46 protein-coding genes, 2 tRNA genes and 3 pseudogenes (2 of these 51 only partly in view) are annotated in these 57,671 nt (G+C 56.0%); 26 read left to right on the top strand and 25 right to left on the bottom strand.

What is annotated here, in order from left to right; genetic code table 11:
- The 3 genes in view from mksF to mksB are tightly spaced (each overlapping or abutting the next) and all read right to left on the bottom strand, a layout consistent with a single transcriptional unit that may run on beyond the window.
- Positions 1-1,745: the 5' portion of an Mks condensin complex protein MksF gene (gene mksF, locus KDX39_RS07845; RefSeq protein WP_231659934.1), read on the bottom strand. Its footprint begins 1,075 nt before the window's first position; the window shows 1,745 of its 2,820 coding nt (coding positions 1-1,745); the start codon lies at positions 1,743-1,745; its stop codon lies beyond the left edge, outside the window.
- A complete protein-coding gene (gene mksE, locus KDX39_RS07840; RefSeq protein ID WP_231659933.1) occupies positions 1,742-2,443 on the bottom strand; it encodes an Mks condensin complex protein MksE in 702 nt (233 codons plus the stop codon). The genes mksF and mksE overlap by 4 nt, the downstream gene beginning before the upstream one ends.
- Entirely contained in the window at positions 2,433-3,710 is a 1,278-nt protein-coding gene (mksB, locus tag KDX39_RS07835; RefSeq protein WP_231659932.1) for an Mks condensin complex protein MksB, read from the bottom strand. The genes mksE and mksB overlap by 11 nt, the downstream gene beginning before the upstream one ends.
- 144 nt (positions 3,711-3,854) lie before the next feature.
- Between mksB and KDX39_RS07830 the strand changes: the two genes are divergently transcribed.
- Positions 3,855-4,652, top strand: coding sequence for an energy transducer TonB (locus KDX39_RS07830; protein ID WP_231659931.1), 798 nt, complete (start codon positions 3,855-3,857; stop codon positions 4,650-4,652).
- Positions 4,645-5,097, top strand: a complete 453-nt coding sequence (gene rimI, locus KDX39_RS07825) for a ribosomal protein S18-alanine N-acetyltransferase (protein ID WP_004879887.1) — start codon at positions 4,645-4,647, stop codon at positions 5,095-5,097. The genes KDX39_RS07830 and rimI overlap by 8 nt, the downstream gene beginning before the upstream one ends.
- A gap of 9 nt (positions 5,098-5,106) precedes the next feature.
- Here rimI and KDX39_RS07820 read toward each other — a convergent pair whose 3' ends face one another.
- Positions 5,107-5,514 carry a serine kinase/phosphatase gene (locus KDX39_RS07820; protein WP_231659930.1) on the bottom strand — a complete coding sequence of 136 codons (408 nt, stop codon included), beginning with the start codon at positions 5,512-5,514 and terminating at the stop codon, positions 5,107-5,109.
- 186 nt (positions 5,515-5,700) lie between these two features.
- Between KDX39_RS07820 and can the strand changes: the two genes are divergently transcribed.
- Positions 5,701-6,339: a carbonate dehydratase gene (gene can, locus KDX39_RS07815; protein ID WP_231659929.1), complete on the top strand. Its 639-nt coding sequence runs from the start codon at positions 5,701-5,703 to the stop codon at positions 6,337-6,339.
- A gap of 58 nt (positions 6,340-6,397) precedes the next feature.
- Here can and KDX39_RS26545 read toward each other — a convergent pair whose 3' ends face one another.
- The 3 genes and pseudogenes from KDX39_RS26545 to KDX39_RS07805 form a co-directional block, all read right to left on the bottom strand.
- Positions 6,398-7,186, bottom strand: a complete 789-nt coding sequence (locus KDX39_RS26545) for a methyl-accepting chemotaxis protein (protein ID WP_371321876.1) — start codon at positions 7,184-7,186, stop codon at positions 6,398-6,400.
- Positions 7,187-7,255: 69 nt separating this feature from the next.
- A pseudogene (locus tag KDX39_RS26540) lies at positions 7,256-8,071 on the bottom strand (MCP four helix bundle domain-containing protein); the annotation flags it as partial.
- A gap of 133 nt (positions 8,072-8,204) precedes the next feature.
- Entirely contained in the window at positions 8,205-8,864 is a 660-nt protein-coding gene (locus tag KDX39_RS07805; RefSeq protein WP_231659927.1) for an HD domain-containing protein, read from the bottom strand.
- 157 nt (positions 8,865-9,021) lie between these two features.
- Between KDX39_RS07805 and KDX39_RS07800 the strand changes: the two genes are divergently transcribed.
- From KDX39_RS07800 to KDX39_RS07790, 3 genes are all read left to right on the top strand, one after another.
- Positions 9,022-9,363, top strand: a complete 342-nt coding sequence (locus KDX39_RS07800) for a zinc ribbon domain-containing protein YjdM (RefSeq protein WP_231659926.1) — start codon at positions 9,022-9,024, stop codon at positions 9,361-9,363.
- Positions 9,364-9,448: 85 nt separating this feature from the next.
- Complete coding sequence (locus KDX39_RS07795) at positions 9,449-9,892, top strand: thiol-disulfide oxidoreductase DCC family protein (protein WP_231659925.1); 444 nt, start codon at positions 9,449-9,451, stop codon at positions 9,890-9,892.
- 276 nt (positions 9,893-10,168) lie between these two features.
- Positions 10,169-11,377: a sugar transporter gene (locus KDX39_RS07790; RefSeq protein ID WP_269439843.1), complete on the top strand. Its 1,209-nt coding sequence runs from the start codon at positions 10,169-10,171 to the stop codon at positions 11,375-11,377.
- A gap of 62 nt (positions 11,378-11,439) precedes the next feature.
- Here KDX39_RS07790 and pcsA read toward each other — a convergent pair whose 3' ends face one another.
- Together pcsA and KDX39_RS07780 are read right to left on the bottom strand one after the other, a co-directional pair.
- Positions 11,440-12,159: a phosphatidylcholine synthase gene (gene pcsA, locus KDX39_RS07785; protein WP_099226992.1), complete on the bottom strand. Its 720-nt coding sequence runs from the start codon at positions 12,157-12,159 to the stop codon at positions 11,440-11,442.
- 88 nt (positions 12,160-12,247) lie between these two features.
- Positions 12,248-14,257: an alkaline phosphatase family protein gene (locus tag KDX39_RS07780; RefSeq protein WP_231659923.1), complete on the bottom strand. Its 2,010-nt coding sequence runs from the start codon at positions 14,255-14,257 to the stop codon at positions 12,248-12,250.
- A gap of 280 nt (positions 14,258-14,537) precedes the next feature.
- On the opposite strand from KDX39_RS07780, the gene KDX39_RS07775 reads away from it, so the two are divergent.
- A complete protein-coding gene (locus KDX39_RS07775) occupies positions 14,538-16,178 on the top strand; it encodes a methyl-accepting chemotaxis protein (protein ID WP_231659922.1) in 1,641 nt (546 codons plus the stop codon).
- 43 nt (positions 16,179-16,221) lie between these two features.
- On the opposite strand, the gene KDX39_RS07770 is transcribed toward KDX39_RS07775, so the two are convergent.
- The 4 genes and pseudogenes from KDX39_RS07770 to KDX39_RS07755 all read right to left on the bottom strand — a co-directional run bounded on the left by KDX39_RS07770 (position 16,222) and on the right by KDX39_RS07755 (position 20,079).
- Entirely contained in the window at positions 16,222-16,659 is a 438-nt protein-coding gene (locus KDX39_RS07770; RefSeq protein WP_231659921.1) for a GNAT family N-acetyltransferase, read from the bottom strand.
- Positions 16,660-16,753: 94 nt separating this feature from the next.
- Positions 16,754-17,950, bottom strand: a complete 1,197-nt coding sequence (locus tag KDX39_RS07765) for a GGDEF domain-containing protein (RefSeq protein WP_231659920.1) — start codon at positions 17,948-17,950, stop codon at positions 16,754-16,756.
- A gap of 177 nt (positions 17,951-18,127) precedes the next feature.
- Positions 18,128-18,643 (bottom strand): annotated as a pseudogene (locus tag KDX39_RS26535) (methyl-accepting chemotaxis protein); the annotation flags it as partial.
- 1,359 nt (positions 18,644-20,002) lie between these two features.
- A tRNA-Met gene (locus tag KDX39_RS07755) sits at positions 20,003-20,079 on the bottom strand.
- 562 nt (positions 20,080-20,641) lie between these two features.
- Between KDX39_RS07755 and KDX39_RS07750 the strand changes: the two genes are divergently transcribed.
- Together KDX39_RS07750 and KDX39_RS07745 are read left to right on the top strand one after the other, a co-directional pair.
- A complete protein-coding gene (locus KDX39_RS07750; protein WP_231659918.1) occupies positions 20,642-22,699 on the top strand; it encodes a methyl-accepting chemotaxis protein in 2,058 nt (685 codons plus the stop codon).
- Positions 22,700-22,868: 169 nt separating this feature from the next.
- Positions 22,869-23,834, top strand: a complete 966-nt coding sequence (locus tag KDX39_RS07745) for a glycosyltransferase family 2 protein (protein WP_231659917.1) — start codon at positions 22,869-22,871, stop codon at positions 23,832-23,834.
- Between the two features lie 24 nt (positions 23,835-23,858).
- Here KDX39_RS07745 and KDX39_RS07740 read toward each other — a convergent pair whose 3' ends face one another.
- Genes KDX39_RS07740 through rfbB form a run of 4 tightly spaced genes read right to left on the bottom strand, consistent with a single transcriptional unit; the run spans position 23,859 to position 27,701 of the window.
- Positions 23,859-24,791, bottom strand: coding sequence for a glycosyltransferase (locus KDX39_RS07740; protein WP_231659916.1), 933 nt, complete (start codon positions 24,789-24,791; stop codon positions 23,859-23,861).
- Positions 24,792-24,835: 44 nt separating this feature from the next.
- Positions 24,836-25,726 (bottom strand): glucose-1-phosphate thymidylyltransferase RfbA, encoded by an 891-nt coding sequence (rfbA, locus tag KDX39_RS07735; RefSeq protein WP_231659915.1) that lies wholly within the window; start codon positions 25,724-25,726, stop codon positions 24,836-24,838.
- Positions 25,723-26,628, bottom strand: coding sequence for a dTDP-4-dehydrorhamnose reductase (gene rfbD, locus KDX39_RS07730; protein WP_231659914.1), 906 nt, complete (start codon positions 26,626-26,628; stop codon positions 25,723-25,725). Before rfbD ends, rfbA begins: the two co-directional genes overlap by 4 nt.
- Positions 26,628-27,701, bottom strand: coding sequence for a dTDP-glucose 4,6-dehydratase (gene rfbB / locus KDX39_RS07725; protein ID WP_231659913.1), 1,074 nt, complete (start codon positions 27,699-27,701; stop codon positions 26,628-26,630). Before rfbB ends, rfbD begins: the two co-directional genes overlap by 1 nt.
- A gap of 458 nt (positions 27,702-28,159) precedes the next feature.
- Between rfbB and KDX39_RS07720 the strand changes: the two genes are divergently transcribed.
- The 13 genes and pseudogenes from KDX39_RS07720 to KDX39_RS07660 all read left to right on the top strand — a co-directional run bounded on the left by KDX39_RS07720 (position 28,160) and on the right by KDX39_RS07660 (position 46,802).
- Positions 28,160-30,106: an acyltransferase family protein gene (locus KDX39_RS07720; protein ID WP_231659912.1), complete on the top strand. Its 1,947-nt coding sequence runs from the start codon at positions 28,160-28,162 to the stop codon at positions 30,104-30,106.
- 498 nt (positions 30,107-30,604) lie between these two features.
- A complete protein-coding gene (locus KDX39_RS07715; protein ID WP_231659911.1) occupies positions 30,605-31,069 on the top strand; it encodes an acyltransferase family protein in 465 nt (154 codons plus the stop codon).
- Between the two features lie 649 nt (positions 31,070-31,718).
- Positions 31,719-34,001, top strand: a complete 2,283-nt coding sequence (locus KDX39_RS07710) for a glycosyltransferase (RefSeq protein ID WP_231659910.1) — start codon at positions 31,719-31,721, stop codon at positions 33,999-34,001.
- 262 nt (positions 34,002-34,263) lie between these two features.
- A complete protein-coding gene (locus KDX39_RS07705) occupies positions 34,264-35,217 on the top strand; it encodes a glycosyltransferase (RefSeq protein WP_231659909.1) in 954 nt (317 codons plus the stop codon).
- Positions 35,217-36,326, top strand: coding sequence for a glycosyltransferase (locus KDX39_RS07700; RefSeq protein WP_231659908.1), 1,110 nt, complete (start codon positions 35,217-35,219; stop codon positions 36,324-36,326). Before KDX39_RS07705 ends, KDX39_RS07700 begins: the two co-directional genes overlap by 1 nt.
- Before the next feature lie 92 nt (positions 36,327-36,418).
- Positions 36,419-37,411: pseudogene (locus KDX39_RS07695) on the top strand (MBOAT family O-acyltransferase); the annotation flags it as partial.
- Between the two features lie 346 nt (positions 37,412-37,757).
- On the top strand, positions 37,758-38,996 hold the full coding sequence (locus KDX39_RS07690) for a hypothetical protein (protein ID WP_231659906.1): 1,239 nt from the start codon (positions 37,758-37,760) through the stop codon (positions 38,994-38,996).
- Between the two features lie 99 nt (positions 38,997-39,095).
- Positions 39,096-41,114: a capsular polysaccharide export protein, LipB/KpsS family gene (locus KDX39_RS07685; RefSeq protein WP_231659905.1), complete on the top strand. Its 2,019-nt coding sequence runs from the start codon at positions 39,096-39,098 to the stop codon at positions 41,112-41,114.
- Positions 41,115-41,122: 8 nt separating this feature from the next.
- On the top strand, positions 41,123-41,914 hold the full coding sequence (locus tag KDX39_RS07680) for an ABC transporter permease (protein ID WP_231659904.1): 792 nt from the start codon (positions 41,123-41,125) through the stop codon (positions 41,912-41,914).
- Between the two features lie 3 nt (positions 41,915-41,917).
- The gene (locus KDX39_RS07675) at positions 41,918-43,105 is read left to right on the top strand and encodes an ABC transporter ATP-binding protein (RefSeq protein WP_231659903.1); all 1,188 of its coding nucleotides are present in this window, start codon (positions 41,918-41,920) and stop codon (positions 43,103-43,105) included.
- A 61-nt stretch (positions 43,106-43,166) separates the two neighbouring features.
- Positions 43,167-44,090 (top strand): glycosyltransferase, encoded by a 924-nt coding sequence (locus tag KDX39_RS07670; RefSeq protein ID WP_184318454.1) that lies wholly within the window; start codon positions 43,167-43,169, stop codon positions 44,088-44,090.
- A gap of 147 nt (positions 44,091-44,237) precedes the next feature.
- Positions 44,238-45,332, top strand: coding sequence for an NAD-dependent epimerase/dehydratase family protein (locus KDX39_RS07665; RefSeq protein WP_231659902.1), 1,095 nt, complete (start codon positions 44,238-44,240; stop codon positions 45,330-45,332).
- Between the two features lie 306 nt (positions 45,333-45,638).
- On the top strand, positions 45,639-46,802 hold the full coding sequence (locus tag KDX39_RS07660; RefSeq protein WP_231659901.1) for a glycosyltransferase family protein: 1,164 nt from the start codon (positions 45,639-45,641) through the stop codon (positions 46,800-46,802).
- Between the two features lie 146 nt (positions 46,803-46,948).
- On the opposite strand, the gene ychF is transcribed toward KDX39_RS07660, so the two are convergent.
- From ychF to KDX39_RS07620, 8 genes are all read right to left on the bottom strand, one after another.
- Positions 46,949-48,049, bottom strand: a complete 1,101-nt coding sequence (ychF, locus tag KDX39_RS07655) for a redox-regulated ATPase YchF (protein WP_210043499.1) — start codon at positions 48,047-48,049, stop codon at positions 46,949-46,951.
- 21 nt (positions 48,050-48,070) lie between these two features.
- On the bottom strand, positions 48,071-48,655 hold the full coding sequence (gene pth / locus KDX39_RS07650) for an aminoacyl-tRNA hydrolase (protein ID WP_099226971.1): 585 nt from the start codon (positions 48,653-48,655) through the stop codon (positions 48,071-48,073).
- 164 nt (positions 48,656-48,819) lie between these two features.
- Entirely contained in the window at positions 48,820-49,428 is a 609-nt protein-coding gene (locus tag KDX39_RS07645) for a 50S ribosomal protein L25/general stress protein Ctc (protein WP_099226970.1), read from the bottom strand.
- Between the two features lie 138 nt (positions 49,429-49,566).
- Entirely contained in the window at positions 49,567-50,508 is a 942-nt protein-coding gene (locus KDX39_RS07640; RefSeq protein WP_002552145.1) for a ribose-phosphate pyrophosphokinase, read from the bottom strand.
- 45 nt (positions 50,509-50,553) lie between these two features.
- Positions 50,554-50,628 (bottom strand) — tRNA-Gln (locus KDX39_RS07635).
- A 37-nt stretch (positions 50,629-50,665) separates the two neighbouring features.
- Positions 50,666-51,514, bottom strand: a complete 849-nt coding sequence (gene ispE / locus KDX39_RS07630) for a 4-(cytidine 5'-diphospho)-2-C-methyl-D-erythritol kinase (protein ID WP_231659900.1) — start codon at positions 51,512-51,514, stop codon at positions 50,666-50,668.
- Between the two features lie 2 nt (positions 51,515-51,516).
- Positions 51,517-52,134: a lipoprotein insertase outer membrane protein LolB gene (lolB, locus tag KDX39_RS07625; protein ID WP_231659899.1), complete on the bottom strand. Its 618-nt coding sequence runs from the start codon at positions 52,132-52,134 to the stop codon at positions 51,517-51,519.
- Between the two features lie 4 nt (positions 52,135-52,138).
- The gene (locus tag KDX39_RS07620; RefSeq protein ID WP_231659898.1) at positions 52,139-53,866 is read right to left on the bottom strand and encodes a tetratricopeptide repeat protein; all 1,728 of its coding nucleotides are present in this window, start codon (positions 53,864-53,866) and stop codon (positions 52,139-52,141) included.
- Positions 53,867-54,092: 226 nt separating this feature from the next.
- On the opposite strand from KDX39_RS07620, the gene hemA reads away from it, so the two are divergent.
- The 4 genes in view from hemA to KDX39_RS07600 are tightly spaced (each overlapping or abutting the next) and all read left to right on the top strand, a layout consistent with a single transcriptional unit that may run on beyond the window.
- Entirely contained in the window at positions 54,093-55,370 is a 1,278-nt protein-coding gene (gene hemA, locus KDX39_RS07615; RefSeq protein WP_231659897.1) for a glutamyl-tRNA reductase, read from the top strand.
- Positions 55,367-56,449, top strand: coding sequence for a peptide chain release factor 1 (prfA, locus tag KDX39_RS07610; RefSeq protein ID WP_099226965.1), 1,083 nt, complete (start codon positions 55,367-55,369; stop codon positions 56,447-56,449). Before hemA ends, prfA begins: the two co-directional genes overlap by 4 nt.
- Positions 56,450-57,283 carry a peptide chain release factor N(5)-glutamine methyltransferase gene (prmC, locus tag KDX39_RS07605; protein WP_231659896.1) on the top strand — a complete coding sequence of 278 codons (834 nt, stop codon included), beginning with the start codon at positions 56,450-56,452 and terminating at the stop codon, positions 57,281-57,283.
- On the top strand, positions 57,277-57,671 hold the 5' portion of the coding sequence (locus KDX39_RS07600) for a molybdopterin-synthase adenylyltransferase MoeB (RefSeq protein ID WP_231659895.1). Its footprint extends 376 nt past the window's final position; the window shows 395 of its 771 coding nt (coding positions 1-395); it begins with the start codon at positions 57,277-57,279; the stop codon falls past the right edge of the window. Before prmC ends, KDX39_RS07600 begins: the two co-directional genes overlap by 7 nt.

Raw genomic sequence — 57,671 nt, 5'->3', positions numbered from 1 at the left:
GCAACCAGTTGCAGTTTGGCCGACAGTTGCTGGACCCGCTCTGTGAACGCATCGCTTGAGCGTTTCAGCTCGTCCTGAGCGGCTTCCATCTGCGCCAGGTCTTCAAGCTTGGAAGGCTCCTCTGCGCTCAGTGTCTGGCAGCGACGGAAATCTTCCAGCGCTTTTTGCGCGTCCAGTACCTGCTGATAAAGCGCTTCGGTCTGTGTCTTGCTCGCCGAGCGATCCGCCGCCACTGCCTGCTGGGTCTTGAGCTGCTTCAGCTCTTTTTCCAAACGCTCTTTCTGGTCACGCAATGCTGCGCGATCGGCCAGCGCCTGAAGAGCAGGAGGCTCAATGCTCGACAGGTTGATCGTCAAGCCCGGTACGGTGAACTGATCGCCCTTGAAGCCGTCCAGAATCGTTTCCAGCGATTTGACCCACGCGTCACCATCGTCCAGCGCAATACCCTGTTCGCCAAGCGGCAGACTGAATAGCGAGCTGTTGAACAGGCGCATCAAGCGCTCTACATCCGGTTGCGAAAACTCTTCACGCAGGCGGGCATAGCTGTTGTTGTCCGCGTGATCGAGTTGCTGCTTGAGTGACTTGAGGCGTTTTTCCAGGTCCCGCAGCCGCTCGTCCAGATCCTCAGCGCTGAACTGTCGAGACTGTGCCAATGCTCCGGCCAGTTCGTCATGCGCGTCCTTGGCTGCCAGCAACTGCTGTTCCAGCACCTTCACGTCGTCGACCAGAGCAAAACGATTCTTCAGGACCGACAGCTCACCGACCCAGCGCTGGATACCGCTGATCTCACGCTCCAGTCGCATCAGCTCCTGAGTGCTGGAACGTTGTTCGTTCTGCATTTCATCCTGCTGGGCACGGTAATGCTCGGCCTGGATGACCAGCTCTTCCTTGCGTGCACCGGAGTAGTCCGACCAGGTGCCCAGCAAGGAATCAAGAATCGGCGAAAGACGATGCAGCTTGCCGCGCAACAGATCGCGCTGCTTCACGCCTGCGGCCAGTGCTTCGACCAGCGGACCGGCCAGTACCAGCGAGTTGTAATCCTGTTCCATGCGACGCACGTCGCGGAAGGCCTCTTCACACGCCGCGATGTAGTCGACGCTGCCGGAGCGCAGGCTGTGCTCGAAAGCATCGAGGAACAGTTGCTTTAGCTTGGCAGCAGTGATCTCGCGCATGTGCAGCAGATTGATGAACAGTGCCCGGAAAGTCTTCAGGCTCTGCTCACTGGTCGAGCGCAGCGGGATCAGCGTCAGGTCCAGCGGGATCGAGGTGTGGCCACCCACCAGCAAGCGCCGCAGTTCGTCCGGCTTGAGCTCATAGGCCTTGAGGCCTTTGCTTTCCAGGTTGCTGAACAGCTCTTTCTGACGCAGACAGGTGTCGTTCTTCTGGTAATGGCCCAGGTCCAGTTCGCCAGCGTAGGCGAAGAACTGATGCCCGAAGCCGCCACCCGGGCCGCGACCGACCACGCCTATGACATGCGGGCCATGAGGCAGAGAGACCTCCACCAGAATGTAGCTGGTGTCCGAGGCGAAGTAGAAGCGTCGGGATTGTTCCAGGCTGTATTTGCCGAAGCTCATGTCCGACATGCGCGCCAGAATCGGGAATTGCAGCGCGTTGATCGATGCACTCTTGCCGAGGTTGTTCGCGCCGTACACCGACAGCGGATGCTCCAGTGGAAACAGACCCAGGCTGTAGCCTGCGGTATTCAACAGGGCGAAACGGCGAATGCCAAAGCGTTCCTGGCTCATGCGTCCAACTCCTGTTCATCGGCAATGGCACGAGCCAAGGCCTCTTCTTCGGTTTCTTCGCTGAATTCGGCGAGGTCCAGGGGATCATCGGTTTCCAGCAGCTTTTCATCGCTGTCGTCATCGATGAGTATCGGAGTCGGCAAGGGCAGGGCGCTGTGCAGGCTGGCCGCCAGATCACGGTCCTGCTGCACGGAAAGGCACACGTCGAGAAAGCGATGCATAGGCGGCAGGAATCGATAGATACCGACCTCTTCACTGGCGAAGCCGAGCTGGGTCATACGGCGCATGATTTTCTCTTCCAGCTCTTCCTGGGTCTGAACCTCGGCCTGCAGAAACAGATCGCGGTACTTCTCCAGCATCGATGGCAGCTCGTCGCGGCCCAGACTGCCGCCATCCAGCACGGCCATCGGATCGCGGCCCTGATCGGCCAGATGCTCGACCAGGATGAAGGTGAACAGGGCCAAACGCTGTGCAGTCTTGTTCACCTGCGCCGCAGCAAGATCCGGCACAAAGTAATAGAAGCCTCGGGTGTCGCACACCAGCTCGAAGCCCAGCGCCTTGAACAGCGCACGGTACTGGTCCTGGAAGTTGGAAAGTTGGGCGTACAGCTCTGGATCACGGCGGCTGACGTGGTAACCCTTGAACAACTCGCGAAAGATCGGGGCGAGCTGGGACATTTCGGATAGATCAAGATGCATGAACAGTGCTCTCGGAATTCTCTGGCTGCGAGCCTGCGGGGGCAAGCAGGGCAAAGGAGCGCAGGCTGACGCGGTGCTCCCGTGTGTAATAGTCGCGGCGCTCCAGGCGTTCGCGCGCAAAGCGCTTGTCGCGGGACAGGCGCGAAAACCAATACAGCAACTCTTCTGTTTCGCCGTTCGGCTCCTGCTCCAGCAACCAGTCCATCAGGTCTGGCATCGGCAGGGCGTCTTCGCAACGCTCAAGCATTTCCTTGACCGTGCGCGGCGCGCGGGCAGGTTCGCCCTTGCGGGTGCCGCTGGCCTTGGGGAAGCGTGCTGGCTTGGGCTCAAAGCGCGCCAAGGCGTAGACGTAGGCTTCGACCTGGCTTGCGCTGCCCAGAAAGGTGCTTTGCGGACGGGTGAACATTGGCATCGCAGCCTGTGGCACGGCATCCAGCCCTTTACGGCGAATGGCTGACAACGCCAGCGCTGCGCCACGGGTGACTGCGTTGTGGCGACGTGCTTCTTCACGCAGCGGCAGCAGCAACTCCCGCGCATGACGCAGGGTGAGCTGGGCGCTCGTCTGCATTTCCAGAATGCGCGCATGGGTGCGCAGCAGCATATCGTCATCGACCAGATGACCCAGGCGCTGTTGTTCGGTCAACAGACGCAGCAGGACATTCTCGACCTTGCGTACGCCTTGCTCGAAAGCCCCATCGGCGTTCACCAGTTGAATCATCGGCTCGACGTATTCATCCCAGGTCGCCAGCACTTCCGCATAGCGTTGGCGAAGCGGAATCTGCCGGTCGCTGGTCTTGGCACGATCAGCGACTGCTACCAGTGCCTGCTCGTCATTGGCGAGCTTTTTCAGCACGTCACGCACGCGCATATCCAGCAATCGAAGCTGCCTGGCCAGATCATTGGCGTCGCGAATCTCGAAGGCGTCCTGAATGTAACCGGCCAGGCGTTCGAGGTGGCGCAGATAGGCTTCGATCTCCAGGCACAGCCCCAGGCGGTGCTCACGACGCAGGTATGACAGGAAGTCATGGATCTGCGCATTGAGTTCGAAACGGTTCGGGCTTTTGGCGACAGGCACCAGAATGTCCAGACGGATCCACACGTCCAGCAGATTGGTGATGTCTTGCGGTGTGCTGTCCTGTTGTTGAGCAGCAAGCTGCAGGCGCAGCTCGCTCAGGCTCAAGGTGCCCTGGTCGAAGTGTTCGCATAAGGGCTCGAGTAGCGCCCAATGCTCGGCAAGGGCGCGCAGGACGCGCTTGGGTTCGATCATGGATAGGCCGACTGTTGGCGAATGAAAGGCGGCGATTGTACTGCATCATTCACTCAAGATTTCACCTGGGCGCGATATGCTTCAGCACGAAAAGACGAACAACGCTAGAATTGCGCGCCTAACTTATCCACAGGTGACCGACCCTTGCTCAATGAGTCCCGTCGCCGCGCTTATTTGACTGCCATGCAGGTGGTCAACTGGCTGCCGCGCACTGAACTGCCGTTTGCTGCACCCTCCCGTCCGGAACTGCTCGCGCCGTTGCCGCCGCCGGTCGAGGTGCAGAACGAGTTGCCAGCGGTGTCCTCGCCTGCGCCTGTGGTGGCGGACAACGTCGTGCCTATTGAAAGGCCGGCCGAACGCCCGAAAATCGAGGTGCCGCGACCCTCACTGGCCAGCACGCGTACTGTCGCAGCGGCTGTCGAAGACGCTGAACCCGCGCCGCCCAAAGCCGTGGTCGTACCGCCGCCGCGCTTCTCCCTGCAATTGTTGCGCGCCGGGCGTTGCCTGCTGCTGGTGGAGTTATCCACGGGCCAGCCGTTCCAGAGTCGCGACCCCTCCTATCTGTTGCTCAAGGACATGCTGCGCGCCGCCGGTCTGCCGGACAGCCCGCAGATTATTGGCGAACCTGTGCGCTGGCCGCTGCTGGTTCGTGGCCAGATGGACCAGGGGCCTGAGGCCGCGCGTGATTTCGTACAGGGTTTTGTCGGCGCAAGGCTCGAAGATGAACTGTGCACCTGCCTGTGGTTGGTTGGCCTGCCCGCCATGAAGTTCGCGGGCGAAGCCGATGCCGAATCCTATTATCAGGACTTGCAGGTAAGCGGACTGGGCACTGTCTGGGCGCTGCCGGGGCTGGAATTATTGATGGACGAGCCTGAACGCAAGGCTGATGTCTGGAAAGCCATGCGTCGGCTGATGACGCGCTGGAAATCAACTGATGAGTGATGCAATAAGCTTTCGGCCCATGACCGAGGCCGATCTGGATGCCGTGCTGAAAATCGAATACGCAGCGTTCAGCCATCCCTGGACCCGAGGCATCTTTCTGGATGGGCTCAAGTCATACGAGATCTGGCTGATGTTCGAAGGCGCCCAGCAAGTAGGGCATGGCGTGGTTCAGGTCATCATCGACGAAGCTCATCTGCTCAACATCACCGTGAAGCCGGAAAGTCAGGGCCGGGGACTGGGTCTGCTTTTGCTGGATCATTTGATGAAGCGCGCGTATCAGCTCAATGCCCGCGAGTGCTTCCTTGAGCTGCGCGACAGTAACCGGCCAGCCTATCGTCTGTATGAAAACTATGGTTTCAACGAGATAGGCCGGCGGCGTGATTACTATCCGGCAGTGGGCGGTCGTGAAGACGCCGTGGTTATGGCCTGTACACTTCTGGAGTGAGACCAGGCCTCAGTTGCCGGCCTTGCCATCCAGTGGGTCGACGATGGCCATTTCTTCTTCATCCAGACCATCGCCACCTCCGATATCGTCTTCATCCACGACAGTCAGGTCCAGGTCGGCAGGATTGTCTTCACCGCGCTCGTTGGGCGAGCGGGCACCGTCCTCATGAATCAGCGTTTCCGGCGAAAGATCATCGTCGGTCGGCTGGTGGTCGTCGGTGGATGCACCGGTCATGCCGGCTTCGCGCACGCGCTCATCCGGTATTTCATGTTGCAGCTCGTCTTCAGGCATAAGATCACCAATAAGAGCGGTCTCGTCATCTCTGAAGTTCAGCTCTTCCATGGAGCCCATGCGGTCTTCATTGTCGTCGATGGGTTCCGGTTGGATGGCATCGAATGGACGGCGTGAATCGTTCATGACGAATCCTCATTGCAGGTGGTCGTATTAGGTGGACCGGTGGCAACTTTGAAGATTCCTTTTTTATCAGTGCGGTTTATCAGTGCGGTTTGTCATCAAGGGTGATATCAGGTAGTGGCACAAGGACGTGACTTCCGGTGTCAAAGGCCAGTCCAAGGCTGAGCATCATAAACGAGGCATCAAAGCATGAACGAGCTACAAGACCTGATTGATAACAATGCACGTTGGGCCGAGGCGATCAAACAGGAGGACCCTGACTTCTTCGCCAAGCTGGCTCGCCAGCAGACCCCGGAATTTCTTTGGATCGGTTGCTCGGATGCGCGCGTTCCCGCTAACGAGATTGTCGGCATGTTGCCGGGCGATCTGTTCGTACACCGCAACGTGGCCAACGTTGTGCTGCACACGGACCTGAACTGCCTGTCGGTGATTCAGTACGCCGTGGATGTCTTGAAGGTCAAACATATTCTGGTGACCGGCCACTACGGCTGCGGCGGCGTGCGCGCCTCCATGCAGGACCGTCAGTTCGGTCTGATCGACGGCTGGCTGCGCACGATTCGTGATTTGTATTACGAGAATCGCAATGTTTTGGCGCAGCTGCCGACCGAAGAAGAGCGGGTCGACCGTATGTGCGAGCTGAACGTGATTCAGCAGGTTGCCAACGTCGCCCACACCGGTATCGTGCAGAACGCCTGGCATCGCGGCCAGAGCCTTTCGGTGCACGGTTGCATCTACGGCATCAAGGATGGTCGCTGGAAAAGTCTGGACACCACCATCAGCGGCTTCGAGCAGTTGCCGCCTCAGTACCGCCTGCGTCCGCAGGACTGATCGAGCCAGAAGATTGATCGGGCGCTGTGCTGCCTTCAAGGCACGCAGCGCCCGATTCTCACAGCACGAATCGTTGCACCATCAGGTTCAGATCCGTCGCCAGCATCGATAAAGCGTTGCTGGCGACTGTGGTCTGCTGGGCGCCGGAGGCGGTCTGCGATGACAGGTCGCGAATACTGCTCAGGTTACGATCCACTTCTCCGGCGACTTGCGCCTGCTGTTCCGCCGCGCTGGCAATCAGCAGATTGCGGCCGTTGATGGTGCCGGTCGAACTGATAATCACGTTGAGCGCTTCACCCGTCGCAGCGGCCTGCTCCAGGGTCAGGCTGGCTTGTGATGCCGTATGACGCAGCGCGCTGGCAGTCTGCTGAGTGCTTTGCTGGACTCCACTGATCAGGCCTTCGATTTCTGTCGTCGAGGCACTGGTACGTTGCGCCAGGGAGCGAACTTCATCGGCGACCACGGCAAACCCACGCCCGGCTTCACCGGCACGTGCTGCCTCGATCGCCGCGTTGAGTGCCAGCAGATTGGTCTGGTTGGCAATGGCGCGAATCACGTCCAGGATGCTGCTGATACTCTGGGTGCGCTCGGCCAGCCCTTCGGCCTGATGCGATGAATCCAGCACGTTCTCGGTCAGTTCCTTGATCGAGCGGATGGTCGCCGAGAGTTTGACTTGACCTTGCGCAGCTGCCTGAGTGGACGCTTCGGATTCGCTCACCGTGTTGCTGGCATTGCCCGCCACCTCGACGGCAGCCTGACTCATCTGGTTGACCGCCACCGCCGCCTGTTCGATTTCATTGTTTTGCAACTGCAGGTTGAGGGCACTGGCTTCGGCAATGGTGCCCATTTCCTGCACCGATTGTGACAGTTGCGTGGCCGCGGCATAGATTTGATCGATGGTACTGTGCAGGTTGTTGCGCATGCGGCCCAGCGTCGTCAGCAGTTGCGCGGTTTCGTCTTTGCCGTCTGGAATGTCATGACGGGTCAGGTCGCCGTCGGCAATGGTGCTTGCAATGTGCAGTGCGTGGCGAACCGGGCGGATAATACTGACGCTCAGACGCCATGCCAGCAGCAGGGTAAGCGCAAGGGCAATGGCGATTGCACTCAGCGCGATGACACGCGTCTGCTCGTAACTGGCGCTCGCGGCTTCGACGGCGACGGCAGCGCTCTGTTTGTTCAGTTCGCGCAGCAACTGCACCTGCATGTCCATCAGGTCGCCCTGCATGGACAGCAGGGTGTTAGCCAGGATGCGCGCTTCATCCAGCTTGTTCTGTTCGATCAGTGCCATCTGGTCCTGCAGTCCGGGCATGAACGCCTTGTAGGCATCCTGCAGAGCGATGATGGAATCATGCTCGGTGCCCGCCGGGACACGTGCCAGGTAGTCCGTGAAGCCTTTCTCGACTTCGTTCCTGAGCTGTTCGACGTTGATCTTGCTGCTGATCACCGCGCCAGGATCGTCGGCATTGGCAATCAGGCGAGTGGTTTCGCTGCGCAGCTTCACCAGGCCGATGGCGATGGCGTCGGCCATGGCGATACTTGGCAAGGCGCCGCTTTCGACGGCCTCGCCCTGACGGCGGATTTCCTGCATTTGCAGCAGACAGAAAGCGCCCAGCGACACCATCAGCAGGGCCGTGATCCCGAAGCAGAAGACCAGACGTGGCGCTATCCTGAAGCGGCGCAATACCGTTACCCCGGACTTTTGAAGCAAGAAACGAGGCAGGAGATTTTTCACTGCAGATGACCTCTTTGAACGGACCCTTTCAGAGAGCCGTTTATAAGGCACGCGTGTGATGTCTTTATGACATGTCTACGATGTTTCGCATCAATGTCGCGTCGCTGTCTGATGTTGCCGTCGCCCGTCGGCATCAGTCAGTTGGCGCGCCGATTTCCTCCATCAGTTCATCCAGGCAGCGCTTCAATCGATCGTGCCTGACGCGGGCCAGCGAGGCGCCGGCCCGCGTCTGAAAACTGTCGGCAAGGTGCAACAGCTTGGTGTGAAAGTGATCGACCGCGAAGTTCTGGTCGTCATAGGGACGCTGCGCGGACTGTGGGTCTGCCGGGTCGTAGAGAAAACGGCCCATTCGGCCTGACACATAAAATACGCGTGCGACTCCGATCATGCCCAAGGCATCGAGGCGGTCGGCGTCTTGCAGGATTTTGGCCTCCAGGGTCTGGGGAGTGACCTGGGCCGAGAAACTATGGGCTTCGATGGCATGGGCGACCGAGGCAACGCTTTCCTCATCCCAACCCATTCCTGTCAGCAGTTCGGTCGCTCTGGCAGCGGCGAGTCGCGATGCGCTGGAGCGAAAGGGCGAGTTCTTTTCGACCGCTACGCAGTCGTGCAGCAGCGTGGCAGCCAGCAGTAACCGGGCGTCTCCACCTTCATGATCGCGAATGGCGCAGACGTTTTTCCAGACTCTTAGCAAATGCGAGATGTCATGCGAGCCGTCGATTTTCTCTGCGTGAGTATGTGGAATCAGCAGGCGAGCCAAGTCCTCGAATGGGGCGAAACGGTTTGCGAACATTGGATTCTCCTGATGCGTCTGCTCTCTGAGCATTGTAGAAAATCATGCCCTGCAAGGCAGTGAGAAAAAAGGCATGTACGCGTGATCACATGTGATCCACCTGAAAGCGGAAAAGCCCTTTATAATCCATGGTTTTTACCCCGATGCGAGATCCCCTGTGAGCTTACCGTCCTGCCCGAAATGCAATTCCGAATACACCTACGAAGACGGCTCCTTGCTGATCTGCCCGGAATGCGCCCATGAATGGTCCGCTGACGGCGGCAGCAGTGAAGCGTCCGAAGACGTCAGGGTCATCAAGGACTCCACCGGAAACGTGCTTCAGGACGGCGACACCATCACGGTGATCAAGGACCTGAAAGTCAAAGGTTCATCGCTGGTGGTGAAGGTAGGCACCAAGGTCAAGAACATCCGTCTGGTGGAGGGTGACCATGACATCGACTGCAAGATTGATGGTATCGGCGCGATGAAGCTGAAATCCGAGTTCGTCAGGAAGGTTTGATTCCTCACGCTTCACGTTTTAGCCTGAACGCCTCGCCGGTCTCATGATCGGCGGGGCGTTTTCTTTTCTACAGCAGGGTCTGCTCATGCCGGAAACTCCCGCTCCCTATCTCAAGCCCGATGAGTGCGTCGTGCTGTTCGACGGCGTCTGCAAGTTGTGCAATGGCGTGGTGAAGTTTCTGATTCGCCACGATCCTGAGCGACGTTTACGGCTGGCTGCGGTGCAGTCCGAAGAAGGCCAGGCGTTGCTGAAATGGGCAGGTTTGCCGCTGGACGAGTTTCACACGATCGCGGTGATCCAGAATGGTCGCGTGTACCTGCGCTCGGATGGCTTTCTGCACATCATGCGTCTGCTGCCCGCGCCGTGGCCGCTGCTGAGTGTGTTGCGCGTGTTTCCACGTTTCCTGCGCGACTGGGCCTACAACCGAATCGCGCTCAACCGCTATCGACTGTTCGGTCGTTACGATCAGTGTATGCTGCCGTCACCCGATCATGAAAAACGCTTTCTCGGCGACGCCACGTCCAGATAAGCGCTTGTGCTTGCCGACCGGCGGTCACTTGCCCGGAATGCATGTGATGGATGTGTTGTGATCAACCGTCCCGGTCCGTAGAATTCCACGTATTCGGCTGCATCCCCCCATATCGACAATAATCCACTTCGCACACTGCGCTCGGTCCTGATCATTGAGCGGGGCGTCTTCGCGTTGTTTTTTCATTGGGGCGCATGCCTTGGTTTACAGGTGCCACGCGTGTTCGTGTGGCGATAGACCCTTCGGGTCGCAACCCACTTCGAGCGTTGTATATTTTTGATGACTACACCACCGAATGCACATGCCGGTAGCTGGCTTGGCGTACTCGCTCTGGCCCTGGCTGCCTTTATCTTCAACACCACAGAATTTGTGCCGATCGGCCTTCTGAGCAACATTGGCAAGAGCTTCGACATGACCACGGCCCAGGTCGGCCTGATGCTGACCATCTACGCTTGGGTCGTGTCGCTGATGTCGCTTCCAATGATGCTGATGACGCGCAATATAGAGCGACGCAAATTACTCATCTTCGTGTTTGCGGTGTTTGTGGCCAGCCACATCGTTTCGGCCATGGCCACCAGCTTTACTGTGCTGTTGATCAGCCGGGTCGGTATTGCGTTTGCGCATGCGGTGTTCTGGTCGGTCACCGCCTCTCTGGCGGTACGGATCGCGCCGCCCGGCAAGCAGGTGCAGGCCTTGGGCTTGCTCGCGACCGGCACGTCGATGGCGATGGTGCTCGGCATTCCATTGGGCCGCGTTCTGGGCGAAGCATTGGGCTGGCGTACTACATTCATGGGTATCGCAGGAGTCGCGGCATTGGTCGTGGTGCTGTTGACCCGCTCGCTGCCTTTGCTGCCGAGCCAGAACTCAGGTTCGCTGAGAAGCCTGCCGATGTTGTTCAAGCGTCCGAAACTGATGGCGGTCTATCTGCTGACCGTACTGGTGGTGACCGCTCACTTCACCGCCTACAGCTACATCGAGCCCTTCACCGAGACCGTGGCGCACCTCAGTGGTGAAGTCACCACGATTCTGCTGCTGGTCTTCGGTGGCGCAGGAGTCATGGGCTCGATCGTGTTCAGCCTGTTCAGCGATCGCTTTCCAAATGGCCTGCTGATCACGGCGATCGGCACCATTGCGGTGTGTCTGCTGATGCTGCTTCCGTTGTCGGGCGATGCTGTGACACTGGGAACGCTGACTGTGGTCTGGGGCATGGCGATCATGAGCTTCGGCCTGCTGCTGCAGGCCCGCGTGCTGTCGCTCGCGCCGGATGCAACAGACGTGGCCATGGCGCTGTTCTCGGGGATCTTCAATATCGGGATTGGCGGTGGGGCGCTGCTCGGCAGTGTCGTGAGCAGTCAGTTGGGCGTGTCGAGCGTGGGGATTGTCGGCGGCCTGCTGGCCTTGGGCGGGTTGGGGCTGTGCAGCTTCACCACGTATCACTTCGGCAAGTCGGCCATTGCAGCCGAGCCTCAAACCGAAGGCAGATAAAACAGATTCTGATCAGGTCGTTCGCTCGCTGACCGGCATGTGCGGTCAGCGAACGAATCAGCTCAGGCTTTGAGACGGCCCAGCCATTCCAGCGACGTTCTCCAGATACAAATCCCCAGAAAATATGCCGACATCGCCAGCCACAGTCCCATGACCACCGGACCATTGTGCGGATGGTTGATGATCAACAGTGCGCTGGACAGCAACCAGACCGCGGTGACCGCAATGTTGATCGGCATGAAGCGACGTACCCGGAACGGGTGCAGGAACTTCATGCGGGTCAGGGTCAGCAGCGCCAGCGCAATGATGGTGATAAAGGTCAGCCAAGGGCTTGGCGAAAGGATGTAAAGGCACAGCACGACAACGTTCCAGGCAGCGGGGAAGCCTTGGAAATAATTGTCCTTGCTCTTCATGTCGACGTTGCAGAAACAGAACAGCGACGAAACCAGAATCACTGACACACTCAGCAGCAGTGTGTAATCCGGGACCGGGATGTAGCGATAGAGGAACAGTGCGGGAATGAATACATAGGTCAGGTAGTCAATCACCAGGTCCAGCACCGAGCCGTCGAAGTGCGGCAGGACCGACGTGGTATTGACCTTGCGTGCCAGCGAACCGTCCACCCCATCCACGATCAGGGCGGCACCAAGCCAGAGCAGACAGGCTTTCGGTTCATTATTGAACAAGGCAATGGTCGCCAGGAACGCAAGGACCACGCCGGTGGCGGTGAAGCCATGCGCGCCCCAGGCGTTGAGTCTGGCTATGCGTTGATTGGTTATCACGGGGGCGCTCTCCAGGAAATAATGCTTGTCAGGGTTTGCCGTAAACCTGACCGGTAGCAACTATCGACCCGGCAATCGGCGATAAGGTTCAGCGGTGACTATCGCTCGTTTCCCTGTCGTTTTCCAGAAAACGGCGATCCGTATCTGGCCGCTCGTCTCTGTATCCTTCCGGTTCGACGAAGCGGGTAGGCGGCGCGCCGTTAGCGTTGAGCTGGTTGATCAGCGTTGGCTGGCCCTGATCGTTGAACAATACCTGGCCCACACCTGCTGAATTCCACAGCCGTTCACCCGCCTTGCTGTGTTCTGGCGTGCGCGGGATGACTTTCATCTGACGACGTTGGGTGAACCAGTTCAGCGGTGAACGCGGTGAGTATAACCACCGATTCAACCGATCAAAAGTATCCAGTAGGCGTCGGGGGAATTCATTTTTGATGCCGCTGCTGGTGACTTGCCAGATGCGCGGACCGCCACTGCGGTGCCGGATCAGGATTTCGTAGACGAACGAGTAGTGAACATCCCCCGACAGAATCACGTAATTGCCCGGCGTTCGGGAGTGCCGAAAGATGTTCAGGATCACCTGCGCTGCGCCGCGATGCGCCATCCAGTTTTCCGCATCCACCAGAAGCGGATAGCCGCACCAACTGAATACGCGCTGGATTGCCTCGATCAGCTTCACCCCGAAGATCGGTGCCGGAGAAACAATGATGGCTGATTTGTGATCGATCAGCTCCTGCTGCAATTCGCAGAGTGCTTCCCAGTCCATCAGGCCGGAAGGGTGGTTGAAGTTCGACTGACTGCGCCAGCGACGCGTCCGGGTGTCCAGGACCACCAGCGCCGGACTCGTGGGTAACACGTAATGCCATTGCTGGAATTTCAGCAACTGATCGATCAGCGCGTCCTGGGTCCCGCTGTTCAACTGGTTGTCACGGCTGACGGTATCATCGCTCAAGGCCCGTGCCTGCGCGACAAGTTCGTTCAGCGCATCAGGGTTGTTGCCCCAGCCCTGACAGAGCAGGTAGGCCACCAAAGCATTGCCGATGATGCGTTTCGAGAACGGATGGCCGTAGGCGGTCTCTTCCCAGTTTGCCGACAGGTTCCAGTCGTCCGTAATGTCGTGGTCATCGAACATCATCATGCAGGGTAGATGCGCCATGGCTCTGGCGACATTACCCAGCCCGGCCCTGAAGTCATCGATCACCACCTGTTCCCGTGCGTAACGCTCGGACTCTTGCGCATCGAGTTGCGGCATGTCCGGTGTGACGAGGGACCACGGGACCGGTGACCAGACCAGCAGGTACATCGCCATGACTTCCGCCAGCGTCACCAGATGGTTGTCTGCAGTGGCACTGGTGAACACCGGTTTGCTGGTGCCGCCGAAGAAGCGGTCACGCAAGGTGTCGTTACTTTTCAGTGCAGGCAGCAGGTCGGCGCGCTGGTAATAGCTGGCCGGATGGTCATACAGACTCTGGCTGTCGTCGACTACGGCACCTTCCAGTCTCTCGTCGAACAGCCCGAGGCGGTCGATCAGCGAATGGACCCCACGCAGCATGGGGCCTGCGACGTCGTCGGCGTAGACCTGATCGCCGCTCATCATCAGCAAGGCCGGACGCTGCAGTGGATCAAGTGTGTCAGCCAGCAACTGATCGACACATAACAGCCCATCGACAGAGCCATGATGCGGCTTGCGGCACGAGCCGTGGAGTATGTGGTCGATCTTGCTGCGCACCACGAAGTTGGGGTGGCTGGCGCCGCTGTACAGCAGATGGGGCGCCCAGTCGGCAATACCGGTCTGCTCGTCGTTTATACACAGGTCATAGTCGATCAGCCGGTCTTTCGGCAATTCGCTGCCCAGACGCACGTCGATCAGATGGATGAACGCACGTTTGCCTATCGCGATGACCTGGCATTGCCGGTCATCAAGCGGATAGTCCGTAAACGCCGAATCCGCCAGCCCATCAACCCGCAGACGCAATGTCAGCGGCAAGGGACGCGAGCCCACCAGCCATAACACCAGACGATCGGCTTCCTGTCGACGCAGCAGCGGACCGGCAAGAACGGCGGGTAACGAATCATGCTGTGAGGTGAGCGAGGGGGGCATCCTGGGGTCGGGCTCTGGCTGAACAGTGGCTGGAAATAGTAACGCAGCGCAGGTGGAAAGTTCCTGTTACACAAAACCGCATTGCTGTCAGCATGTTTCAAAGATCCGCACGTGCAGGGTATTTGGTCAGAAAAATCTGACGTTTCTAAGAAAACTGTCGCTCACACTCTCCAGTGGTCTCGCACATTGCCGATAGAGCCTGTTGCAAGGAGGTTCACGTCGACGCATGCACGCGTCTGTAATGGAGCTTCCCCCAGCTTTCTCGACCAAGGATCCTGTCATGAACTGGTTCTACAACGCCAAACTGTCCACCAAGCTGTTCATCTCGTTTGCACTCTGTGCGCTCATCACGCTCGTGGTAGGCATCATCGGCAGCCAGGGTATCGGCGACCTTTCGAACAGCCTCAAACTCACGTTCTCCAATAACCTGGTCTCGGTCGCCAAGACCAGTGAGACCAAGGCCAATGCCATCGCTCAGAACCGTGATCTCTACCGTCTGCTGTCGGCAGTGGCCGCCGACGCACCTCAAAGTGCGAAAGATCAGGTTGTTGCCAACTTGCGTGAAAACCGTGTCCAGGCAGAAAAAGCGTACGCCACTTATCGCGCGACGCCGCTTGAAGATGATGAGCGTGCTGCTGGCGATCTCATGGATAAGGACTGGCCTGCGTATCAGGCTGCGATTGATCGAGCCGTCAGCGTTGCATTGGCTGGCGATGTCGGTGCGGCAAGAACGCTGGTGGACGGAGAGGTTCGTGGCATCTACGTCAAGATCATGAACGAACTGAACATCATGGTGGATTCCAACGCCCGGCAAACGGGCGAGGGCGCAGTCGCTGCCGGCAAGACCGAGTCTGCTGCCAAGCTCAACCTGTATATCGGTATCGGCGTGGCGTTCGTGGCTGCGTTCCTGCTCGGTCTGTTTATCAGCCGCGTCATCAGCCGACCGATTGCGTCCGCTCTGGTCAATGCCCAGCGCATTGCAAGCGGCGACCTGACACAGCCAATTGTCAGCCTGCATCGTGACGAGGCCGGACTGATGCTGTCTGCGCTCGGTGAGATGCAAAACAGCCTCAAGAACACCATCGGGCAAATTTCCAGCGCTGCCGACCAGCTCGCCTCTGCCGCCGAGGAATTGAACGCAGTAACAGAAGAAAGCAGCCGCGGCCTGACGCGTCAGAATGACGAGATTCAACTGGCGGCTACCGCAGTCACGGAAATGACGGCAGCGGTCGAGGAAGTGGCGCGCAATGCCATCTCCACTTCCGATGCATCCAGGCTGACCAGCACCGAGGCGGCGACCGGTCGCGATCAGGCTCGCGAAGCCGTGAACGCGATCAACACGGTCAGCACCGAAATCAGCAGCTCCACTGTAATGGTCGAAGAGCTCGCTGGACGCGTTCGCGAAATCGGTCAGGTGCTGGACGTGATTCGCGGTATTGCCGAACAGACCAACCTGCTGGCGCTCAACGCCGCCATTGAAGCGGCCCGTGCGGGTGAGCAGGGCCGTGGTTTTGCCGTGGTAGCCGATGAAGTACGTGCTCTTGCGGCCCGTACACAGGCATCCACCGGCGAGATCGAGGCGATGATCGGCAGCGTACAGAGCAGCGCTGATCAGGCGGTTCGTGCGATGGGCAACAGTCGTACGCTGGCCAGCAACACTCAGTCACTGGCCCAGGCCACAGGCCAATCGCTGGAACGCATCGCCCAGAGCATCGCTGAAATCAACGACCGCAACATGTTGATTGCCACGGCGTCGGAAGAACAATCCCACGTTGCGCGTGAAGTGGACCGTAACCTGATCAACATTCAGGACCTGTCCACCCAGACCGCTGCAGGTGCCAATCAGACCAGCGCGTCGAGCCAGGAACTGTCGCGTCTGGCGATTTCGTTCAATAATCTGGTAGGCAAGTTCAAGGTCTGATTCTTGATAAGGGGCCAGCGTTGCACGACGCTGAGCCCCTCTTTCAATCGGCTTGCATGTTAAGGCGCTTTTGAAAGAAGAAGCGCTTGTGGCCGGGCGGGTAGTCGTCGATCTGCGCAAACTCGCTGAAACCGTGATTGCGATAAAAGTCCGGGGCCTGGAAGTCGAAAGTATCCAGCCACATCCCGACGCAGCCTTTCTCGATGGCCAAGTCTTCGGCCATCTGCATCAGGCGCGAGCCTGTTCCCTGGCCCCGGGTCTGTTCGGGCACGACCAGCAGTTCGATGAAGAGCCAGCGATAAAAGACACGGGCGTGCAAACCGCCAATGATGTCTCCTGTTTCCTCATCCCTCACCAGCAGCGCTACCTTCTCGGATTGCCCGTCACCGGCCTGTTCGGCGTTATAGCGCCTCAAGGGCTCGAGAATGGCCAGGCGATCTTCTTCCGTAGGATCGTTTTTGACTTCGATGTGCACGCTCATACGCTGACTCCCGGCCGTTGATTGCAAATCGGCAGAGTAGAGCGCCGGTTGACCGGGGTAAAGCTCAGGACAAGTTCATGCCTACGATTGAGTATCAGGCTGAGCGGATACAGTTACGACCGGCATGTTTGGCCGCGTACAGCGCAACATCGGCGGCATTGATCAGTTGGTCGGCCGTGGCCATGGGGGCTATGGCCGCGGCGACACCCAGGCTGATGGTGACCAGCGCGCCTTCGCCCTGAGCCGGATGCGGCAACTTGAGCGTAGCCAGTGCAGCTTTCATGATCTCGGCAAGTGCCTTGGCCTGGCTGGCATCGGTGTTGACCATCAGGATCAGAATCTCTTCGCCGCCATAACGAAACGCCACGGCGCCATGTTGCTGGGCATTCTGCTGAATCACTTGGCTCATCAGCTTCAGGCAACTGTCACCCTGAGGATGGCCATAGTTATCGTTGTAGGATTTGAAGTGATCGATATCCAGCAGAATGAACGCTACGTTCGTTGGCGTCTCTCTGGAGCGCTCCCAGATTGAGCTCACCAGTTCGTCCAGGTACCTTCGATTGAACAGCCGGGTCAGCGCATCGGTGCGCGCAACTTCCATTAACTGAACATGCAGCAGCCGTCCGCGCAGGGCAAACAGGTAGCTCAGACGGACGCCTCGCTCCAGAAAGTAGGAGGCCATCAGCAGCAACGCAACGGTACACACGAATAGCAAGGCATTGGCCTGCCAGGTCAGGAAATCCGCAAAACCTGCCAGATAGGTTGTGACCAGTTGAATGGCCAGCATGCTCAGCGTCGCCACGGTGGCATAGCGAAACGGCAGTTGCTGGATCATGGTGCAATAGACCATGACCAGCAGCATCCCCAGTTGGTAGTGGAGCTGGTGCGGACTCTCGCTGTAGGTCATGACCACCATCGGCATCAGCGAGGACAACACAGTGCCGACTGCCGCGGTTGTTTCCAGCGCCCGGCGAGACGTCATGCGCTGAATCAATAAAAGCAAAGCGATGAACATCGGGGTAATGACACACAGCCGACCGATCGCGACGTAGAAAAACATGTCACGCAACATCAGCCAGTCGCTGAGCAGGTACAGGTTGTAGATCAGTCCGCCGCCAATGCCGACTGCCGTAATGAATCGACGTCGCTGTTGCTGGGTGTCCGCTTCGTAACGTCGTTCGAGTTCACGGCTGAACCGCAGTGTGCGAACTCCCGAGGCAATGGTCCGCTCAACCTCGACAAGCGTCTGCGAGTCTTCCTGGGTTGGGCGATCAAGGGCGGGAGTGAGCATGCGGCACCGGGTTCATCACATCGAATCCATTAGGACAGTGCTCGAGATGTCTTAGTGCCACCATTGGTGGCGTGGGGTGCAGATAAATAAAAATAAATGTGCATTCCCGTGATTCACCAGGCTGACGTCATGCTCAACGTCAGCTCAGGCTAATGCGTTATGTCACAGCATAAACCATCAGGCGCCGCCGACTTTGAAAATGGCAACCTTTTGTGCAAGTCGATCTGCCAACTGTTCCAGCTCCCTGCTGGCGGACGCGACCTGCAGCGATCCACTGGCGGACTTGACGGTTGAATCGTGAATGCGGCTGACGTTGACAGCGACGTCTTCGGCCACGGCGCTCTGCTGGACAGCGGCGCTGGCGATCTGGGCGTTCATGTGATTGATTGCGCCCACTTCCTGACTGATTCTGGTCAGTACGCTCTGGGCATTGCGGGTCTGAGAGACCGTCTGGGTCACGCGTTCACAACAGTCACGCATGGTTTGTGCGGCGGCTTGAGTTCCGCCCTGCAGGCGCCCGATCATCTCGCGGATTTCCTGAGTCGATTGCTGAGTGCGAGTCGCCAGGGAGCGCACTTCATCGGCCACGACTGCAAAGCCTCTTCCATGCTCTCCGGCGCGGGCGGCCTCAATGGCTGCGTTCAAGGCCAGCAGGTTGGTTTGCGAAGCGATGGAGTTGATCACCTCGATGACCGTCTCGATCTGCTCGCTGTCTTTTGAAACCTGCTCGACCGTCTGGGTGGTTTGACCCAGCGTCACCGCCAGCTCTTCGATTGCCTGCGTGGTGCCCGCAACCAGGCGATTACCGCTCTCGACCTCATTGTCGGCTTCACGGGTCGCGTTTGCCGCTCTGGAGGCATAGTCAGACACCTCGGTGACCGACGCCGCCATTTGTTTGATCGCCGTCGCAACCTGCTCGGCCTCACGGGTCTGAAGGCTGATGTGGTCGTTATTACGCGTGGACGTCGCCGAGAGCTGGCTGGAGGAATGATTCACTTCCTGTGCCGCCTTGCGAACCTGAGTGATGGTGTCAGCCAGTCGATCAAGCGCGGTTTTCAGGACTCCCATGACACTGTCAGGGTAATCAGTGACGATGGTCTGCTGCAGGTCGCCCGCAGCCAGCCTCCGGATCGCTTCGGCGACCTCGACAGGTTCTGCGCCCAGAGTGGATTTCACGAAACGAATGATGACGGTCGCCATGATGATGCTCAGCAACAAGGCCGCACCGGTTGCCAGCAACATCAGACCGGAAAACCGGCTGGCGGTGGTCTGCACTTCATTGAGCTGAACCTTGATCGAGGCTTCTTCGTAATCGATCAGCGCGTTGATGCGCTTCAACCATTCGCTGTAGTCACCAGAGGCACGACTCAGCAACAACGCCTGAGCGCCCGCAACGTCGCCAGCCCGGCGCAAGTCGACAACCGCTTTGCTGGACGTAAGGGTCTTCACTTCGATTTCCTTGATGGCGCGCAGCAACTCCTTCTCTTCACGCGTCACCCCGGCATGGCCAATCAATTGATCCATGGGCTGTGCGGAGTCGGTATAGGCCTGCTCCAGGCTCGCCACCTCGGCCAGGTGAAACGCAAGATCCCGGTCGTTGTTCACCAGCACCGCATCGCGTACGGCAATGGCACGGTTATGGACACTGCCCCGAAAATTGATGGCGTAACGCTGAATCTTTGCCGCGTTGTCACCGACGTCTTGCAGCGTGGAATCGATGACGCCTACACGCTGCATGCCGACGGCGGTGATCAAAACGAGTAGCGACACGATAGCGGCGAAGCCGAGACCGATACGGGTAGCGAGGCGGACGGATGTTTTCATGGTCTGGACTCGAATTTTCGGGAGGTTCAAGTGGTGATGGCGATAAGTCATCACTTGAGGGTCGAGACCATACGCCAGGGGCGAGAGGAGGACTAATTAATAATATGTAACGCGATATTTGGCTTTGGCTATTGATTGCTTTGTTTCGATAGTTTTTTTTGTGGCTGGTGGTATTCAGAGACGGTCAAAAACAAGAAAGCCCGCACGAGGCGGGCTTCTTGTTGAACTTGGTGGCTACACAGGGACTTGAACCCCGGACCCCAGCATTATGAATGCTATGCTCTAACCAACTGAGCTATGTAGCCAAGTGGCGCGCATTATTCGCGCAGAACGGATATGTGTCAAGCATCTGTGTGAAAAATAATTGCGTACGATCAACCGGTTAGGTCTCGCGTCTGAGATCCTGCCTCCTCAAGGTGCGTCGGTCAGTGCTCCTTGACCCGATAACGTGCCGTGTCCCTCGTCCCCCTCCGTTACCTCCAGTGACGCTTGCGAATCAATGTTTCCGGCGCTTTTTCAGGTTTATGCCTGGCCTGCCGATGCAGTGGGCAATCAGATATTCATTATCGTGATGCTAAATGATGGCTGGCGGCCGGGTCCGCAGAGGGTCGATAAGAAAAGGCATGCGTTTTCTTATCGACTATCTGGCATTGCGATTCGCGGTCTGGAACTTGCTTGGGATTTCTCAAAACGACGTCCAAGTCGCGTTTTGTAAAAAACAGACCGGTGACCACGCTTTTTGACACGAAGAGAAGCGACGCGTATCGCCATAAAATCAATAACATGGCATTTTGCTTTCAGTACTTTGAAAAGAAGAACCGCGCCGGAATGTTCCAGGCGGCGGGAGTTCACGGGGAGTCGCTGGACATGAACAGTATTCTGTCGCCGGGTATGCGCCTGATGGGGCATTTCGGTTTTGCTCGTAAATTTCAGCTCTTGTTTTTGCTGTTCATGTTGCCGCTGGTGGGCAGTGGTTGGGTCATCGCGACTGATTACCGAAACAAGCTCGCAGTAATTTCGGGGGAGCAGTCAGGCGTCCGGCAACTGCTGGCGCTTGACGACCTGAACGTCGAACTGGCGGCACAGCGCGACCATGCTGCGCGCTGGAAAGCGGCCGACATCCTCAAGGAGCCGACCCCGGAAGCGAAAGCAGCGATGGCCAATGTCGATGCAGGCAATCCTCGCATCGCCAAGGCGCTGGAAAACCTCAATGCGGCCCTGATCAAGGAAAGCGCGCCTGCCGACACGATGGACCGATACAAAACACTTCAGGCCTCAGTAGCCGGCATGGACACCGCGTCCTTGCGGACCGTTGGCTGGTGGCCGGATGGTTATGATCGCTTCACCACTGCTTTGAGCAACGTTCAGGCGCTGCGCGAGCAGATCGCCATGGACAGCGGTTTGATTCTCGACCCGTGGCTCGAGACCTACATGCTGATGCAACTCTCTACGCAGCAGGTGCCCGACCTCATCGAGCGTATCGGTCGCATGTCCAGCATCGGCCAGACCTCGGTTGCGTCAGGCCAGTTCAGTCTGCAAAGCCGGCTGCAAATGCGCGACCTGCGTAGCCGTATCGATGACGCCAGGGATCAGATGCACAAGGCAGGCGGCTTGCTGATGTCCAAGCTGCCGCCACAGATGCAGCCTTGGGCCGATAAATACGCAGCGGTCACGCAGATGCTCAACGCCGAGCTGAAAGTGCTCGACGAGGGAGTATTCGGCAGCAGCATCAAGCTCAAGCCGCAGGAGTTCGAGCGCAGCATCGATACATTGACTAAGGGCGTAGCGGACTTCAGGACCCAGTCGCTGAACGCACTGTACGATCGGCTGGATTACTACCACGACTCCTCCAACATGGAGTTCATCCCGATGGCAGTGGTGTTCGGCGTACTGATGCTGCTGGCCATGTACCTGTTCGCCTGTCTGCAGACCTCGATCCGAAGCAGTGCCAGCGGTATAACCACACTGGCCGAGTCGCTGCGGGACGGCAATCTCTGCGTGGAGGTTCCGGTTCAGGGGCGCGACGAGCTTGCCGCCATCAGCCGCGCGCTGAACGTTGCAGTTGTTCAGCTACGAACCAGCCTGCTGGGTGTCAATCAGGAAACCGTGCGCGTCGGTGACGCGGTGCTGACGCTTAATGCCCAATCCAGCGGAACGTTGACCGAGGTTGAAGACCAGCAACAGCAGATCAGTCAGATCGCTGCCGCCGCGACCGAACTGGCCGCGACCTCCCAGGGCGTGGCGAGAAGTTGCGAACAGGCATCGGCCAGTGCGCGACATACTCGCCAGATTGCCGAGCAGAGCAGCCAGGACAGTCAACGCACCACTGACAGTATCCAACAGCTCAACAAGCGCCTGACCGACACCGCCGCTGCGCTGGGGCGCGTCAGCGAGCAGGGTCAGCAGATTCAATCAGTCGTCGACGCCATTCGCGGCATCGCCGAACAAACCAACCTGCTGGCGCTCAATGCGGCTATCGAGGCTGCGCGTGCGGGAGAGCAGGGCCGTGGTTTCGCCGTGGTCGCCGATGAAGTACGCAGTCTCTCGCAACGCACCCAAGCGTCGACTGCGCAGATTGCCGGCACCGTAGACAGCCTGCGCGCCACCGTGACCCAGGCCGTCGACCTGATGGAAGCCGCATGCGGCCAGGCCGTCAACGATGCCCGCTCCGTGACGGGGCTCGGCGAACGGCTCGGCGAGATCGCCATGGCGGTGCAGGGCGTGACTGACACGCTGGTGCAGATATCCACCGCTGTTGAAGAGCAGGCGTCTACGGCAGACGAGGTCAGCAGCAATATCCAGCAGGTCGACCAGGCTGCGGGTCGCTTGCTTGAGGGCGCTCGAGCGGTGAACCGGGCGGCGGATACGCTGAGCCAGGGGAGCCAGGCGCTGAGTGGGAATACGGCGCGGTTTCGGTTGGGGTGAGCGGTATTTGCATGCTTCATTCAAAGGCGGCCCTTTTTTGGGCCGTTTTCCCCTGTTTTGCTGCTTTGAATCATTAAAGTTGGATAGGCGGGCGTGCATCCGTTCATTTGGTGACTGACGGAAGTCGAGACAACGCGTAAAATGCGGCCCTTTTGCAGGCGACGGTTTCTTGAGAACGCAGCTCACCCAACAGCATGGGGCGCATGACACTAGCCTTCCGCGCGTCGCTATCCTTATGTGCACCTACAACGGTGCGGCCTACCTGAGTGAGCAGCTCGACTCTTTCAGTGCGCAAACCTTTCCCAATTGGGTTTTGTACGTATCTGACGATGCATCCACGGACGACACCAACCGAATTCTGGCTGAGTATCAGGCGCGTTGGGGCAAGGATCGTATGGTCATTTTCAACGGCCCTTGCAACGGCTTTGCCGAGAACTTCATTTCCCTTGTCCAGCGGACCGAGATAGAAGCCGACTACTTCGCCTTCAGTGATCAGGACGATGTCTGGTTCAGAGACAAGCTGGAGAGAAGTGTCGCTCGCCTGGATCCTCTTGGTGAAAGCGCGCCAGCCCTTTATTGCTCCAGAACCAGGCTGGTGGACGCTAAACTCAATGTAATCGGAATTTCCCCGCTGTTCCGCAAACCCCCCTCGTTCAGAAATGCACTGGTTCAAAGTCTGGCCGGTGCGAACACGATGCTTATCAATCAGTCCGCACGCGATTTACTGATGAGGCTACCCCACAAGCCGTCTTTGATTGTCCATGACTGGCTGACTTACCTGTTGGTAACCGGGTGCGGTGGCTACGTGTTTTACGATTCCGATCCAACCCTTTATTACCGTCAGCACGGCGGTAATCTGATCGGCGCCAATGCAAGCACTCGTGACAGACTGCTCCGCTTGCGCAAAATGCTGACCGGCCGTTTCATCGTATGGAACGATGCGAATGTTTCGATTCTCAGAGGTATGGAGCAGTCACTCACTGACGAGTGCCGGATGTTGCTTGACCATTTTGACAATGGTCGCAGGTCAGGGTTTTTCCAGCGCGTGTCAACGTTCAAAAAGGCCGGTTTTTACCGGCAGACGTTGCGAGGAAACATGAGCCTTGTTTTGGCTGTTTGCCTGAGGAAGGTTTAACAGCCGTTTCTATAAAAGGCTGGCTCAGCGTCTGCCTGGGCTCTGTGCATCGTTGAAGCTTACCTTGCACAGGGATGCTGCCATACAGGCGATGATAAACAGCCGTTTATCCCTGGGTCGCCTGCGGCAGTGCCTGGCTTGGAAAGCCAGCCTTAGAAATGCGGTTTTCCCCTTAAGCGTTAGCCCCGAAGTGCCTCCCGTCAGATCGTTTATAAGCACTACTTGCTCGGGCCACCATCCGCCCAGGATCTTTTTCAAACGGGTTGTGAAAGCCGCTATTCCGGTATTGGCGCCAACCTGATTATCGGCGTGCTGGCGATAGTCCATGCTTGGCACGGGATCTATAAACCATCTGAAGTCATGATTGCGAGCATAGGCATAGCAATACCAGTCGTGCAGGGCGATGCGCTGACAGGCTGCCCAGTTTGCTATCAATGACGCTTTGAATGCGTCTGCCAAGCGACGATTCATCACGTATGTGCAGCCTGGCCCTGCAGCTTCGAACGCATGGTCCCAGCGAACCTGGGGCTGAGCCTTGTCGACGAGCATTCGCCTGCCGTTTGGCCAGAAGGCAATCACATTGCTGGAATAAGCATCATAGTTGCCCGAAACCATGACAGACGTTGCTCTGTGCAGCTTGTCCGAATACCAGATGTCGTCCTGATCGGAAAATGCCACGTAATCAAAAGCCGACAAATCGACATCCTTGATCAATCGGAAAAAATTGCGGGATGCCCCGCCAAATTGGCCGGCGGCCGGGAGCAGGGTGACATTTGCGTTGCGCTCTGCATACCCCGAGCAAAGAGAGTCAGTACCATCCGTGGATGGATCAACACTGATGAATACGCTGACGCAGAGGTTGGTCTGCTTGAGGATGGAATCAAGTTGTTCCGCTATCCAATCCATTCCGTTATAAGCGGCCAACAGTACGGCTACCTTGGGATGATTGACGCTCATACTGTTGACAGCCTTACGGTACGGAGTAGTAGAAACTGCCGGGCTTAAAAGGAGCCCAGCTCAAGCAGCTTTTGCAGATACTGTCCGTAACCGGTTTTCTTGAGTTTGCGTGCCTGCTCGCCCAGTTGCTCCGAAGTGATCCAGCCATTGGTGTACGCGATCTCTTCGAGGCAGGCCACTTTCCAGCCTTGACGCTGTTCGATGGTGTGCACGAAGTGGCTCGCTTCCAGCAGCGATTCGTGGGTGCCGGTATCCAGCCAGGCGAAGCCACGGCCCAGGATTTCCACGGTCAGGCTTTTCTGTTCGAGGTAAGCACGGTTCACGTCAGTGATTTCCAGCTCGCCGCGTTCGGAAGGCTTGATGTTCTTGGCGATCTCGACGACTTGGTTATCGTAGAAATACAGGCCGGTCACCGCGTAGCTCGATTTCGGTGCCGACGGTTTTTCTTCGATGCTCAAGGCGCGGCCGGTCTCGTCGAACTCGACAACACCAAAGCGCTCGGGATCGGAAACGTGATAGCCAAATACGGTTGCGCCGCTGGTCTGCTGGCTCGCGGAGCGCAGGTTTTCCGAGAAGTGCTGGCCGTAGAAAATGTTGTCACCCAGGATCAGGCAGCAAGGGTCCTTGCCGATGAACTCTTCACCAATGATGAATGCTTGCGCCAGACCATCCGGCGTTGGCTGTTCTGCATAAGTGAGCTGAATGCCATATTGACTGCCGTCGCCCAGAAGCTTGCGGAAGGAAGGCAGGTCTTCCGGCGTCGAGATGATCAGGATTTCACGCATGCCGGCCAGCATCAGCACCGACAGCGGATAGAAAATCATCGGCTTGTCGTAGATCGGAAGCATTTGTTTGGACACACCGAGTGTCAGGGGATGCAAACGAGTCCCTGAGCCGCCGGCCAGGATGATGCCTTTACGATTAGTCGTGGTCATTTATTCAGGGATTCCATAAGCATGCGGGTAACGCCGCTTTGCCAGTCTGGCAAGTGCAGAGCAAAATTGTGGCGTAATTTTTCGGTGTTCAGACGGGAGTTCAGCGGACGACGTGCAGGCGTTGGGTATTCGATCGTACCGATAGGGTTGATCTCTTGAACCGCAAGTTGTTCGCCGTTTGCACGCGCAAAGTCCACGACATATTGCGCATACGCATGCCATGAGACTTCACCCGCTGGTGCCAGATGATAGACGCCGCAAAGCTCCGGCTTCGCCAGTGCCTGCACCGCCGCCGCTGTAGCGATGTCGGCCAGCAGATCCGCACCGGTAGGAGCGCCAATCTGATCGGCAATCACGTTCAGGGACTGACGATCTTTCGCGAGTCGCAACATTGTTTTTGCGAAGTTGTTGCCGCGTGCGGCATAAACCCAGCTGGTGCGGAATATCAGGTACTTGCAACCAGAGGCTTCGATGAGTTGTTCACCCTCCAACTTGGTTGCGCCGTAATAATTTACCGGCGAGACGGCATCGGTTTCTTTCCAGGCGCAATCGCCGCTGCCATCGAAGACGTAATCGGTCGAGTAATGAACCAACAGTGCGTCCAGTTGACGAGCTTCTTCTGCCATGACCTGGCTGGCCAGCGCGTTGACTGTGTGCGCAAGCTCTCGCTCGCTTTCGGCCTTGTCGACGGCGGTATAGGCTGCTGCGTTGACGATGACGTCAGGTTGAACAAGACGAATCGTAGCCCGCAGGCCGTCCAGGTTGGACAAGTCCCCCGTCAGGTCGCCATAGGCAGACGCAACCGTTTGGCGATCAAGTGCTACCACTTCACCCAGCACCGTGAGTGAGCGCTGAAGCTCCCATCCCACCTGTCCGTTTTTACCCAGCAGAAGAATTTTCATTATTTCTCGGCACGTGTTGAGTAGTTCTTGTCGATCCATTGCTGGTAGCTGCCACTTTTCACGTGGTCCACCCAATCCGGATTGCTGAGGTACCACTCCACTGTCTTACGGATCCCGGATTCGAAGCTTTCTTCCGGTGTCCAGCCCAGCTCGCGCTGGATCTTGCTGGCGTCGATAGCGTAGCGCAGATCGTGACCCGGGCGATCCTTGACATAAGTGATCAGGCTCTCGTGCGGAAGGAACGCCGAGTCCGGACGCATTTGGTCGAGCAGGTCGCATACCGTGCGCACGACTTCGATGTTCTGCTTTTCGTTGTGACCACCGATGTTGTACGTTTCGCCGATCTCGCCTTCGGTCACGACCTTGTAAAGTGCGCGAGCGTGATCTTCCACGTACAACCAGTCGCGAACCTGATCGCCCTTGCCATAAATCGGCAGCGGTTTGCCTTCCAGTGCATTTAAAATGATCAGTGGAATCAATTTCTCGGGGAAGTGGCAAGGGCCGTAGTTGTTCGAGCAGTTGGTGACCAGTGTCGGCAGGCCATAGGTTCTGCTCCACGCGCGCACGAGGTGGTCCGAGCTCGCCTTGCTGGCCGAGTAGGGCGAGCTTGGCTGGTAAGGAGTTGTCTCGGTGAATAGGTCTTCAGGACCTTCCAGATCGCCATACACTTCGTCAGTGGAAATGTGGTGAAAGCGGAAACTGGCTTTGCGCGCTTCGTCCAGTCGGTTCCAGTACGCACGCGCAGCTTCAAGCAGCGTATAGGTCCCGATGATATTGGTCTGGATGAAGTCGGACGGGCCACTGATCGAGCGGTCCACGTGAGATTCCGCTGCCAGATGCATGACCGCATCAGGCTGATGTTCGTGAAAGACCCGGTCCAGGTCTTCACGATTGCAGATATCCACATGGGCAAACGCGTAGCGCTCGTCCTTGTCCACTGATTGGAGGGATTCGAGGTTGCCTGCGTAGGTCAGTTTATCGACGTTGACGACAGCGTCAGACGTGTTGGAAATGATATGTCGAATGACCGCCGAGCCGATAAAACCGGCACCACCTGTTACTAGGATCTTCAAGAGAATGTCTACCTTGAGTTATGACAAGGCGCTGCCCGGTCCGTTGAAGCAAAGATTGAGTGTGCTGCTGTCTTTGATTCTCTAATAGCGTCGGATATCGGCGCGCTTTGAGCGATGAATCAGAGGCGGCATTTTACATGGAAAGATTGTCATCCCTACCACTAAATGATGTGACGCATGGATTGGCAGGACGGTTCAAAGCGTTCTGCGGGTCACGCGTGCCGATTCGACTGTAGCCAAGGCGATCTGTCAGTGATCCAGCATGGGGGAGGGAGAGCACTCCGGTAAGCTCACTTATCAATCCAGGCGGTATGAGCACTCTTATAGGAACGTCAGATTTTGATCCGGGGTGCGCCACGGCTTGCTCGCCCACGTGGCTGCTGCGAAACTCTTGTAGGCGGCTTGGAAAGCCCTCTCTATAATGCCGTCGGCGTATTGAAGAACAACACGGAGTGGAAATGCAAAATACGAAAGCCGGCTATCGGCCTGACATAGACGGTCTGCGAGCCGTGGCTGTGCTGGCTGTCATTCTGTACCACTTCAAGGTGGCTCTTCTTTCAGGTGGTTTTGTCGGGGTAGACATTTTTTTTGTTATCAGTGGCTACCTGATCACCAAGGTGATCGTTGATCGAAAGGGAACAACCCGGTTCGATTTTGCAGACTTTTACCTTCGGCGAGTCAGGAGGCTGATTCCAGCGCTGCTTGTAACCATTGCATCGTCCTATATTGCTGCCTTTGTCCTGTTCTCACCGTCCGACTTCAAGCCCATGTCGGGCTCAACGGTGTACGCGTTGACAGGCATCTCGAACATTTATTTCTGGGCTGAAAGCGGCTATTTCGACGCAGCGTCGACGTTGAAGCCTCTTCTGCATACATGGTCGCTGGGCGTAGAGATACAGTTCTATCTGGTATGGCCAGTCGTGCTTTTACTTCTGACCCGTTTCACGAAAACACCTTTTGTCGCGGTGCTTGTTCTGATCCTTATAGGAGTAGTCGCCTCTGTTCAGTACCTCAAGCATGACGCCTCGGGCGCGTTTTTCCTGACGCCTTTCAGGATGCACGAGTTTCTCTTCGGTGGGCTGGTCGTGTTTGCCGAACGCTACTCGCTCAATCGATTGATCGCCAATATGGCATACCTGCTGGGTCTTGCGCTGATCAGCTATTCGATTTTCGTATTCAAAAGCGACACTTTGTTGTTCCCAGGTCTTGCAGCGTTGGTGCCTGCTGCGGGTGCAGCCCTGATGATTCTGGGGGGGCGGAGTTCAGTGTTTTCCCGCCCGCTATCGTCCTGGCCTGCGGTAAAGATTGGTGAGATAAGTTACTCCCTCTATCTGGTTCACTGGCCTCTTTTTGTATTCGTAAGCTATGTGTTGATCGACCAGATAAGTACCCCGGTGAAGTTCGGTTTGATCGGCTCCACAGGTGTTCTGGCGCTGGCTCTCTACCACTTTGTCGAGAAGCCTTTTCGTCATCAGCGAGAGTCGCGAATGAGCGGCGCTGAATTTTCGCTGGTGACGCTGCTCGCTTCGGTCGTAGTGATCGTACCTGCCGCCAGCAGTTGGGCGCAGGACGGCTGGGGATGGAGAGTGCCAGCAGAAATAAGGGATATGGTCAAAGTCGATGAAAGAAGTGCATCCATCTATGTGTTTGAGGTCATCAAAAGCCTGAATCAACGGGAAGGGTTTGATACTGCCTCCAAAAAACAGAAAATCCTCGTCATTGGTGACTCTCAGGCGGGCGATCTGCTCAATATTCTTAATGAACAAGGCTATCTCGCCAACTACGACGTCGTTTCCCGCCTTGTCGACAGTGCGTGTGCGACTCCGGGTCTGGATAAGGCCAAGGAAGAAGACTTCTATACCCGCGTCAATCCTATCGTCATCAAGGATCCCGCCTACGTCAAACGCTGCCAGGACTCGCTTGAGAGAGCGAATAATAAGGCTTTGATTTCGGGGGCGGACAAGATATTCATCGCCATGTACTGGCGTGATTTTGCTGAGCCTTACTACCTTGAGGCCATCAACAAAATTACAGTGCAGACCAATGCTGATGTGTACGTATTCGGACGAAAGGATCTGCTGAAAGACAGCGCATTTATCGTCAGCGGTCTTGGCAGGCTCGCGGGCCTTTCGTATTACGCTTCCCGATACAGAAGCCCGGAGACAGACAGAATCAACCAGCCTCTGGCGAATCTGCAGAATGTCAGGTACGTCGACATGATGAAGGCTACGTGTCCTTCGGCTGATAGGTGCTTGGTCCTGGATGACAACAATAAACCTGCTTTCTTCAACGCGACCCATCTGTCAAAGGAGGGCGCAAAACTTTACGGGCCCAGTGTTCGCAGTCTTGTCGACGACGCCACGAAAAATGTTGTAGCCGAGAAAGTATCGGCGGCTAAGAAATAACACAGGCAGGTCGAGAGGTTCTCGAAGAGTGCTTCTCGAGCACGATCAGGTCCACAGCCTGTAGTTTTTGCAGATGTGGCCTGCGTCTTTGATCTAGCGCTCGGGTTTGCGTTTGATCGGATCGCCTGGTGGGCTCAGGCTATATGACATGTATCGCATTGCCAGACTGGTGCCGCTTTATCTTGTCAATCTTTTCGTGTTTTTGGCATTCCTAGGGTACACAGGTAGAAAGTGGGTGCCCAGCCACGATTCGTGGGTCATATTAAGGCATCTTGTCTCGTCTCGACACTTGTATCCGTACGTGTCGAGAGACATAAATCCGGTGTTGTGGACGCTGACACACGAGGCACTGTTCTACGCAGTTGCTGCGGTGCTGTTCATGGTCAATATCCGAAACACATCACTCGTCTTGGCGACTTCGTTAGTGCTCTACGCCATTTCCTGGCGTTGGGTGCCGTCGATTATTTCAAGTTTTCCTAGGTCTTCTACGCCATTGCATTGGGTATTTTCATTGCGGAAGGCGGTCACGGCAGGCGCGTGTGGATTTGTCTGATTACTGTCGTGCTGTCTGTTTATCCTTTCGTGGATGACAGCTTCAGTGAGTACATGCCGACGTTGATTGGCGTGGCCCTGATCCTTGTCTTTCTATCACTTTCAGTTGATAAAAAGTGCGGCAGGCTGACCAGTGTGCTTATGTCGCCAACTGTCTTTTTAGGTGTTGTTTCCTATGGTCTTTACATTTGGCATCGTCAAGTGATTAACATCATGGAATACCACATCGGCTTCTTTGGTCGCGTTGTGCCTGGCTGGGCTGAATACCAGATCATCCGAGCCGTGGTAACGGTATCAATTTGCGTTGCCATTGCTTGGCTTTCTTACGTGATGATCGAAAAACCATCAATGGGCAGACTGAGAGAGGCGGTTGAAAGGAGGGCGGGCCTTGCCCCGGTAATCGCTCATTAAGCATGCTTATCGCAGAGTTTCCTGCGCTTCAGGTTGCGTGCGAAGGACCTCAAGCCTTCGCGGTCAAGGCTGACTTTATTTGACAGAGCCGCTGCGTTTGCAATGAGTCGCAGGCGCCTTGACTGCCGTCTGTCAGTTTCCGTTCATGGCGTTTTGCGAACCGTTCTGTGCTCGGTGACTGACCCTTGCGAGATTGCGCTGCCAAGCAATGTTTTTCATGAAAAAACTGACATGCATCAAGTCAGCCTCCAACGCACTGAAACACCGAAATAGTGTCCGGTATTCTTACATTTTCGGTAGAATACGCGGCTCAGGAGGCGAGACGTTAAAGGGGTTGACGCACGACCCAGGCAACTGGGTGCGCGTGTGTCGAATGTGCAGGCTGCACTGGAGAAGGGGCAAGTAAAGGGCTGCCACGGCCTGTCAGGGGCGATGTTTTTGCCCATGCCACTTTGGCCTTTCGACCCTTGAGCCTGCACCCTTTCATGTTGTGAATGCTTGATCGTGTTGTTGGATACCTCATTGTTGAAGTGCAAAAGTAGGAGCGCGGCTAGGGATGAATAGTTTTTCAGGTGACCGGCCATTGGTAATTGGGTGGTGTGTAGCGTCGTTGTCGCTCAATGTAGCCAGTGTCAGATACAGAGCCGTATTGCCTATTGTCGCCTTGGAATACTCTGGCCACACATGTGAAATCTTTACTCACGCCAGCGTGGTCGACCTGACAAAGCTTGATGTGCTTGTCGTCGTCAAAGACTTTTCCGTGGAAACCTACGGAATGGTCCAGAAAGCTCACGCCCTCAACATCCCGGTCGTGCTTGATCTGTGTGACAACATTTTTGTCACAGGGTACGGCAAGAATTCTGCCAGTCTTCCGCGCGACATGTTTCTGGGCATGGCGAAATATGCCAGTGCCATAGTCACCACGACCAAACCCTTGGCGCAGATCATCTCCCGCCATGTCGAGCATGTCAGGGTCGAGGTGATTCCGGATGGCGTTATTTCGGGTGACACCAACAAGAAGCTTGATCAAAGATTGCTTGCTGCGCAGGGGGCTACCAAACCTCCCAAGGCTATTGATGTAAAGATTCAGGCTGAAAAGGTCAAAAACCTCGCTAATTCCTATAAGGCTGTTTCCGTCCCAGGTTTGCTCGTTCGCATTTCCAAGCGCTGGCGTACGCTTCTGACCATGGGCTTTTGGAAGCGTCGCGGCGTGAGAGTGCTTTCCTCTCTGGAAATGAATGCGCGTATCGTTCTCGCCAAGTACAGAAAGTCAGTTGCGAGAGCCGCTCCCGTCACTGCGTCCAAGCCCAGTTCAAACGTGGCGAGCCTGCTTTGGTTTGGCAACCACGGCGCCACTTATGCCGACTTCGGCATGCTGGATCTACTGCAGATTCGCGAGGCGCTTGAGGCGATTGCTCTGGAGTACCCGGTCGAGCTGGTCGTGGTCAGCAACCATCAGAAGAAGTACGAAGCGTTTATTCAGCCGTTTGCCATTCCGTCTCGTTACGTTGAGTGGACAATCCAGGCTGTCGAGCATGAAATGGCGAAAGCCAAGGTCGTGCTGATCCCTAACTCGCGAGACGAGTTCAGTATCTGCAAGTCAGCCAATCGTTCGGTTCACGCATTGACCCGCAACCTTCCAGTAATAGCAACAGCCACACCCAGCCTTGAGCCGCTTAAAGGCGGCATTGCAGTCGATGATTTTCTTGCAGGTTTGCGACGCTACCTGTCTGATGAGAAAAACATTCGCGCCGATGTGAAGAAAGGCAAGAAGCTCGCAGAAACGTTTTTCAGTCCGCCCGTTATCAGCCAATCGTGGGTCAGTACGTTCCGTGGTGCATTGACCGATGCCAGGAAAAGTGTGAGCGCGCCGATAGTCGTCTTCGTACTGCATCTGATTCAGGACCTTGATGTAATTCTTCCGATCATCAAGGAAGCGCAGAAGCGGTCAATCCCGTTTGAGGTCTGGTGCAGCACATCGTTGCTGAAAAAATCGCCTAGGGTGCTCACCACCCTTCATGGCATGGATGTTTCTCCTATCGCACTGATGGACAAAGGCATCTCCGGGAGCCCGCCATTCAATCCTGCGACAAAGGCACTGCTCACTGTGGCAGAAACCAACCTCGGTCCTCATGCGTTTACCCGCTGGCTGACCGAGGGTGCCAACGAAGTCGGCATCATGACGGCGACGACGCAGCATGGTCTGGAAAACGTGGGTCTGACCTACAGCGACGAGATTCACCACATCCAGAAGATCAATTTCGCTGCGCAGAAGATCTACCTATGGGGCGAGCTTTCCTCGCTGCACCCCGAGATAAATCCTGCCACGCAGTCAAAGTGTATTGCCATCGGGTGCCCAAAGCCCGTATCGGACGCGACAGTCAATCTGGATCACCTGATCAAAAGGGACACCACCGTAATAGGCGTATTTGAAAACCTGCATTGGCACCGGTACAGCGATGCCTACAGAGAGTTTTTCCTCGAGGGTGTTCTTTCGCTGACAGAGCGCTTCCCGGAGATCATCTTTTTAATTAAGCCCCATCATGCGGGCATGTGGCTGACCAAGCGCTATAAAGGCGATCAGCCCGTCGCGGCAAACCTGGTCATTGCAAACCCGGAAGCTCCCGAGTGGCAAATGTACACCGCCGATCAGTTGCTTGGCAGGATGGCTGCTGTCATCACATCACCATCCACCGTTGCTCTCGACGCTGCGCGCAGGAATCTGAGTGTCGCTGTGGTTGCACATGATCTGGACGTTGACCTCTACAAGCCACTTACAGAGATCCGCACGACCGGGGATTGGGGAGATTTCGTCGCGCAAGCGCTTGGCGCAACCGAGCCCGAGACACTGTCGAGTGCATTCGTGGAGCGTACGATCATCAGTGGTCCTACTGCAGCCAGAATTCTGGATGACTTGCTACCGGTCCAGTGAATTCTGAAGGATCGTTCTGATTTCAAATGGAGCGACCTGCTGCCTGTTTCACTCGAGAGGCCTGTCGCAAAGGTGAACACAAACGTTATTTCAAAATTACAGATGGGTTGAAGCTTGGCGGTATCAGGTACGCTTGCGTTACTATCCGGGCCGCGAAAAGCCCGAACGGGTTACGGCTCCCAGTCATCGGAGAGCGATTGTATCGTCAGATGAGCAAGGCAACCCCCGAACACAGCAATGTGAAGAATCAAGGAGAAATTGCATGACCACCGATGATGAAGTTATTCGGGTTTTCGTAGGCGTTGACCGATCACAGATGCTTGCTGTGCCGGTTCTGGAACACTCGATCAAAAGGCACACCACAGCCAGGGTCGAAGTCATTCCCATGCTTGATCTGCCCGTACCTGAGCCCAAAGACCCGAGAAACGGGCAGCGCACGGGTTTCTCGTTCAGCAGGTTCTGCATTCCGAAGCTGGCAGGTTATAAAGGCAAAGCTATTTATATGGACGCCGACATGCTGGTGATGCGCGATATCAGGGAGCTGTGGAACATTCCTTTCGATGGCGCGAAGATCATCATTCAGAAAGAGGTCAAGCACACCGAAGAGAGCCTTCAGAAAGTAGGGGCGCCCAAGACACGCAAGAAGCAGTGTGCAGTTATGCTGCTGGATTGCGGAAGGTTGGACTGGGAGGTGGAAACGATTATCCAGGGCATGGACGACGGTCTGTACGATTACGATCAACTTATGTCCGAACTGGTCATTTTGGATGAGAGCGACGTCAAGTATGGTGTGCCGTTCGAGTGGAACAGCCTGGAACACTGGGACAAAGACACCTGCCTGATTCATTACACTGACGTTTACACGCAGCCATGGTCCTCTTGCGGCAACAAGAACGCATGGGTCTGGTTCCGCGAGGTTCGCAAAATGCTCGCAAACGGGTCGCTGAGCAAAAAGGCGATCGAGGAAGACATACAACTTGGCTATTTGCGACCGTCCTTGTTGAAAGATATCAAATACCGTCACTTGATCCCGAGCTTCCTGCACGCTGCATGGGATAAAAAGAACGCCGCATTTGACAAGCTTTCCGGTTATATACCCCACAAAGAGGTTTATGCTGCAAAGCGGGCCAGGCAGAAGGTGATCAAAGAGTATGAAGCTCAGTTGAAAGCGCACGCTACCATGAACGATGTCGTTAAAGATAAGGTTGGAAACTGATGTTGGCCTTTATTAAAGGGCTTTTCAGCTCAACAAAAAAAGTTACCGATTTGCCGACGCCTGAAAAGCCAAGAATTCTGGTATTTACCGAGAATTTGAACGCGACCTATTTCATCAGTTTCGATATCCCTTTTAAGGTTCTTCGTAGTGAGGGCGCTCTCGAGTTTGAAGTCGTAACTCAGCTTCGCGTTGGAAAAAAAGGTACGCCCGCATGGGAAAAATTCTACAACGGCTTTAATCCTAATCTCGTGATCATGACGCGCTATGGCTTACCCCATGGTAGAGAGATTCTTGAGTACTTTAAAGAGAGGGAGATTCCTGTTATTTACCACATTGACGACAATCTTCTTGAGATTCCGTCGTCTTTGGGCGCTGCCATTCAGATGGCTCATGGGGCCGTTGAGGTTATTGACGAGCGGCGTTATCTGCTCGAGCATTGCGATCTTATATACGCTTCCACATCTTATCTGGCGCAACATCTGCAATCTGTTTTTCCATCGCAAAAGATATTTTCTGGCATGTATGCACCTTACATGGCCAGCCACATCACCAAAATTGAAAAAAAGCGAAGCAGCTCGCAAACAATCGGCTATATGGGGTCGAAGGGGCATCAAGAAGATTTGGAGTTGGTGGTTCCTACACTCATCAGGTTGATGGACGATAACCCGACTCTACGGTTTGAGGTGTTTGGCAGCATCAAGATGCCTGACAGTCTTATTCGCTTTGGTAACAGGGTAAAGTCTCATCAGGTCAATAAAGGCTATGTTCAGTTTTTGAATACGCTGGCCGATTTGAACTGGGATGTCGGTCTTGCTCCATTGGTGAACGAGAAATTCAATTTATGCAAGGCACCTACTAAGTTTATCGAGTACACCGCTGCCGGGATACCAGTAGTTGCGTCCGACATTTTGGTGTATAGCCAAGTTATTCCAGAGGGTGGTGGTATGCTGGTTCAAGGTGATTGGCATACCGCGATCACCGATTTGCTTAACGATCAGACGTTAAGAGAGTCGATGGTTGAAACTGCACACTTGTTCTGCGCCTACAATTTCTCTGAAAAGCAATTGCAAGCCCAGCTCAAGAACCTGTTAGGCATGGTCGTGCGATAGACCGCCTCTGTCGCTCCTCGCGAACGTAAATCCAAAAACAAAGGAACCCGAAGCGAATGCTATTCAACTCTATGGAGTACATAGTGCTGTTGATGGCCACCCTGGCCTGCTACTGGCTATGCCCTTGGTTGCGGGGGCGGCAGTGGGTCGTGCTGATCGGCAGTCTCTATTTTTATTGCAGCTGGAGCAACGTATTCGGGCTGATGCTCGCGGGCGTCATTGCTGTCAACTGGTTGATTGCAGGTCGCATTGCTCAGACGCGAGAGCGATATTGGCTGGTGTTGGCGTGTGTCGGCAACCTGCTGCTGCTGTGTTATTTCAAGTACATGAACTTCTTTCTTGAGAACATCCAGGCCATCGGTGAACTCTATGATCCCAATTATGAAATAGGGCTGCTCAAGATCATTCTGCCGTTGGGTATCTCGTTCTATGTGTTTGAACTGATCTCTTACCATGTGGATGTCTACAAAGGTAAGTTCGAGCACGAAAGGGACCCTGCCGTATTTGCGATCTTTGTGTTGTTTTTCCCTCACCTGATCGCCGGCCCGATTTGCAGGGCTGCTCAATTCATGCCGCAAATAAAGATCAAGCAAGTATTTGACCTGAGTCACGTATATAACGGCATTTATTATTTTATCGCCGGCCTGGCGTTGAAGTGCGGGGTTGCTGACGGACTGGCACCCTTTGTCAATATTGTTTTCAAGGCGCCCGACCACTACTCCGGTTTCGATAACCTGATGGCCGTCATCGGCTTTGGTGTTCAGATCCTGTGCGATTTCTGGGGCTATTCCCTGATGGCGCTGGGTGCGGCGCTGATGTTTGGTTACGTACTCCCTTATAACTTCAATGCGCCTTACTCTTCACTTTCCATCAAAGAGTTCTGGCGGCGGTGGCACATTACGCTGAGCAACTGGCTTCGCGATTATTTGTATATTGCGCTGGGTGGCTCCCGCACATCTGCTGCGTGGAAGACACAAAGGAACCTATTTTTGACCATGCTGTTAGGTGGTCTTTGGCACGGTGCCAGCTGGAATTTTATCATCTGGGGCGGGCTGCACGGCGCAGCACTAGTGATTCAGCGATCCTTCGAAAATGTCCATCCTGGTGCGCTGATCAAAAAAATCGTAGGCCTTCCCGGCGTAGCCTGGTTCCTCACCATGTTTGTGGTTTTCTTTGCGTGGATCTTTTTCCGGGCGAGCGACACACATTCGGCCTTCACGATCATCGCAAAAGTTTTGACGTTTGACGCCACGTGGGCGCAGACGAAGATTGCTCCGTTGTTCTTTGAGTTGTTGCTTCTGTACCTGCCATTGCAATGGTTGGTGCACAAAACAACCTACCAGTCGGACATTACGAATTTTCGAGCCGTGTGTGCCGCTATCACCTTTACAGCGCTGGCGCTTTTTTCCTTCATTTATTATGTAGACGGCAATGACTTCATATACTTTCAATTCTAAGAGCGCCAAACTGACGCGTCAGAAGTGGATCAAGCTGTATGCGTTGACCTGCACGTTCCTTGGAGCGGGATTTTTGTTGACCGAGGTTGCCGTTCGATACCATGAGGGCTCCTCGGTCGCCAGCACTCAGTCGGTTTCGCGTTTGATGGAGCTATTGCCTGACTCGGAAATATCCGGAAGGGAAGTGGGCAACCAGATGCTGGCTCAGAATGTGGCTCTGTTCAGCAAAAACGATGCCCCTCAGACGATCACCACAGGGTACGTGGGAACATCAAGGAGCAAGATCCTGCAGCCCAGTCATCTAGGATTTGACGGTACGGTGGTGGGTGCGGGTAATACGTATAATGAAATTACTTACGGTTTGATTCTTCAGGCGGAAATTCTGCGTCTCAGGTTTCCCAACTTGAAAACCGTTTATGTCGAGTCCTCCCTGTTGCTACGGAGGCCGGATCGTCTCATTGTCGAGCCTGATCATCTTAAGTACCTACCTTTATTGAGTTCGTTAGAGCCGTTGTGCGCTGGCATTCAGATAGTTGCTCGCTGCAAACCTGTTTTTTCGAGCGTTGATGGTTTGCGTGACAAGCACGCGTTCAGTTGGAAGCCGGAGATCCCTCAATATAGGAGCACGCTGCGGCTGTCCAATTTATTACCAGGGGCAGCCAAGGCCATTCACGCAGGTGAAGATCCTCTTCTACTTGGTTTGAACACTCGGGGTGAGCGTAAAGATACGTTTGGACGCGTGACTTCTCCGGACCGAATGCTCCCTGAAATAAAGAATGAGCACGTCAAGGTTCAGCGCTTGAGAGACATTCCTAGTTGGGCGCCGTGGGACGGGCTGTTCGACATGTTTGCGCTGTGGGGGAAAGCACACGGTATTCAGATCGTTTTGTTCCAACCGCCGGTGCGTTCAGATCTTTACGCTTTTCAGAAACAATCTGGTTTAGATCAGCATGTAAATGACTTGAAAAGAGTATCAAGTGAGTACAAAATTCCGTTCATTGATCTTAATAAGCCAGAAGCCGGGCTTATGCAAGACTGGCCACTGTTTAGTGACGAAGACCATCTCGGTACTTGTAAGGGAAGCAGCTTGTTAATGCTTGCTCTCGATAAGGGTGCTTCTGATTTTCGCGCGAGTGGCGTACTGGAACCCTCGATAGATGTCAATAAACTAAATGAGCAAATGGCTCGTTTAAAACTTTGTCAAGGGAACTGAAACCCTACTTTGTTGTCAGATGGCATCAATGTGTCTACCTCGTCGATGATGTGAATGCATCATCGCGTAGGCACTCAGATGTGGAAGGAAAACGCTAGCATGATAGATCGAAAATTACAGTGGTTCGCCCCACCGTCCCTTACAGGCCAGGAGGCAGTTCTACTTTTTTCGGCGTGCGATATGGGATATCTGGAGTACGCGATCTCCCTGATATTAAGCGTTGACATGTTTTCCCCTGGGCAGACCTTCGTGCTTCACCTGATAAACCCTTCTCAGGAAGGATTCGATCAGTTTGAAAAAACACTTTGCCAACTGGAAAATACGAGGGTTTTTCTTTCCTACGAAACGACAGATCTCTCGAGTCTTACAGTCGATCAGCAAAGGGCCTACTTCGCCAGTGCCCGTTTCCTACAGCTAAAGAATCTACTGTCGGATTATTCGACGCCTGTTTTTAGCATTGATGCAGACTCACTGGTTGTTAACCCTTTTGATCTGGACTTCTCTGACAAGGCGGATGCACAGGTTATTCTTATTCGTCGTGACCGTGACTTGGCGCCCGGTCGTCCAGAACACCTTGCCGTAGCGACCGGATCTATATGGTTAGCTCCTGCCGAGAGTGTGATCAGCTTTTTGCAACAAGTTGCTGACGATATAGATGAAGCGTTCGTTCGTGGGAAACTGGCCTGGTTCATTGATCAGAAGGTTTTTTATCGTCGAATGAAGGACGCGCTGGCACATACACATTTTTATAATATCAAGTCCAAGTACGCTGATTGGCAGTTCCGCGACAAAAGTATCCTGTGGGCAGGGAAGGGGGGGCTCAAGCTGTATGACTTGAGGTTTTTTATCCTGCAAAATCTGCTTTCCTATGACGATGCCAAGCGTTCCATGGCGCAGAAACTGGTCGGTACTTATTTTTTACCTCAGGATTCGCTGTTTAGTGAATGGATGCAGCGACGCATCAGCTCGGCAGTCGAGAAAAGTCTGGAGATGAAAGCTGCCCCGCTGCCCCGTAACGGGCGTGTCGCTTTTTATCTTCCACGCCTTGATTTGCCTTGGAAGCAGCTTGCCGGCGAAGTCCGTGCCGCTCCCCGAATCAGCGAAGATGTCATCGATTTGCGGCTGCAGTGGAAGCGTTTCGCATTGTTGATGGCCAACGCGCTTGAGCGCAAAGGGCTACAGGTTGATATTTACGAGTTGCCTAATTGGGAGATCGACCGGCCCCGGATTGATAGTGACAATTCATCGATGGCTTTTGTACCACATCGGTGCATGCATAACTTTGGTCCTGGCAGCACCGATGTTCTTTTCTACATGCAAGAGTTCTTCCGCTGGGTGTTCGTGGTCGATCAGAAGGGCTGGAGTGCTGCGTCCAGCCAATACCCGGTTACCCTTGGTCAGCAGGCTGGCCAGGCGGGGAAAATGTTTGATCATTACCGTGGACGACTGCACAGCGGTTTGCTGGACAGCAAGTTCGCCCAGAACGACAGGTTGCCGCTGGCGCAGTTGCTCAAGGATGACCTCCTGCCTTGGGATAAAAACTGGTTTGGCAAGAAGGTGCTGAGGCCCTACCTGTTTTTCCCGTTGCAAATACCTACTGATCAGTCAATCGAGTTTTTCTCGGATGTCAGCGTCCTTGACGCTGTCGTCGCAGTGATAGCTTGGGCTCGGGAAAATGGTGTGGTTGTTGTGTTGAAACTGCATCCGGCGAATCGTAAAAGCATGATTCCATTTGAGAGCCTTGCGGATGGCGTCACGGTTTTTATCAGCAATGCCAATGTCAAGGATTTGATAGAGCACTCGCAAGCGGTTTATACCATCAACAGCGGTGTCGGGTTTGAAGCCCTTTTGCAAATTAAACCTGTCGTGACATTTGGCAGGACGGAGTACGATTGCGTAACATTCAACGCAGCCACCCATACGCTTGACGAGGCATGGGCCTACGTCACGAATAGCACTGCTGCTGACCTTGAAATCAAGTACCGGGCATTTCTGAACTGGTTTTTCGAGGGCTACAGCATTGATATGTCTGTTCCCGAGACCGCCAGAGCCCGACTTGACGCTATCGCAGCAGAGGTGGCTGAACAAATTGCCACTCATGATCTTGTCAAGGGCTGAATAATTGCATGTGGTCACAAACGGTGAATTCAGGCATCGCGCTCGCCAGGCGCAGTATATCCATACAGATAAAGCAACACGCGCTGGGCTACGCCTGGGCATTGATCACCCCAATGCTGTACGCCGCGTGCTACATCTTTATCAAGAGTCAGTTGAGCGGGGGCGGTGGGTCGCATTCTCCTGAAGGCAACTGGGACGTGCTGAGGGCATTTGCGGGCGTCACTCTTTTCCAGTGGTGGATGTCGGTCATCCAGGAGATGTCTGACTTCATGAGGAAGAACAAGGGGCTGCTGCGAGGCGTCAATGTAGGCCCCATTCCGTTTGTTCTGGCTGTGATATTTGAGGGGGGCATCGGTTTGCTCATCAGGGTGGCGTTGATACTGATAGCCATACCTGTGCTGGGGCTGTCGTTTCCTTCGCAGCTTTCTTCGTGGTTTTGGATCATGTTCTCCCTGGGAGCATTGCTCATATCCGCTGTGACCATCGGCGCCATCCTGGCCCCTTGGTCGGCGCTCTATGCTGATGTTCGCAAAGGGCTCAGCTCTGTCAGTCTGCCTGTGATTCTGATATCGCCCATCTTTTACCCGGCCCTTGAGCAGTCCTTTGGTGCTCTCTTCTGGTTGAATTGCATCAACCCACTGGCGGCTCCCTTGGCAATACTGGCTCGATCGCTACACGATCTTGGTTCTGTCTACATGCTTCCTCTGGTGATCAGCACAGCGGTGTTGATCGCTTTGCTGGTCTGGTCGCTCAATCTTCTTCATCGCCAGGTACCTATTCTTCTTGAGCGGCTGGGATAATTTATGACTGTATTGCTTGAAGTCGATAATCTGTGGAAAAAGTATTCTCGTGACCTGAAGTCGTCTGTCAAATATGCGGCGCGGGACATCTTGAGAAACGCTGTCAATATCGGCAAGTCAGAGAATGACGAGCTTCGCAGTTCTGAGTTCTGGGCGATCAGGAACATGAATTTCTCGCTTCGCCGGGGCGAAGTGCTGGGTGTGCTTGGTCACAACGGTGCCGGCAAAAGTACTCTGCTCAAGTGCATTGCCGGCAAGCTGGCCGCCGATCGTGGTCGGGTCATCAAGAACGGTGAGCTGGGCTATTTGCTGGAAATGAGCGCAGGCTTTTCGCCCACCATGACGGGGCGAGACAATGTGGCGGTGCGTGGTCGCCTGATGGGCATGACGGGTAAAGCGCTCAACGCCTATATCGCCGAAGTTAAGGACTTTTCCGAGATCGATGAGTTTTTCGACTCGCCAGTCCAGTTTTATAGTTCGGGTATGAAATCCCGACTCGGCTTCGCCGCTTCCTCTGTCATGAGCCCGGATATCCTGATCATCGATGAGGTGCTTGCTGTGGGTGACCTTTCATTCCGGCTGCGCTGCTATGAGCGCGTCAACGAGCTTGCTCGAAATGCGGCAGTCATATTTGTCTCCCACTCCATCGGCCAGGTCGCTCGTTTATGCAACCGTGGCATTTACCTCGAAAAGGGTAAGGTCGTGTACGAGGGAGGCATTCAGTCCGCGATTTCTCTGTACCAGGACAAGTTGGGCGATCAGAACGAGAAGAAGCGCGGACATGTTTTTCATCCCGAGCGTATATCTTTCAAATTGCTGGTGAATGGCATTGATTTCGTTCCTGGTGTGCCGCTGCCTTACGGGGCGAATCTCACGCTCGATATCGATGTCAGTGAGCTGCCTCGGGATGTGGTGATCAGACCGCTGTTGCGCGACGGTTCGCAGAGCGTTCTTCTTGACTGGAACTCAGTTCGGTCTGGTCTGGTCTGGCCTGCCGGATCGAGCCGTATACTTGCAGATCTAGGACGTGCCGAACTGGCACCCGGTGCATATTCCATTGCCATTGAAGTGATGAGCCCTGATGGGGTTGATCACATATCGCTTTCCGAGTCGACGCCATTCCGCGTAGCTGGGACTTATCTAAACGCTATTGCCATCCAGAAAACCGCAGATTGGCGATTTGTGGAGTGACCTCCGTTCCGGACCTGCGATGAGGCCATCGCAGGGTCTGCACTCTCCCAGGATTAAACGCATGAAGGAATCTGAAGTCCCGACCGACGTAACGACAGATAGTGTCCGCGTATTCGTGGCGGCGACTCCCGCAGAGTGGTTACCGATGAAAGTGCTGGAGTTTTCCATCTGTGAAAGCACTCGTCTTTCAGTACAGCTCTCTGCCATCTACACGCATCAGCGGCCCATTCCAGTCCCCAGAGATGCAGTCAACAAGGCCCGAACACCGTTCTCGTTCCAGCGCTTCCTCATTCCCGAGCTGTGTGAGCGTAACGGCAAGGCCATTTATATGGACGCCGACATGCAAGTGTTCCATGACATAGCAGCCTTATGGAACCGTCCGTTCGGGGAGGCTGTTCTGCAAACCGTGGGCAGTGCCGCCGGGGCGCGTCGGTCTCAGTTCAGTGTCATGCTCATGGATTGTTCCCGTCTGGGCTGGAACGTTGATGACATTGTCTGCCAGTTGGACAAGGGCGAAATCAATTATCAGGAACTCATGTACGATATGAAGCTGGCCAGCCCGATTTCGTATTCGATCCCCGAGACCTGGAACTCGCTTGAGTGCTTCATACCGGGTGAGACCTGTCTGTTGCATTACACGGACATGAATACCCAGCCTTGGGTGTCGCTGGACAATCCAAACGAAGTGCTGTGGGTTTCATGCCTTCGTCGTGCACTTGATGCCGGTTTTATTACCCTTGCCGATCTGGAGCGCGAGATCGGCCAAGGCCACGTTCGTCCTTCGCTGTTGTCTCAGATTTCCGCAGTCTCGACCGAAACCTGGAAGCCTACGCTCAGCGATATTCTTCGCGACGCACAGTTCCTTCCCCCCTTTTATTCGATCGCTGCCTCTCGCTGGGGAGCACTAAGGGTGTTCAGGTCAAGGCTGCTTCGCGCGGGACGGTTAATACTTCGGCCTTTAATGCGGCAGAAGGCGCGCCCCTGATGTTATTATCTGCGCCATCTTCACGCAGCTGCGCGACCTGTAACAGATCCTACCCCCGACGTCGTTGACGCAGGCATTGTCAAGGCCTGCAGTTTGCAAGTCGTGTCGACCCTTTCAGTTCATCAGTATTTTTTCGGAAACAAGTATATGACCAAGCGAGTACTCATTACCGGCGGTGCAGGCTTTATTGGTAGCCGACTCGTCAAGGCTCTTTTGCGCCAGGACCCAAGTCAACAAATATGGGTATTCGATAACCTGCATCCGCAAGTGCATGGCGACAACCCTGATACCCCGGCTTTTCCTGACGGTGTGCATTTCGTTCGCGGTGACGTCGCTGATGCGGCTGCATTGATTACCGTTGTTCAGCAAGCGCAGCCAGAACTTGTCTATCACTTGGCAGCAGAAACCGGGACGGGGCAGTCGTACGACGAGCCAACGCGTTACTGTGCAGTGAATGTGTTGGGTACGACCAATCTTATTGAGGCGCTTCGCGGTGTCAACACTACGCGCCGTGTAGTGCTGGCTGCTTCGCGCGCCGTTTACGGAGAAGGCGGTTACCGTGATGCTGCCGGGGTAGAGTTCGTAGGCCTGCCACGCCAGCCTCAAAGCATGACCGAGGGGGACTTCAGTGTTCCGTTGCCTAAAGCCGCCAGCTTGCCTGCTACACCCTCTGCCAGCCACTCAGGTCTGCCGCCAGCACCTGCTTCGGTCTATGCATCCACCAAGCTGATGCAGGAATATCTGCTCTGTCAGGCAGGCGAGGGCGCAGGCTGGGAGGTCACCATCCTGCGTTTCCAGAATGTGTACGGCCCTGGCCAGTCCTTGCGCAATCCTTACACTGGCGTTCTCTCCATTTTCGCGCGGCAATTGATTGCGGGTGGTCAACTGGCGATTTTCGAAGATGGCGAAATCGCGCGCGACTTCGTGTTCGTCGATGACGTGGTCGCCTCACTGGTGTGCGCCAGCCTGCATCCAGTCGAGCATGGTTCGATTATCGACATTGGCAGTGGCGAGGCCGTCACTATTCTCGACATGGCCCGTATGTTGATGCGCGCTCTGGGTGTGTCGGATGACGCTTACACCGTCACAGGTCAATTCCGGATTGGCGACATCCGTTATGCTTGCGCGGATATCTCTGCTGCTGCGGCCAGGCTTCAATGGGCACCGCAGGTCAGCATTCAGAGTGGTGTTCAGCAGCTTGCTGACTGGGCAAAGATCGAATTCAAAACAGCGACCTTGTAAGGGGCGCTTCTCTGGAAAACCTAATGAGGTTAAGCCAGGGTGCTGATCGCCAGCAGTTGATCACTATATTCAGCATTGGAGCCTTCGATCAAGCGATTATGATCATCAAGATCGAAGTGACTCCAATGTTCGGTTCGCCTGCTTCTGATTACCAATGCCTGTCGGTCGTAATTCAGTGAAAAGGCACATGTGTCTTACAAGTCGCACAGTTACACGCGACACAACGGCGTTGATGAGCACATGTGAATCTGTGCCAACGCGATAGCTATCAGGACTCAACAGATGCTGCAGGGTTAGGATTATAAAATGCTCAGTCGTATCCGGAAACTCAGGACCTCTTTGAGGTCTACGTTGGATCGTGTTTTGGGCAAGTACCCAATGCGCGGCATGTCACCGCCTCCTGAGCGTGTGCTTTTCGTCGCCAACGGGATGATACCTACCTTACAACTCAGTTTTTTCAAGCCACTGGCTTCTCTTATTGCGCAAGGTGATCTGGTAACTGACTTGCTTAGCGAACAGCAGATGAGAGAGCAGTTTGGAAAGCAAATGGCAACACCAAAAGCGCATCGGTGGATAAACAAGAAAGTCGCTCGTTTCAAACCGACCATGATGGTTTTCTGCAGGTACAGCGGCCCGCACACGGCCTATTTGGTCAGGCGTGCAAAAAGAGCAGGCATCCCTACGGTTTTTCACATTGATGATGATCTGTTGAATGTGCCAAGGGAGATCGGCGAAAAGAAATATGAAGCCCACAATCGACCTACCAGGCTTAAAGCTGTTCGCAACCTGTTAGAAAAGGCCGACGTGGTCTATTGCTCTACCGAGGCCTTGAAGCAGCGATTTGTTTCTGCTGGCTTTAATGCTCGTTTCAAGGTTGGCGGCATCTACTGCTCAGGTAAGATTCTGGCACCTGCAGTGGATCGGCCGGTAAAAAAGGTCGGTTACATGGGGTTCGATCATGCCCATGACCTGGAGATCATCGTGCCTGCGTTGATTCAGGTGCTGCGCAGAAATCCGGAGGTGATTTTCGAATTATTCGGTTCCATCCCCAAGCCGGCAGTGCTTGATGAGTTTGGTGATCGCGTCAATGTCATTCCTCCTGTTCCGGTTTATGAAGAGTTTCTTGAAAAATTCTCTTCGCTCAACTGGGATGTAGGATTTTGTCCGCTGGCCAAAACCGACTTCAACGCAGTCAAGGCCAATACCAAGTGGGTTGAATACACATCGGTAGGAACGGCAGTCGTGGCGAGCGCGGACACCATCTACGATGCCTGCTGCTCAGACGGCTGCGGCTTGCTTGCGACCACTACAGAAGAATGGATAAGCGCTGTTGAAGCATTGATCCATGACAGCCAGAAGCGTTCGACGCAGGTCGCCAGGGCGCAGATGAGGTTGGTCGCTGACTATTCAATCGAGCGGCTGGAGCACCAGGTGCTTGACGTTCTGGCCAGTGCACGAAAAACCGTATAAACATCAATTAATTTGCCCAGTTGTCGCGCCTGCTTTCTGAAGGATCAACGAAGACGAAAAAGCCCCGATTGTCGGGGCTTTTCTGTTTCTGATGCGGAGGGGCAGGGCGCTACGATAAAAATGCTGTGAGCGCCTCTGTGTGCTCTTTAGACGTTGAAACGGAAGTGCAGCACGTCACCGTCCTTGACGATGTAGTCCTTGCCCTCCAGACGCCATTTGCCCGCTTCCTTCGCGCCGCCTTCACCCTTGTACTGAATGAAATCGTCGTAGGCGATGCACTCGGCGCGGATGAATCCTTTTTCGAAGTCGGTGTGGATCACGCCTGCAGCCTGAGGTGCGGTGGCACCGACGCGGACGGTCCAGGCGCGGACTTCTTCGACACCGGCGGTGAAGTAGGTCTGCAGGTGGAGCATTTCATAGCCTGCACGAATCACGCGGTTCAGGCCGGGTTCTTCAAGGCCCAGGGCTTCGAGGAACATGTCCTTCTCTTCACCGTCATCCAGTTCGGCGATTTCCGCTTCGATCTTGTTGCAGACCGGCACCAGCATTGCGCCTTCTTCTTCGGCGATGGCACGAACCACGTCCAGCAGTGGGTTGTTCTCGAAACCGTCTTCCGCGACGTTGGCGATGTACATGACCGGCTTGGTGGTCAGCAGATGGAAACCACGGATGACGGCTTTCTCGTCATTGCTCATGGACTTCATCAGACTGCGTGCCGGCTTGCCTTCGGTGAAGTGGCTGATCAATTGCTCGAGCAGGCCTTTCTGGACCACCGCGTCCTTGTCGCCGCCCTTGGCGTTGCGAGTGACTTTCTGCAGTTGCTTTTCGCAGCTGTCGAGGTCGGCGAAGATCAGTTCGAGGTCGATGATCTCGATATCGCGCTTGGGATCGACGCTGTTGGAGACGTGAATCACGTTCTCGTCTTCGAAGCAGCGCACCACGTGAGCGATGGCGTCGGTTTCGCGAATGTTGGCCAGAAATTTGTTGCCCAGACCTTCACCCTTCGAGGCGCCGGCAACGAGGCCCGCGATGTCGACGAATTCCATGGTGGTCGGCAGGATGCGCTTGGGGTTCACGATGGCGGCCAGCGCGGCAAGGCGTGGATCCGGCATTGGCACGATGCCGCTGTTCGGTTCGATGGTGCAGAAGGGGAAGTTTTCCGCTGCAATACCGGACTTGGTCAGGGCGTTGAACAGAGTGGATTTGCCGACGTTGGGCAGGCCGACGATGCCGCAATTGAAGCCCATGGTGTTTCCCCTCGAGTGATGTCAGGCCTTCTGGCTGTGCAGGTTTTTCATCGCCCGGTTCCATTCACCGGCGAAGATATCCGGCAGCACGCCGAGGGCAAAGTCGATACTGGCGTCCAGCTTGTCCTGTTCGGCGCGCGGCGCTCGACCCAGGACAAAGCCCGACACCTTGCTGGCGTCGCCCGGGTGGCCGATGCCAAGCCGCAAGCGATGAAAAGTGTTCTGGTTACCCAGTTGCGCGATGATGTCGCGCAATCCGTTATGACCGCCATGGCCGCCGCCCACTTTGAGTTTGGCAACGCCCGGAGGCAGGTCGAGTTCGTCGTGTGCCACCAGTATCGAGTCGACCGGGATGCGATAGAAGCCGGCGAGTGCCGCCACGGCCTGGCCGCTGCGGTTCATGTACGTGGTGGGGATCAGCAGACGAACATCCTGACCCTGATGCGAGAAGCGTCCGGTCAGGCCAAAGAATTTGCGCTCGGGAACGAGGTTGACTCGTTGCGCCGCAGCTATACGCTCAACGAAAAGAGCCCCTGCGTTATGCCGGGTCTGTTCGTATTCAGCGCCTGGATTTCCCAGGCCAACGATCAGTTGTATGGCGGTCACGGCAAGGGCCCTTCCTTTGGAGTTGTGGTCAAACCGCTTGCGACAGCGGCAATGTGGACGAAAAGTGCTCATTTACCATGATGTAAACTCCGCGATTCCGCCCGCTTTGCCTGCTATCGCTCGCGATGTTTCCTGAGCAACTCCGACGCTACACAGTAATGAAATTACTCTGCGGCGCCTTCTTCTGCGTCGGTGTCTTCAGCAACAACACGTGGTGCGTGAACGTTGGCGATTGCCAGGTCAGTACCGTGTGCCAGTGCTACGAACTCAACGCCTTTAGGTGCTTTCAGCTCGGACAGGTGAACGTTCGAACCGATTTCCAGCGCGCCCAGGTCAACTTCGATGAACTCAGGCAGGTCTTTCGGCAGGCAGGTCACTTCCAGTTCAGTGGTAGTGTGCGAGATCTCGCCGCCTTTCTTGACCGGAGCTTCTTCGTTGATGAAGTGGATCGGCACGATAGCGGTCAGTTTCTGACCAGCGATAACGCGCACGAAGTCAGCGTGCATCACGTGGCCTTTGGCCGGGTGACGCTGCAGGGCCTTGATCAGAACGTTTTGCTTCTTACCAGCAACGTTCAGTTCGATAACGTGGCTGAAAGCAGCTTCGTTTTCGAGCAGTTTTGCAACTTCCTTGGCCAGCATGCTGATGGACTCAGGGGCTTTGTCGCCACCGTAGACAACAGCTGGAACCAGGCTAGCGAGACGACGCAGGCGGCGGCTCGCACCTTTCCCCAGGTCGGAACGCTGTTCAGCATTCAGAGTAAAATCGTTCATGTTGTTTCTCCAAAATAACCACATTCACAATGGCGTTTGCGACCAGCGCCAGAGCGATATGGGCAAAAAAGCCCCGCCCTGACCGAATGCCAGGGCGGGGCGCTTTTCGTCGACGAAATGCAGGCTTAGGGAGAACCCTTAGCGGAACATCGCGCTGATCGATTCTTCGTTGCTGATGCGGCGAACCGCCTCGGCGACTACCGGCGCAATATCCAGTTGGCGGATACGGCTACAGGCTTGTGCTGCAGCGGACAACGGGATGGTGTTCGTCACCACCAGTTCGTCCAGCACGGAATTTTCAATGTTTTCGATCGCCCGACCCGACAGCACAGGGTGTGTGCAGTAGGCAAAGACCTTGGCAGCGCCATGCTCTTTCAGGGCCTTGGCCGCATGGCACAGGGTGCCTGCGGTATCGACCATGTCATCGACCAGAATACAGGTACGCCCTTCGACATCACCGATGATATGCATCACTTCGGAGTGATTGGCTTTCTCGCGGCGTTTGTCGATGATCCCGAGATCGACACCCAGGGATTTGGCCACTGCACGTGCACGCACGACGCCGCCGATATCCGGGGAAACGATCATCAGGTTTTCAAAGCGCTGGTCTTCGATATCATCCACCAGAACGGGGGAGCCGTAGATGTTATCTACCGGAATATCGAAAAAACCCTGGATCTGGTCAGCATGAAGATCAACCGTGAGAACACGATCGATACCCACCACGGTCAGCATATCGGCAACGACTTTCGCGCTGATAGCCACACGTGCGGAACGCGGACGGCGATCCTGACGGGCATAACCAAAGTAGGGAATCACAGCAGTGATTCGGGACGCTGAGGAGCGGCGGAAGGCATCAGCCATCACGACGAGTTCCATCAGGTTATCGTTTGTCGGTGCGCAGGTCGGCTGAATGATGAAGACGTCTTTACCGCGGACGTTTTCATTAATCTCAGTGCTGATTTCGCCGTCGGAGAACTTACCAACAGAAACATCACCCAGTGGGATATGCAGCTGACGTACTACACGCCGAGCGAGATCGGGGTTAGCATTCCCCGTAAAGACCATCATCTTGGACACGCGCAGTACCTAGAGGCTGAGGGTAACCTGGATGAGTATAGAAAATGGCAGGGGCGGCTGGATTCGAACCAACGCATGGCAGGATCAAAACCTGCTGCCTTACCGCTTGGCGACGCCCCTGTATTGAATCAATCGAGTGCCTTGCACTCAATTCCTGCTACAGATCTTGAAGCTTACGATGCAACATCGAAATGTTACTTCCTTTCGCAACAAACCCTGTAAGGGTCTCTGTAAGAAGGGCCGAGACTTTATCAGCTTCAGCTTTGTTTGGGAAGGCCCCAAACACACAACTTCCAGTTCCGGTTAATTTTGCTTCGGTAAAATTACCTAACAAATTCAAAGCGTTACGTACTTCAGGGTAACGCCTCTCTACAACCGCTTTACAGTCATTTCGACTGTTTCCCTTGGGAACGGGGCGCACTTTAATGGGCGGCGAGTCGCGTGTCAACAACGGATCTGAAAAAATTTCTGCTGTACTTACAGCGACTTGCGGAACAAGCACCAAATACCAAGGTTCTTCAGGGTTTACGGGGGTGAGAATTTCTCCAACGCCTTCCGCGAATGCCGCGTGACCACGGACGAAAACCGGTACGTCGGCACCTAGCGTCAGACCCAGCGCTGCGAGGCGATCTTCGTCCCAGCCAAGACCCCACAAATGATTCAGACCCAGCAGGGTGGTCGCGGCGTCGGAGCTGCCGCCGCCGATGCCGCCCCCCATGGGCAGGCGTTTTTCGAGCCAGATATCCATGCCGAGCTTGCAACCTGATTGTGCCTGAAGCGCTCGAGCGGCCCGGACGATGAGATTGCTGTCGTGTGGAACGCCCGGCACGTCGGTCTGCAGACAAATCTTGCCGTCTTCGCGGATGGCGAAGCCCAGTTCGTCGCCGTGATCGAGAAACTGAAAGATCGTCTGCAACTCGTGATAGCCGTCAGGACGACGTCCCAGAATGTGCAGCATCAGGTTCAATTTTGCCGGGGCGGGCAGAACCAGTTGAGTTGTATTCATGCTCACTGCCCCAGTTTGCGAGGCTGCCAGTCCTTGATGACCAGCGTGACGTCGAGGTCCTGGCCGTGCAGTTTCACGCGCTCGGGCAACCAGTAACCGTTCTGTTCGACGTAGCTCAGGTATTCGACCTGCCAGCCGTCCTGATCAAGGCTCGCCAGGCGACTGTCGCTGCCCAGAGTGACCTGGCTTTTGCTGTCCGGCGCGGGAAGGCCGCGGACCCACCACACAAGGTGAGAAACCGGGAGCCTCCAGCCGAGCTGGTCCTGCAGAAGTTCTTCAGGCGTCTTGGCTTCGTAGCGCCCCTGATTGGCCACTTCGAGTGCAACGGCGCCGGGTCTGCCGGTCAGGCGCGCCGCGCCGCGTCCCAGCGGACCGGAAAGGCGGATATCGTAATAGTCCTGACGCTGCAGCCAGAACAGCGTGCCGCTGCCGGAATCTTTCGGCGCGCGAATGCCGACCTTGCCGTTGATCTGCCAGCCGTCGAGGCTGCTCAGTTGCTGTTTGTGTTCGCGCCATTGCGCGGAATCGCCCTTGCCCTGAACGGACTCTCGCGAGGTAAGGCCGGCGCAGCCGGCGAGCAGGGCGATGAGGCTGAATACAACTACGTGGCGCAAAAACATAACGTCAAAGGGTCTCTGATCCGGTCAAGCGCCGCAGGGTGCTGCGCAGAATAGGGCTGTCGGGTTGCTGTTCCAGGGCCTTGGCCCAGACTTTGCGGGCTTCGCTCTGTTGGCCTTTGGCCCAGAGCACTTCCCCCAGGTGAGCGGCAACTTCGTGGTCGGGGAAGCGTTCGAGGGCCTTGCGCAGCAGGCGTTCGGCCTCGTCCAGATTGCCCATTCGATAATTGACCCAGCCAAGGCTGTCGAGAACGGCCGGATCATCGGGGTTTATCGAGTGAGCCTTTTCGATCAACGCTCTGGCCTCGGCGTAGCGCGTGGTCCGGTCTGAAAGTGTATAGCCCAGCGCATTGAGGGCCATGGCGTTTTCAGGCTCGCGCTTGATGATGGCGCGCAGATCCTTTTCCATCTGCGCCAGGTCGTTGCGCTTCTCGGCGAGCATTGCCCGCGTGTACAGCAGGTTGATGTCGTCAGGGTATTGTTTGAGCGCCTGGCTCAGGACCTGCCAACCGCGGTCAGCATGGTCATTGCTGGTCAACGTTTCGGCTTCGATCAGATAAAGCTGTATGGCATATTCGGGCTGAGCGTCGCGGGCTTCGGCCAGACGCTTGGACGCTTCTGCCGCGTTGCCATTGCTGATCAGGATGTCGCTCTGGCGCAACTGCGCTGTCAGGAAGTCTGTACCCGGTCCGACCTGCGCATATTCGTCCAGCGCACTTTGCGGATCATCGCGTTCCTCATGAATGCGGCCCAGATTCAGGTGCGCCGAATCGACGTGGGCACCGCGAGCGATCAGCTCTTCCAGATAACCTGCCGCTTCATCCCAGGCCTTGGCTTCCAGGCAGACCAGTGCCAGTGAAAAGCGCAGGTCATCGTCTTCTGGATACTGCTGCAGAAGGCTGGAGAACTGCGCCTTTGCGTCATTCATGCGGTTCTGTTCCACCAGCATGCGGGCATAGGTCAGGCGCAGGCGCTTGTCTTCGGGGTATTTCCTGATGCTTTTTTCAAGGATCGGCAATGCTTCCTTGCCGCGGCCCATGCTTTGCAGCAGGCGGGTGCGCAGCAGGATCGGCGCGACTTCGCCTTCCTTGGGGGGATTGTCTTCCAGCAGCTTGAGCGATTGTTCGGAGTCGCCGTTCTGTTGAAGCAGCAGAGCCTTGCCGAAGATCAACTGGCCGTTATTCGGGTATTTGCCCAGCAGCCGGTCAAAGCTTTTGAGCAGACCGTTGCGCGTATCCGAATCGGTTTCTGCGGCGGAGAGCGCCAGAAAATCGAAATGCGTGTCGCCCTGACCCTGCAGAACCTTCTCCATGTAAGCCATGGAGTCGTCATAGCGGCCCGAGCGCGCCAGTTGAATGGCGGCGGCCCGTTGCGCCTCGAGGTTCTTCGAGTCGTTTTTGGCCCAGATCAGCGCGGTGTCCAGCGCCGACTGGTCGGCACCCATGTACTCGGCGATGCGATAGGCGCGTTCGGAAACCCCGGGATCCTGAGTCTTGATCGCCTGGGTCACGTAGTTGTCCAAGGCGATATCGAAACGGTTGCGTTGCCCAGCCAGCTCCGCGCTCAGCAGGCTGACGAGGGTCTCCTGAGTGAACGAACCGTAGACCTGCGGCTTGGTTTCAGGCGCGGGAGGGGTTTCTTTCTGCGCAGTATCAGGCTGCGACGCAACGGGGGTCATGGACTGACAGCCGCCTAGAAAGGCCAGGGCAAGGAACAACGCGGAGAATCTATTCATATATAAGAAGGGCGGCTTACCTGCGGTTTGGATCATCATGACACAAGGCTGTTGGCAAACCCACAGCCGTCGGAAAAAGTACTTCAATGCTTATTTTAGCGGTGCTGCAGGCCTGCACAGGCGGCCTGCGATGAGCGATTCTAGTGGGACAATAATATGCGGTGGTTGTTCTGAGCTTATTGAAGTAGGACAATTGCCGGCTTCATGTCACAACCAGCGACCCTGAATGGCCTTCCTTGCACTTGGCATCAACCATAAGACCGCCTCGGTCGACGTTCGCGAGCGCGTGGCATTTACGCCCGAACAGTTGGTTGAGGCCCTGCAGCAGCTGTGTCGCCTGACGCATAGCCGTGAAGCGGCGATCCTCTCGACCTGTAATCGCAGTGAGCTGTACATCGAGCACGAAGAGCTTGCGGCCGACCAGATTCTGGCCTGGCTCGCCGATTATCATCATCTGAGCCTGGATGAGCTGCGCGCCAGCGCCTATGTCCACGAGGATGACGACGCCGTGAGACACATGATGCGGGTCGCGTCGGGTCTGGATTCTCTGGTATTGGGTGAGCCGCAGATTCTCGGCCAGATGAAATCGGCGTACGCTGTCGCCCGCGAGGCAGGTACCGTCGGTCCGTTGCTCGGCCGACTGTTCCAGGCCACGTTCAGTGCTGCCAAACAGGTGCGCACGGACACCGCCATTGGCGAGAACCCGGTATCGGTAGCGTTTGCCGCCGTCAGTCTGGCAAAACAGATTTTCAGCGATCTGCAACGCAGCCAGGCGTTACTGATCGGAGCGGGCGAGACCATCACGCTGGTTGCCCGGCATTTGCATGACCTTGGCGTCAAACGCATCGTGGTCGCCAACCGTACGCTGGAGCGCGCGAGTATTCTGGCCGCCGAGTTCGGTGCCCACGCTGTGTTGCTGTCGGATATTCCCGCCGAGCTGGTCAACAGTGACATTGTGATCAGCTCTACGGCCAGCCAGTTGCCGATCCTGGGCAAGGGCGCTGTTGAAAGTGCGCTGAAGCTGCGCAAGCACAAGCCGATTTTCATGGTCGATATTGCCGTACCCCGGGATATCGAACCGGAAGTCGGCGAACTGGATGACGTGTATCTGTACAGCGTCGATGACCTGCATGAAGTCGTCGCCGAGAATCTCAAGAGTCGTCAGGGGGCGGCGCTGGCGGCTGAACAGTTGGTCAGTGCCGGAGCCGAGGACTTCATGTCCCGCCTGCGCGAACTGGCGGCGGTCGATGTGCTGCGCGCCTATCGGCAGCAGAGCGAGCGGCTGCGGGACGAAGAACTGAGCAAGGCCCAGCGCATGCTCGCCAACGGCAGCAATGCCGAAGAGGTGCTGGTGCAACTGGCGCGCGGTCTGACCAACAAATTGCTGCACGCTCCGAGCGTTCAGCTCAAGAAGCTGTCTGCCGAAGGCCGCGTCGATGCGCTGGCTATGGCTCAGGAACTTTTTGCCCTCGGTGAGGGCTCGACGGATAAAACCCCGCAATGAAAGCTTCACTGCTCAACAAGCTGGATGTGCTCAGCGACCGCTTCGAGGAACTGACTGCGCTGCTGGGCGACGCAGAGGTCATCAGCGATCAGACCAAATTTCGCGCCTATTCTCGTGAATACGCCGAGGTAGAGCCTGTTATTGCGCTTTACAATCAGCGCATCAAGCTGGTGGCCGACCTTGAAGGTGCGCAGGCACTGCTCAAGGACAGTGATCCGGACATGCGTGAAATGGCGGTCGAAGAAGTTCGGGAGACCAAACTGCAGCTTGTCGAGCTGGAGGCTGAGTTGCAGCGCATGCTGCTGCCCAGGGACCCTAACGATGGCCGTAACGTGTTTCTGGAAATACGCGCTGGCACCGGCGGTGACGAGGCGGCGATTTTCTCCGGCGACCTGTTTCGTATGTATTCGCGTTACGCCGAGCGGCGTGGCTGGCGCGTGGAAGTGCTGTCCGAGAACGAAGGCGAGCATGGCGGCTACAAGGAAGTCATTGCCCGCGTCGAAGGCGAGAACGTTTACGGCAAGCTGAAATTCGAGTCCGGGGCGCATCGCGTGCAGCGCGTGCCCGAAACCGAATCCCAGGGTCGCATTCATACGTCTGCCTGCACGGTGGCGGTGTTGCCGGAGCCCGACGAGCAGCAGGCGATCGAGATCAATCCGGCTGACCTGCGTGTCGACACCTACCGTTCTTCCGGTGCCGGTGGTCAGCACGTCAACAAGACCGACTCGGCCATCCGCATCACCCACTTGCCGTCAGGTATCGTCGTGGAGTGCCAGGAAGAGCGCTCGCAGCACAAGAACAGAGCGCGTGCGATGTCCTGGTTATCTGCCAAACTCAATGACCAGCAGACCAGTGCCGCTGCCAATGCGATTGCCAGCGAGCGCAAGCTGCTGGTGGGCTCCGGTGATCGTTCGGAGCGTATTCGCACGTATAATTTTCCTCAGGGGCGAGTAACGGATCACCGCGTGAACCTGACCCTGTATTCGCTGGATGAAGTCATGGCCGGTGGAGTCGATGCAGTGATAGAGCCGCTACTCGCTGAATATCAGGCTGATCAACTTGCGGCACTGGGTGAGTAAATGACCATCATCGCCAGCTTGTTAAGAAGCGCTGAGCTTCCCGATTCCCCAACCGCCCGGCTGGACGCCGAGTTGCTGCTGGCCGCTGCCCTGGGCAAGCCCCGCAGCTTCCTGCACACCTGGCCCGAGCGTATTGTCAGCACCGAAGCGGCGCTGGCGTTCTCGGGGTTCTTGCAGCGTCGCCGTACCGGTGAGCCTGTCGCCTATATTCTGGGTCAGCAAGGCTTCTGGAAGCTCGACCTCGAAGTCGCGCCGCACACCCTGATTCCGCGCCCGGAGACTGAAATGCTGGTCGAGGCCGCGCTGGAACTGGTGCCTGCCTTCGCTCCCGCCGAGGTGCTGGACATGGGAACGGGCACCGGAGCCATCGGTCTGGCGTTGGCCAATGATCGTCAGCAATGGAAAATCACCGCCGTTGATCGTGTGCCTGAAGCCGTGGCACTGGCCGAGCGCAATCGCCAGCGCCTGCAACTGGACAATGCCGCGGTCATGAACAGCCACTGGTTCAGTGCGCTGGAAGGTCGGCAGTTCGATCTGATCATCAGCAATCCGCCATATATCGCCGAAACTGATCCCCATCTTTCGGCCGGTGATGTGCGCTTCGAGCCGAGCAGTGCGCTGACCGCAGGTCCCGACGGTCTGGACGATCTGCGCACCATTATCAGCCAGGCGCCCGATCACCTGAGTCCGGGCGGCTGGTTGTTGCTGGAACATGGCTATGATCAGGGCTCTGCGGTGCGGGAATTGCTGATCCGTAGTGGCTTCGAGCGTATTCAGACTCGCCGTGATCTGGGTGAGCACGAGCGCATTACCTTCGGATGCATGCCGTGCTGAGTGATCAGGAACTGCTGCGCTACAGCCGCCAGATTCTGCTGCAACACGTCGATATCGAAGGGCAATTGCGTCTCGGCAAAAGCCGTGCGCTGGTGGTCGGGCTGGGCGGGCTGGGCTCGCCGGTCGCGCTGTATCTTGCCGCTGCCGGGGTTGGAGAGCTGCATCTGGCCGACTTCGACACCGTCGACCTGACCAATCTGCAACGTCAGATCATTCATGACACACAGAGCGTCGGCATGGCCAAGGTGGATTCTGCCATCGCCCGTCTGACCGCCATCAACCCGCAAGTCAGTCTGGTCGCTCATCGTGAAGCGCTGGACGTTGATTCATTGAGCGCTGCCGTACAGGCCGTGGATCTGGTCCTCGACTGCTCCGATAATTTTTCCAC

This window comes from Pseudomonas sp. CDFA 610 (genome assembly GCF_021147865.1).
Lineage (GTDB): Bacteria > Pseudomonadota > Gammaproteobacteria > Pseudomonadales > Pseudomonadaceae > Aquipseudomonas > Aquipseudomonas alliivorans.
The sequence above is the reverse complement of the archived record's forward strand: the minus strand, read 5'-3'. Positions and strand labels throughout refer to the sequence as shown.

Bases quoted from the DNA above. Each gene is read 5' to 3' on its own strand.
- KDX39_RS07780 (WP_231659923.1), bottom strand. From the start codon at position 14,257: ATGCCCCCCTCGCTCACCTCACAGCATGATTCGTTACCCGCCGTTCTT.
- KDX39_RS07705 (WP_231659909.1), top strand. From the start codon at position 34,264: ATGACCACCGATGATGAAGTTATTCGGGTTTTCGTAGGCGTTGACCGA.
- lolB (WP_231659899.1), bottom strand. From the start codon at position 52,134: ATGTTTTTGCGCCACGTAGTTGTATTCAGCCTCATCGCCCTGCTCGCC.
- KDX39_RS07770 (WP_231659921.1), bottom strand. From the start codon at position 16,659: ATGAGCGTGCACATCGAAGTCAAAAACGATCCTACGGAAGAAGATCGC.
- KDX39_RS07750 (WP_231659918.1), top strand. From the start codon at position 20,642: ATGAACAGTATTCTGTCGCCGGGTATGCGCCTGATGGGGCATTTCGGT.
- KDX39_RS07665 (WP_231659902.1), top strand. From the start codon at position 44,238: ATGACCAAGCGAGTACTCATTACCGGCGGTGCAGGCTTTATTGGTAGC.
- KDX39_RS07775 (WP_231659922.1), top strand. From the start codon at position 14,538: ATGAACTGGTTCTACAACGCCAAACTGTCCACCAAGCTGTTCATCTCG.
- ispE (WP_231659900.1), bottom strand. From the start codon at position 51,514: ATGAATACAACTCAACTGGTTCTGCCCGCCCCGGCAAAATTGAACCTG.
- can (WP_231659929.1), top strand. From the start codon at position 5,701: ATGAACGAGCTACAAGACCTGATTGATAACAATGCACGTTGGGCCGAG.
- rfbA (WP_231659915.1), bottom strand. From the start codon at position 25,726: ATGACCACGACTAATCGTAAAGGCATCATCCTGGCCGGCGGCTCAGGG.
- KDX39_RS07720 (WP_231659912.1), top strand. From the start codon at position 28,160: ATGCAAAATACGAAAGCCGGCTATCGGCCTGACATAGACGGTCTGCGA.
- KDX39_RS26545 (WP_371321876.1), bottom strand. From the start codon at position 7,186: ATGGGCACCATTGCCGAAGCCAGTGCCCTCAACCTGCAGTTGCAAAAC.
- prmC (WP_231659896.1), top strand. From the start codon at position 56,450: ATGACCATCATCGCCAGCTTGTTAAGAAGCGCTGAGCTTCCCGATTCC.
- KDX39_RS07620 (WP_231659898.1), bottom strand. From the start codon at position 53,866: ATGAATAGATTCTCCGCGTTGTTCCTTGCCCTGGCCTTTCTAGGCGGC.
- rimI (WP_004879887.1), top strand. From the start codon at position 4,645: ATGAGTGATGCAATAAGCTTTCGGCCCATGACCGAGGCCGATCTGGAT.
- rfbD (WP_231659914.1), bottom strand. From the start codon at position 26,628: ATGAAAATTCTTCTGCTGGGTAAAAACGGACAGGTGGGATGGGAGCTT.
- mksE (WP_231659933.1), bottom strand. From the start codon at position 2,443: ATGCATCTTGATCTATCCGAAATGTCCCAGCTCGCCCCGATCTTTCGC.
- KDX39_RS07805 (WP_231659927.1), bottom strand. From the start codon at position 8,864: ATGTTCGCAAACCGTTTCGCCCCATTCGAGGACTTGGCTCGCCTGCTG.
- KDX39_RS07795 (WP_231659925.1), top strand. From the start codon at position 9,449: ATGCCGGAAACTCCCGCTCCCTATCTCAAGCCCGATGAGTGCGTCGTG.
- KDX39_RS07700 (WP_231659908.1), top strand. From the start codon at position 35,217: ATGTTGGCCTTTATTAAAGGGCTTTTCAGCTCAACAAAAAAAGTTACC.
- KDX39_RS07765 (WP_231659920.1), bottom strand. From the start codon at position 17,950: ATGCTCACTCCCGCCCTTGATCGCCCAACCCAGGAAGACTCGCAGACG.
- KDX39_RS07645 (WP_099226970.1), bottom strand. From the start codon at position 49,428: ATGAACGATTTTACTCTGAATGCTGAACAGCGTTCCGACCTGGGGAAA.
- KDX39_RS07740 (WP_231659916.1), bottom strand. From the start codon at position 24,791: ATGAGCGTCAATCATCCCAAGGTAGCCGTACTGTTGGCCGCTTATAAC.
- KDX39_RS07660 (WP_231659901.1), top strand. From the start codon at position 45,639: ATGCTCAGTCGTATCCGGAAACTCAGGACCTCTTTGAGGTCTACGTTG.
- KDX39_RS07675 (WP_231659903.1), top strand. From the start codon at position 41,918: ATGACTGTATTGCTTGAAGTCGATAATCTGTGGAAAAAGTATTCTCGT.
- KDX39_RS07670 (WP_184318454.1), top strand. From the start codon at position 43,167: ATGAAGGAATCTGAAGTCCCGACCGACGTAACGACAGATAGTGTCCGC.
- KDX39_RS07685 (WP_231659905.1), top strand. From the start codon at position 39,096: ATGATAGATCGAAAATTACAGTGGTTCGCCCCACCGTCCCTTACAGGC.
- KDX39_RS07680 (WP_231659904.1), top strand. From the start codon at position 41,123: ATGTGGTCACAAACGGTGAATTCAGGCATCGCGCTCGCCAGGCGCAGT.
- ychF (WP_210043499.1), bottom strand. From the start codon at position 48,049: ATGGGCTTCAATTGCGGCATCGTCGGCCTGCCCAACGTCGGCAAATCC.
- hemA (WP_231659897.1), top strand. From the start codon at position 54,093: ATGGCCTTCCTTGCACTTGGCATCAACCATAAGACCGCCTCGGTCGAC.
- KDX39_RS07690 (WP_231659906.1), top strand. From the start codon at position 37,758: ATGACTTCATATACTTTCAATTCTAAGAGCGCCAAACTGACGCGTCAG.
- prfA (WP_099226965.1), top strand. From the start codon at position 55,367: ATGAAAGCTTCACTGCTCAACAAGCTGGATGTGCTCAGCGACCGCTTC.
- KDX39_RS07820 (WP_231659930.1), bottom strand. From the start codon at position 5,514: ATGAACGATTCACGCCGTCCATTCGATGCCATCCAACCGGAACCCATC.
- mksB (WP_231659932.1), bottom strand. From the start codon at position 3,710: ATGATCGAACCCAAGCGCGTCCTGCGCGCCCTTGCCGAGCATTGGGCG.